This is a genomic window from Acinetobacter sp. ANC_7513 (assembly GCF_056779915.1).
In genome coordinates this window covers 115,344-169,719 of sequence record NZ_JBWYIW010000005.1, presented here as the reverse complement: position 1 = coordinate 169,719, position 54,376 = coordinate 115,344, and the positions used below count along the sequence as shown (strand labels likewise).

Sequence of the window (54,376 nt, the reverse complement as noted above, 5' to 3'; positions counted from 1 at the left end):
CCCAATCGCAATGGACCCAGGTCTACGTTTTGCGATCCGTGAAGGTGGTCGTACAGTTGGTGCTGGTGTTGTTGCTAAAGTAACTGCATAATAGAAGTACAAACGAAAACCGAGAGTTTCGATTCTCGGTTTTGTTATAGGTCAGTAGTTCAATTGGTAGAGCGTCGGTCTCCAAAACCGAATGTTGGGGGTTCGAGTCCCTCCTGGCCTGCCAAATTATTTTTGATAAAAAGCTTGATGCTGGCTAAACTGGTCATATAATAAGTCGCGAATTCAACGACGAGTACAAAAATGTCGAATGATAAATCGCGTGACGCATTAAGCGACGCGCCAATTCCTCAAAGAAACAATTCCGCTGAAGTCGTTAAATCTGGTTCACCAGTTGACGTGATTTTATGGATTATTGCATTGGCATTACTTGCTGGTGCACTTATGGTAAATCAACATCTTCCAGCATATTGGGTTCCCGCAAACAATATTTGGGTGCGTGTTGGGGTAATTTTGGCTTGTATCGTTGTGGCTTTAGGTTTATTATACGCCACCCATCAAGGCAAAGGCTTTGTTCGTTTGTTGAAAGACTCACGCATTGAACTGCGTCGAGTGATTTGGCCAACAAAGCAAGAAACAGTAACTGCATCATGGCAAGTGTTACTTGTTGTTGTAATCACCGCTATTGGTTTATGGTGTTTTGATTACATTATTAGTTGGTTGATGAAGTTTATTATCGGGTAAAAGAGCTATGAAACGTTGGTACATTATTCATGCCTATTCAGGTTATGAAAAACAAGTGATGCGTTCGCTTAATGATCGAATCCAGCGTAGCGCTGTTGCCGATAGCTTTGGTGAAGTCCTTGTTCCTACCGAAGAAGTGGTAGAGATGAAGGATGGTAAGAAACGTAAGTCAGAGCGTAAATTCTTTCCAGGCTATGTGTTAGTTGAAATGGAAATGAATGACGATACTTGGCACATTGTTAAAGAATGTCCAAAAGTGCTCGGATTTATTGGTGGTACGGCAGAAAAGCCTGCCCCAATTACGCAAAAAGAAGCTGACGCGATTCTTGCACGTGTACGCAATACTGGCGAAGCACCTCGTCCTAAGACAATGTTCGAGCCAGGCGAAGAATTATTGGTTACTGATGGTCCATTCACAGACTTTAAAGGTGTGGTGGAAGAAGTTCAGTACGAAAAGTCACGCTTAACGTTGACGATTAATGTATTCAATCGACCAACTCAAGTTGAATTGGAATTTCGACAAGTCGAAAAAACAATTTAATCTGAATTGGTTGAAAACGCCCGATTTGATTAATCGGGCATTGTTGTTGTAACGGTATCGTTACTTGTAAATATTGGGGAGCCTTAATCGGCGTTTGTACCCAGAGGTAATTGAAATGGCTAAGAAGATTGACGGCTATATCAAGCTGCAAGTTCCAGCTGGTAAAGCGAATCCATCTCCACCAATCGGTCCTGCACTAGGTCAACGTGGTGTAAACATCATGGCATTCTGTAAAGAATTCAATGCTGCTACACAAAAACTTGAAGCTGGTCTTCCGATTCCTGTAGTGATCACTGTGTACAACGACAAGTCGTTCACATTTATCATGAAAACTCCGCCTGCTGCTATTCTTCTTAAGAAAGCTGCTGGTATCCAAAAGGGTTCAGCTGTACCTAACAAAACTAAAGTTGGTAAGTTGACTCGTGCTCAATTAGAAGAGATCGCGACTACTAAAGAACCAGATTTAACTGGTGCTGACTTAGACGCGCGTGTACGTACCATTGCTGGTTCTGCACGTTCTATGGGCTTGGAAGTGGAGCTTTAAGACATGGCTAAATTAACTAAACGTCAAAAAGCGATTGCAGCTGCTGTAGAAGCGAACAAAGTTTATACTTTGGAAGAAGCTGTAGCAGTACTTTCTAGCCTTCCAGCTGCTAAATTCAAAGAATCTTTGGATGTAGCTGTAAATCTAGGTGTTGATCCTCGTAAATCTGACCAAGTTGTTCGTGGCGCGACTACACTTCCTGCAGGTACTGGTAAAACTGTACGTGTAGCTGTGTTTGCTCAAGGCGCTGCTGCTGAAGCTGCTAAAGCTGAAGGCGCGGACGTAGTTGGTTTTGATGACCTTGCTGAAAGCATTCAAGCGGGTAACCTTGACTTTGACGTAGTGATTGCTGCTCCAGATGCAATGCGCGTTGTAGGTAAGTTAGGTACAATCCTTGGTCCACGTGGCTTAATGCCAAACCCTAAAGTGGGTACTGTAACTCCTGACGTAGCAACTGCAGTTAAAAATGCAAAAGCTGGTCAAGCACGTTACCGTGTAGACAAAGCGGGTATCATCCATGCTGCGATCGGTCAAGTAGGTTTCACTGCTGAAGCTGTTCGTCAAAACGTTGAAGCTCTTGTAGCTGACCTTAAGAAAGCAAAACCTGCAACTTCTAAAGGTGTTTATATCAAAAAGATCACTTTAAGCTCAACTATGGGTCCTGGTCTTACTATTGATGTAACTAACGTTTCTAACTAAGTTTAACTTAGACAGAATTTTAAAGCCCTGAGTAAGATTTGAAGCGCTGCTTCAAATCTTACGCAAGATACCGGTTTTGGATTTCTTGCGAACTTAGGCAAACTTTGAATTGGTAAATGAGAATTTATCAGCGTCAAAGACCTCAGGCGAGGGGAGTTTTATGCTTCGCTCTTAATATTCCAGCCTGCGTAGACGCGGTGGTGTGATTTAGTTCATCCTCCGCGTGTTGACTCAGTGATGAGTTAACGAACTGGGAGTGTACTTCGCGTGAGTACATAAATCACCGTTAGGAGGTTTTACAATGGCTCTTCTTATCGAAGACAAAAAACAGATCGTAGCTGAAGTTAACGCTGTTGCTTCTACTGCTTTCACTGCTGTTGTTGCTGACTACCAAGGTTTAACTGTTGAGCAATTAACTGCTCTTCGTGTTGAAGCGCGTAAACTAGGTGTTACTACACGTATCGTGCGTAATACTTTAGCTAAACGTGCTCTTCAAGATACTCAGTTCGATATCTTGAACGACAACCTTGTTGGCCCAACAATTTTAGCTTTCTCGACTTCTGAAGACGACATGGGCGCAGCTGCTCGTTTGTTTGAAGAATTTGCTAAAACTAATAAAGCATTTGAACTTAAAGCTGCTGCATTCGATGGCAAGGTTTATCAAGGTGCTGAAGTTAGCGTAATCGCGAACCTTCCGAACCAAGAAAAAGCGCTTACTATGCTTGCAAATGTTCTTCAAGCTCCTATTTCGAAATTGGGTCGCCTTATTACTGCGCTCAAAGAGAAAAACGAGTCAGAAGCTGCTTAAGCTTAATAAATCAATTTCCACACCATTCAATATCCATTTGGAGTTATTCTCATGGCTTTAACTAACGAAGAAATCTTAAACGCAGTTGCTGAAAAAACTGTTCTTGAACTTGTTGAACTTATCTCTGCTTTTGAAGAGAAATTCAATGTATCTGCTGCTGCTGTAGCTGTAGCTGCTGCTCCAGGTGCTGGCGCTGCTGCTGCTGAAGAACAAACTGAATTCAATGTAGAGTTGACTTCTTTCGGTGCTAACAAAGTTGCTGTAATTAAAGCAGTTCGTGAAGCTACTGGTCTTGGTCTTAAAGAAGCTAAAGATTTAGTTGAAGGCGCTCCAGCTCTTCTTAAAGAAGGTGTTTCTAAAGAAGAAGCTGAAGAACTTAAGAAGAAACTTGAAGAAGCTGGTGCTCAAGTTACTGTTAAGTAATTTCGCCATGGGGTCATTATTAATTTGACCCCAAAAATTGGCTGATGGCTCTTGGGTCATCAGCCTTTTTGCGTTACAATTATCGGCTCGATTTTTGTTAACTTGATGTAAAAATCATCAATACTAACTATAATTGAATAAAATCAAACGCTTACCAATATTTTTCCATGTTTAAAAATATTGTTAAGCGTTTTAATACCACTGAACATTGCAGCATTTGAACAAAGTGGTGGTCATATCGACCTGCGTAATTCCTTCTAGACCCGTTCTGCAGGCGGGTTTAGTTTACTTTCCGAGGACTCCAGATGGCATACTCATATACCGAAAAGAAACGGATCCGTAAGAATTTTGGTAAATTGCCCCAAGTGATGGATGCTCCGTACCTGCTCGCGATTCAAGTCGACTCGTACAGAACGTTCCTTCAAGATGGCAAAACACCAAAAAACCGCGAAGATATCGGTCTCCAAGCCGCATTTCGTTCAGTTTTTCCAATTGAAAGTTATTCTGGGAATGCTGCTTTAGAATTCGTTGAGTATAGCCTTGGTAAACCAGAGTTTGACGTTCGCGAATGTATTCTTCGTGGCTCAACTTATGCGGCACCAATGCGCGTAAAAATTCGTTTGATCATTAAGGATCGCGAAACGAAATCAATTAAAGACGTACGTGAACAAGAAGTGTACATGGGTGAAATGCCACTTATGACACAGAATGGTACGTTCGTGATCAATGGTACTGAGCGTGTAATCGTATCTCAATTACATCGTTCACCTGGTGTGTTCTTTGATCATGACAAGGGTAAGACGCATTCAAGTGGTAAGGTGCTTTATTCAGCACGTATCATTCCTTACCGTGGTTCATGGTTAGACTTTGAGTTTGATGCTAAAGATTTAGTATACGTTCGTATTGACCGTCGTCGTAAGTTACTTGCGACTGTGATTCTTCGTGCCTTGAACTATACAAACGAACAAATTCTAGACATGTTCTATGAAAAGGTTCCTGTATATCTAGACATGGGCAGCTATCAAATTGACTTGGTTCCAGAGCGTCTGCGTGGCGAAATGGCACAATTTGATATCACAGACAATGACGGTAAGACAATCGTTGAGCAAGGTAAACGTATTAATGCGCGTCATGTTCGTCAAATGGAAGCTGCAGGCTTAACTAAACTTCCAGTACCTGATGAATATTTATATGAGCGTATTACTGCTGAAGATATTACATTACACAATGGTGATGTGATTGCTGCAAACACGGTTCTTAGCCATGAAGTTATGGTTAAAATCGCTGAAGGTGGCGTTAAGCAATTTAACGTACTTTATACCAACGATATCGATCGCGGTTCATTCGTAGCTGATTCATTACGTGCTGATACGACTTCTGGTCGTGAAGAAGCACTTGTAGAAATTTACAAGGTAATGCGTCCAGGTGAGCCACCAACGAAAGAAGCTGCAGAAAACTTATTCAATAACTTGTTCTTCTCTTCTGAACGTTATGATTTATCACCAGTCGGTCGTATGAAGTTCAACCGTCGTTTAGGTCGTCCTTACGAAGTGGGTACAGATCAGAAGTCACGTGAAGTTGAAGGTATTCTTTCAAACGATGACATCATTGACGTATTAAAAACACTGGTTGAAATCCGTAACGGTAAAGGTGAAGTCGATGATATCGACCACCTAGGTAACCGTCGCGTACGTTCTGTTGGCGAAATGACAGAAAATCAATTCCGTGTTGGTCTAGTTCGTGTTGAACGTGCTGTGAAAGAGCGTTTATCACAAGCAGAGACAGATAACTTGTCTCCACAAGACTTGATCAATGCAAAACCAGTAGCGGCTGCAATCAAAGAATTCTTTGGTTCAAGCCAGTTATCTCAGTTCATGGATCAAAACAACCCATTGTCTGAAATTACACACAAACGTCGTGTATCAGCATTAGGTCCAGGTGGTTTAACACGTGAACGTGCGGGCTTCGAAGTACGTGACGTACATCAAACTCACTACGGTCGTGTTTGTCCAATTGAAACGCCTGAAGGTCCAAACATTGGTTTGATCAACTCATTATCTGTATATGCGAAAGCGAATAGCTTTGGTTTCTTAGAAACTCCATATCGTAAAGTTGTTGATGGCCGTGTAACGGATGAAGTTGAATATTTATCAGCAATTGAAGAAGTAGGTACTGTGATTGCACAGGCCGATTCTCAATTGGATAAAGATGGCAACTTAACAGAAGAGTTCGTATCTGTTCGTCACCAAGGTGACTTCGTACGTATGCCGCCAGAAAAAGTAACGCACATGGACGTATCTGCTCAGCAGGTTGTTTCTGTGGCTGCGTCACTGATTCCATTCCTTGAACACGATGATGCGAACCGTGCATTAATGGGTTCAAACATGCAACGTCAGGCTGTTCCTACGCTGATTGCTGACAAGCCTCTTGTTGGTACAGGTATGGAAGCGAACGTGGCGCATGACTCAGGCGTGTGTGTGATCGCGAAACGTGGTGGACGTATTGAATACGTAGATGCATCTCGTGTCGTTATTCGTGTGAATGAAGATGAAATGGTTGCGGGTGAAGCAGGTGTAGATATCTACAACTTGATCAAGTACACACGTTCGAACCAAAACACATGTATCAACCAAAAAGTGCTTGTGAACCTAGGCGACAAAGTTGGTCGTGGTGATGTACTTGCTGATGGTCCATCAACTGATGGCGGTGAATTGGCACTTGGTCAAAACATGCGTGTCGCGTTCATGACTTGGAACGGTTATAACTACGAAGACTCGATCTTATTATCTGAGCGTGTTCTTCAAGAAGATCGTTTGACGTCTATTCACATTCAAGAACTCTCTTGTGTCGCGCGTGATACTAAACTTGGTTCAGAAGAAATTACTGCTGATATCCCGAACGTAGGTGAGGCTGCACTTTCTAAGCTTGATGAATCAGGTATTGTCTATATCGGTGCTGAAGTAACTGCTGGCGACATCTTAGTTGGTAAAGTAACACCTAAGGGCGAAACGCAGTTGACTCCTGAAGAAAAATTGCTTCGTGCAATCTTTGGTGAAAAAGCAGCTGATGTGAAAGACTCTTCACTTCGTGTTCCATCTGGTACGAAGGGTACAGTTATCGACGTTCAAGTGTTTACTCGTGATGGTATCGAGAAAGACGAACGTGCTCAAGCGATTGAAAAAGCTCAACTTGATGCATACCGTAAAGATTTGAAAGAAGAATACAAAATCTTCGAAGAAGCTGCACGTGAGCGCGTTGTACGTTTGTTGAATGGTCAAGAGTCTAATGGCGGCGGTACAACAAAACGTGGCGATAAGTTAACTGATGAAGTTCTTTCAAATCTAGAACTTGTTGATCTACTTGATATCCAACCAGTAGATGAAGGCATCGCGGAGCGTTTAACTCAAATTCAAGTATTCTTGAAAGAGAAGAGTCTTGAAATTGATGAGAAATTCGCTGAGAAAAAACGCAAGCTTTCTACAGGTGATGAGTTAACAACTGGCGTATTGAAAGTTGTTAAAGTTTACCTAGCAGTAAAACGTCGTATTCAGCCTGGTGATAAGATGGCGGGTCGTCATGGTAACAAAGGTGTTGTATCAAACATCTTGCCAGTTGAAGACATGCCACATGATGCGAATGGTGTTCCAGTAGATATCGTATTGAACCCACTAGGTGTACCTTCACGTATGAACGTGGGTCAGATTCTTGAAACTCACTTGGGTATGGCTGCGAAAGGTCTTGGTGACAAGATCGATCAAATGTTGAAAGAACAACGTACTGTACTTGAACTTCGTGAATTCTTAGACAAGATTTACAACAAAGTTGGTGGCGAGCAAGAAGATCTTGATAGCTTAACTGATGATGAAATCTTGGCACTTTCAGGCAACCTCCGTAAAGGTGTTCCACTTGCAACACCAGTATTTGACGGTGCCGAAGAAGGTCAAATCAAAGAGTTATTAGAACTATCTGGTCTTTCACGTACTGGTCAGACAGTACTGTATGATGGCCGTACTGGTGAACGTTTTGACCGTCCTGTAACTGTAGGTTACATGTACATGTTGAAATTGAACCACTTGGTTGATGACAAGATGCATGCGCGTTCTACAGGTTCTTACTCGCTTGTAACGCAACAGCCGCTTGGTGGTAAAGCACAATTCGGTGGTCAGCGTTTCGGTGAGATGGAGGTCTGGGCACTCGAAGCATATGGCGCAGCTTATACGCTTCAAGAAATGCTGACTGTGAAGTCGGATGACGTTGAGGGTCGTACCCGTATCTATAAGAACATTGTAGATGGTAACCATTATATGGACCCAGGTATGCCTGAATCGTTCAACGTATTGACCAAAGAGATCCGTTCTTTAGGTATCAACATTGAACTGAAAAATGGTGACTAAATCCCCCTCAATCCCCCTTTGATAAGGGGGAGACTAACCCCTCTTTAAAAAAGAGGGGTTAGGGGAGATTACCAATTCAGTTAAAAAACAATATTTGTGACCCAGTTGTGAAGTGAAAATCTCCACAACACACGGAGAAAAAAATTGAAAGACTTGCTCGATATCATGCGCAAAAAGACGGATTCAGACGGTCATGCTCCTGTAGAGTTTGATCGCATCCGTATTGGTCTTGCGTCACCAGAAATGATTAAGTCATGGTCTCATGGTGAAGTTAAAAAGCCAGAGACAATTAACTATCGTACGTTCAAACCTGAACGTGATGGTTTATTCTGTGCCAAAATTTTTGGTCCAGTAAAAGATTACGAATGCTTGTGTGGTAAATACAAGCGTATGAAATACAAAGGTGTCATTTGTGAAAAATGTGGCGTTGAAGTAACAACTGCGAAAGTTCGTCGTGAGCGTATGGGTCACATTGAGCTTGCTTCACCAGTTGCACACATTTGGTTCTTAAAATCACTGCCTAGCCGTATCGGTCTTCTTTTAGACATGACGCTACGTGATATCGAACGTGTATTGTATTTCGAATCTTACGTTGTAACAGATCCTGGTATGACGCCATTTGAGAAATACCAACTTCTGAATGACGAAGAATACTTCACAGCATTAGAAGAGCACGGTGATGAATTCACTGCGAAAATGGGTGCTGAAGCAGTTCAAGATTTGTTGAAAGACATCGATCTTGAAGCTGAGATTTCTCGTTTACGTGAAGAAATTCCAAATACAACTTCTGAAACGAAGCTTAAGAAAGCATCTAAGCGTTTGAAGTTAATGGAAGCGTTCAAAGAGTCGAATAACAAACCAGAATGGATGGTGTTGACTGTACTTCCAGTACTTCCACCAGATCTTCGTCCGCTTGTACCACTTGAAGGTGGTCGTTTCGCGACATCTGATTTGAACGATCTTTATCGTCGTGTGATTAACCGTAACAACCGTTTAAAGCGTCTTCTTGATCTAGCTGCTCCAGATATCATCGTACGTAACGAAAAACGTATGTTACAAGAGTCTGTAGATGCATTGTTAGATAACGGTCGTCGTGGTCGTGCAATTACTGGTTCGAACAAACGTCCTCTTAAATCTTTGGCAGACATGATCAAAGGTAAACAAGGTCGTTTCCGTCAGAACTTACTTGGTAAGCGTGTTGACTATTCTGGTCGTTCGGTAATTACTGTAGGTCCTACTTTACGTCTTCACCAATGTGGTCTTCCTAAGAAAATGGCACTTGAGTTATTCAAGCCGTTTATTTTCGCGAAATTACAAGCGTCTGGCCAAGCAACTACCATTAAAGCTGCGAAGAAAATGGTTGAGCGTGAGACTCCAGAAGTTTGGGACGTTCTTGCATCTGTGATTCGTCAACATCCAGTGATGTTGAACCGTGCGCCAACACTTCACCGTTTAGGTCTTCAAGCATTTGAACCTGTATTGATCGAAGGTAAAGCGATCCGTCTACACCCACTCGTATGTGCTGCGTTCAACGCCGACTTCGATGGTGACCAAATGGCGGTACACGTTCCATTAACACTTGAAGCTCAATTAGAAGCTCGTGCGTTAATGATGTCAACGAACAACATCTTGTCTCCAGCAAACGGTGAACCAATCATCGTTCCATCGCAAGACGTTGTCTTAGGCTTGTATTACATCACGCGTGATGCAATCAATGCCAAAGGTGAAGGCATGGTGTTCGCAGATACTCACGAAGTAAACCGTGCGCTTGCAACAGGTCAAGTTGATTTACATGCTCGCGTTAAAGCTCGTGTACATCAAACTGTGATCAATGAAAATGGTGAGCGTGAGCAACAAACGATTATCGTTGATACAACGCCAGGCCGTTGTTTACTTTGGGAAGTTGTGCCAGAAGGTTTAAGCTTCGAGCAAATCAACGTTGAGATGACCAAAAAGAACATCTCTAAATTGATCAACTCTTGCTACCGTAAGCTTGGTTTGAAAGATACTGTTATTTTTGCTGACCAATTGATGTACCTCGGTTTCCGTCAAGCAACACGTTCAGGCGTGTCTGTTGGTATGGAAGACATGGTGATTCCACCTGCGAAGTATTCAATCATCGAGAAAGCTGAAGTTGAAGTTCGTGAAATTGAGCAACAGTTCGAACAAGGTTTCGTAACTGCCGGTGAACGTTATAACAAAGTTGTCGATATTTGGGCACGTACAAATGACCAAGTAGCGAAAGCGATGATGGATAACTTGTCTTACACGACTGTTAAGAACAAACAGGGCGAAGATGAGAAACAAAAATCATTCAACTCCATCTACATGATGTCTGATTCTGGTGCCCGTGGTAGTGCAGCACAGATTCGTCAGCTTGCAGGTATGCGTGGTTTGATGGCAAAACCGGATGGCTCGATTATTGAGACACCAATTAAAGCGAACTTCCGTGAAGGTTTGACCGTACTTCAGTACTTCATTTCAACACACGGTGCACGTAAAGGTTTGGCCGATACAGCATTGAAGACAGCGAACTCGGGTTACTTGACACGTCGTCTTGTAGACGTAGCGCAAGACTTAGTGATTACTGAGCCAGATTGCGGTACTTTTGACGGTCTCGTAATGACGCCATTCATTCAAGGTGGTGATGTTATCGAGAACTTAGGTACTCGTGTGCTTGGTCGTGTATTAGCTGAAGATGCGAAGCGACCAGGTTCTGATGAAGTAGTACTGCCACGTAATACACTCATCGATGAGAAACTTGCAAACTACCTAGAAGAGCAAGGTGTCGATGAAGTTAAAGTGCGTTCAGTAGTAAACTGTGCATCTACTTTTGGTGTATGTGCGAAATGTTATGGTCGTGACCTTGCACGTGGTCACTTGGTGAATCCAGGTGAATCAGTGGGTGTAATGGCTGCTCAATCCATTGGTGAGCCAGGTACACAGTTAACGATGCGTACATTCCACGTGGGTGGTGCTGCGAGCCGAACTTCTGCTGCGAACAGTGTTCAAGTACGTAATGCAGGCTTTGTCCGTTTCCATAATGTGAAGACAGTTCAACACGCTAAAGGTCACTTAGTGTCTGTTTCTCGTTCTGGTGAGATTGGTATCACTGATGACATCGGTCGTGAGCGTGAGCGTTATAAACTTCCTTACGGTGCCTCAATCTTGATTAAAGATGGTGGTGCGGTAGAAGCTGGCGGTATTGTAGCGACTTGGGATCCGCATACGCATCCATTGGTAACAGAAGTTGCTGGTAAAGCACGTTTCAGCCAAATCGCTGATGGTGTAACTGCAACCTCGAAAACAGATGATGCAACTGGTATGACGACAGTTGAAATTTTACCTGTAACGTCTCGTCCAGCTTCTGGTAAAGACTTACGTCCAGCGATTGTATTAGATACAGTTGATGGTGGTGAACAGTTCTACTTCTTACCACAAAATACAATTGTGACTGTCCGAGATGGCGAAACAATTGGTGTGGGTGATGTAATTGGTCGTGTACCTCAAGAAACTTCACGTACTCGTGATATTACCGGTGGTCTTCCACGTGTAGCTGACTTGTTTGAAGCACGTAAGCCGAAAGAACATGCGATCCTTGCAGAAGTTTCAGGTGTTGTAAGCTTTGGTAAAGAAACTAAAGGTAAGAATCGTTTGGTGATCACACCGGATGATGGCTCAGAGATTTACGAAGAGTTAATTCCTAAGTGGCGTACGATTAACGTGTTCGAAGGTGAGCATGTGAACCGTGGTGAAACGATTTCTGATGGTCCGCAAAACCCACATGACATCTTACGTTTGAAAGGCGAAGTTGCACTTACGAACTACATCGTGAATGAAGTTCAAGACGTATATCGTCTCCAAGGTGTAAAAATCAACGATAAGCACATTGAAGTCATCGTACGTCAAATGTTGCGTAAAGTTGAGATCATCGATGGTGGTGATACAAGCTTCATCAAAGGCGAGCAAGTGGATTACATCCGTGTTGTCCAAGAAAACCAAGCAGTACTTGCTCAGAACAAGTTCCCTGCGAAGTTTGAACGTCAATTGATGGGTATCACGAAAGCTTCACTTTCTACTGACTCGTTCATTTCTGCTGCATCGTTCCAGGAAACAACACGTGTGTTAACTGAAGCTGCTGTAACAGGTAAAGAAGATGATTTACGCGGTCTAAAAGAAAACGTGGTTGTTGGTCGCTTGATCCCAGCGGGTACAGGCTTGGCTTACCACTTAGAGCGTCGTCGTCAAGAAGCAGAAGCTGCTGAGCACGAATTGGTTAATGACTTCTCTGAAGTTGACCAAGCGTTCTCACAAGCATTAAATGAAGATCAGTTTTAATCTAAACTGAATTAAGAAGGCACCTACGGGTGCCTTTTTTTATTGAGTTTGATAATGTGAATTTGAGGCTAAATATCTATTTTGAAAAAAACTCTTTACAAATAGCATCATTTTCGCGTTGTCTTGTAACAGAAATTGAAAATTTTATTCTCTAGATCGCGATATGCTTATATAAATAGACAAAGAGGGACATCAAGATGAAAAAGTTAACAGCTGTCATGGCGATGGCAACCGTATCTACAATGCTACTTGCAGGTTGTGAAAGCATGACGCCGAATCAACAGCGTATTGGTGCAGCTGCTGCAGGTGGCGCACTTGGTGGTGGTGTTGGTAATAATGTTGGTGGTGGTGTTGGTGCAACGCTTGGTGGTGGTGCAGGTGCCGCTATAGGTAGTAAAGCTCAAGGGGGCTCAGATCGTAATGCCACTTATAGTGGTGTAGGCGGTGCAATCGGGTCTGCAGTCGGTAAAAGTATTTTTGGTGGTAACTCTGGCGCTGCAATTGGTGGTGCAATTGGCGGCGGTGCAGGAGCAGCGATAGAGCAAAAGCGATAGAACAAAATAATCGTTAATTTGCTAAAGTGATAAAAAAAAGCGCTCATAGAGCGCTTTTTTTATTAACGGAAACGTGTGGCTTTTGCCTTCTTGCGACGGATATACACAGTTTTGTGAACTTCTGCGATCCGTAAGCCTGATTCATCCATAATATTCACAGTATAGCTACGGTAAACAGGAGCATGATTGCTAGCGAGCTCTTTGATGAGTTGTATTTCACTGGAATCAATGCGGATATCTGCATAAACAGTGCTACGACCAGGAGTTAAAAAATCGATGCTTGCAGCCTTATCCCAAACAATATATTTATCACCTAAGTGATACATGAGTAATGTCATATAGAATGGGTCAACCATAGAATAAAGGCTACCGCCAAAGTGGACACCCACAATATTTTTATTTTTTCGTGTAAGTGGCATTTTTACACGAATATGATGATTTTTTAAGTCGATTTTATCGATAGTAATGCCTGCGCCTTGAAAGGGTGCAAAGCTATTAAACATATACTTGGAGATTAACGGAATTGTCGTTAGCTTTTTCAAAATACTCATTTAGGTCAATTATTTTTATTTCATTAGTTAGCATACTAAAGTACAAAAAATATTCTGGCATTGATCGAAAATCATCGTAGACCAAGAAAACGGTCAATCAATAACAAAAAAGGTTGAGCATATTATGCAATTTGAATCGCATTGGATTAACACGACAGATCAACAAAAACTCTATGCTAAAACATGGGGAGATCGGAATAAGCCGGCATTGGTGCTTGTGCATGGTTATCCAGACAATCAAGAAGTATGGGAACCAATCATTTCGAATTTAATCGAAGATTATTTTGTTGTAACTTATGATGTGCGTGGCGCTGGTCAATCGAGCTTACCGAAAAAGATTCGCGCTTATGCATTAGCTCAACTGTCTTTGGATTTGGAGAGTGTGGTAAATCGTCTGTTGCCAAATCGAAACTTTCATGTGGCAGCACACGATTGGGGCTCAATTCAAACATGGGAATCCGTAACAGAATCTAAATTTAAAGGTCGTATTCTTTCATATACCACTATATCTGGACCATGCTTGGACCATGCTGCTTATTGGATGCGTGAACAATTCAAACATCAAAAACCAAAGTTCTTTAAGCAATTGATTAAGTCTTGGTACATCGTACTATTTCAGCTACCCGTAGTTGCACCGACGATGTGGAATTTTCTCAATCCAGATCGCTGGGGCAAAATATTTGAAATTCTTGAAGATACAAAAGGCTTACCTGTAAACCAAAATATCTCTAAGGATGGTGAGTATGGTGTGGCACTGTATCGGGCAAACTTTATTCCACGTCTAATGATGCCTCGTCAACGTCATGCGATTTGCCCCGTTCAAGCGGTAGTCTTAAAACGCGATAAATATGTAAGTCCAGAGTTGATTGACGAAATTCCAAAATGGGCGACAGGTTTTGAACGTGTTGAGGTAGATGCGAATCACTGGGCAGTTTTAAGTCGTGCACAAGAGATCGCATCGTATATTAAACAATTTGCAAAAAAAAATGCGCAAGGCGAATAGAATCTGACGAGTGAAGGTTTCAACCCCTGATGAGCAGATTTATTACAAACAAATTCTGATAAAATAGTTTTTTTGTCTGATTCCTATTTCTTATGTTTGCAATTCTTGCTGCCATTGGGGTCATGTTTGGCCTCTCTTTGGCTCGTGTGCCTGTGGTATTTGCACTGATCATTGGTGCTGTAACAGGAGGCCTATTGGCTGGTCTTGGTTTACAAGGCACTATGGAAGCGTTTAATGGTGGTTTGGGCAAGGGTGCCCAGATTGCTTTAGCTTATGGTGTACTTGGTGCATTTGCCTTAACTTTGGCTCGTTCAGGTTTGCCAGATCTTCTAGCATATAAAATGATTAATTCACTTAAAGGTGAGGCTAATCTTAAAATACAAAATCGTGTCAAATATGCCATCTTTGCAACGGTTGCAATAGCGGCTGTTTGTTCTCAAAACGTAATTCCCGTGCATATTGCTTTTATTCCTGTATTGATTCCACCATTATTGATGGTATTCAACCATTTAAAGCTTGATCGACGATTGGTTGCATGTCTACTCACATTTGGTTTATGTGCAACTTATATGTTGATCCCAGTCGGTTTTGGTGCAATTTTCCTAAATGATATTTTAGGTCAAAACATCAATACTTTTGGTGAACCACTTGGCTTCCAAATTGATTATGATCAAATCCCTTCTGCGATGGCGATTCCTGTGTTTGGGATGTTCGTAGGTTTATTAATCGCAGTGTTTTATAGCTATCGTAAACCACGAGAATATCGTGACATTCATGTCGAAGAACAACCACAAAGCATTTCGGGTGAAATGGGTGTTCAAGAAGGTTCTGCGAGACCGGAGGTTTCTAAATTTACGATTTATATGGCGGGGGGTGCTGTTTTAGCAACGCTTGCAGTGCAATTGTATTCTGATTCGATGATTTTAGCTGGTTTAGTCGGTGTGGCGATCCTAAGCTGTGCAGGTATTTTCAAGTGGAGAGAAGCTGACGATGTCATCATTACTGGTATGCGTATGATGGCACTCGTGGGTTTTATTATGATCGCAGCACAAGGTTTTGCAGCCGTGATCGGCGCTACTGGTCAGGTTCCGACTCTAGTGGAAGCTTCAGTCGCATGGATTGGTGATAGTCAAGGTTGGGCAGCATTCTGGATGTTACTCATCGGGTTGTTAATTACACTAGGTATAGGATCATCATTCTCCACAGTGCCAATTCTTGCAATCATTTATGTCCCATTATGTATTCAGTTTGGTTTTAGTCCAGCAGCAACAATTGCGCTCATAGGTACTGCTGCAGCTCTAGGTGATGCAGGCTCTCCAGCTTCAGACTCGACTTTAGGTCCAACATCAGGTTTGAATATGGATGGTCAACATGACCATATGAAAGACAGTGTGATTCCGACATTTATTCATTTCAATATTCCATTGATGATTTTTGGTTGGATCGCGGCAATGGTGCTATAACTATATTTAAAAAATGATTGAATAAAAGGCGATTAATATAATCGCCTTTTTTATTTTAAATCAGATTAAAGTAGTGGGTTTAAATAAAAAAATCCCGAGTAAAATAATATGATTAATAATTTATTTAAAATAATTGATGATTTTATAATTGACTAAATTAGTATGATTTAAAATAAATTATCATTGTAATCAATTGTTTATAAATACAATGTATTTTATTTAAATTTTAAGAGTTGCATATTAATTTTTGACATGTTTATTATATTTAAATAGTGGTTTATTTAGATCAATCTTCCAGAGGTTATAATAATGTTAAATAAAATTGCACTGATTGTTTTGCTTGGAATGTCTGCAAATGCACTGGCAGGAGAATGGCAACTTAAGTTAGGTGCATCTGCAATTTCTCCAACGCAAGATACCGCTGTGGCCTCTCTAGGAGGAGCTAAAGTGGAAGCCGATGATGAATTTGCTTTTACCCCTTCGGTGGAATATTTCTTTAATGATCAAATTTCTGCTGAATTATTATTAGCCACACCAGTTCGCCATGATGTTTTGATTAATGGCGCTGATGCAGTGACGATTAAACATTTACCACCAACACTGACTGCGAAATATCATTTTAAAAATAACTCGGGATTTACACCTTATGTTGGTCTTGGTGCAACAGCATTTATTGCTTGGGATGAGCAAGGCGTTCAAAGTGTAAAAGAAGATTTTGGTTATGCAGCGCAGTTAGGTTTCAATTTCCAACCAGCTGATGCAAAAAACTGGGGTGTATTCGCTGACGTACGTTATGCAGATTTGAACCCTGAAGTGAATGTAGATGGAACAACAAAGTTCAAGCTAGATATAGATCCAGTCATCTATAGCATTGGTTACAGCTACAAATTCTAAAAATAAAGTTGCGCCTAGCCCTATTATTCAATAGGGCTTTTTTTATGTGTTGTACTATAACAGGTAGAAAATACCATATAAAAAAACAATTTTTTTCAATAATCTAGAAAGCTCATAACCGAGTAGTATGCATGAAGAACCAATTCATAAAACTCATCATTGTACTGGCTGCATGTGGAAGTGTTCCAGTATTTGCAGCGAGTTTTGATTGCAAAAAGGCGCAGTCCGAAACTGAGAAAGCTATTTGTGAACATCGTATCTTGAATGATGCAGATGTTAAAATGGCTGCCACTTATCAAATTCTACGTCGTTTAGTACCGATGGGAATGCGATCAATCATTCAGAATGAACAAGTCAAATGGCTGGAATTACGTGATCAATGCCAAGCAAATTTGCAATGCTTAAATCATGTCTATCAAATGCGTCAGCAAAAACTAGAAATACATCTTGATCGAATTTACAAACAAGGTCCTTTTTAAAAAAATTTAATTTTGACCATTGAAAAAATTAGAAGCTACACCATTCATTAAGCATTCAAAAAAATTGTTTTGATGTGTTTAAGGAGTAGTTTATGAGCGAGCAGAATACACAAAAACATAGTTTCCAAGCGGAAGTTGCTCAGCTTTTACATTTAGTGACGCATTCACTTTATTCAAATCCAGAAATTTTCCTTCGTGAGCTAATTTCAAACGCTTCAGACGCATGTGATAAATTACGTTTTGAAGGGATTAATCATCCTGAATATTATGAAAATGATCCAGATTTACGTGTACGCGTACAATTGGATAAAGATAATAAAACCATCACCATTTCAGACAACGGTATTGGTTTAAGCCAACAAGAAGCTATTGATAATTTGGGTACGATTGCTAAATCTGGTACTAAAGACTTTATGTCTAAATTAACCGGTGATCAAAAGTCAGATGCACAGTTAATTGGTCAGTTTGGTGTCGGTTTTTATTCTGGCTTTATTGTCGCTGATAAAATCACAGTTGAATCACGTCGTGCAGGGGCTGAAGCTTCAGAAGGTGTACGTTGGATCAGTGGTGGTACAGGCGAATTTGAAGTTGAGCAAATTACGAAAGAAGGTCGCGGTACAGATATTATTCTACACTTGCGCGAAGACGCATTAGATTATTTGCAAAGTTATAAAGTAAAGCAAATTATCAATAAATATTCAGACCATATCAGTTTACCAATTCAAATGGAAAAAGAGGTATGGCAACAAGAAGAAGCAGCTGAGGGCGAAGAAGCGAAACCAGGCCAGTATGTCAAAACGGGTGAATGGGAGGCGATAAATTCTGCCAGCGCATTGTGGACACGTAGTAAGAATGACATTACTGAAGAACAGTATATTGAGTTTTATAAAAACTTAAGTCACGACTTTGAAGCACCGATTACTTGGGCGCATAACCGTGTAGAAGGGAGCACTGAATATACGCAATTACTGTATATCCCAAGTAAAGCACCGCACAACATTTTCTCACGTGAAGCGAAAGCAGGTATCAAGCTCTATGTGAAACGTGTCTTCATCATGGATGATGCAGATAATCTCATCCCGAACTATTTACGATTCGTTCAAGGTGTTGTGGATAGCGCAGACTTACCGTTGAATGTGAGTCGTGAATTACTTCAAGAAAGTCGAGATGTTAAAACCATCCGTGAAGGTAACACACGTCGAATCTTAACAACTTTAGATACTTTAGCTAAATCTGAAGATGAAGCAGATCAAGAGAAATTTAAGAAGTTTTATGCTGAGTTTGGTTCTGTCTTAAAAGAAGGTTTGGGTGAAGATTTCACCAATCGTGACCGAATTTTGAAGCTTCTACGCTTTGCAACTTCAAACAATGATGAGGTCACCACTTCATTGGCTGACTACAAAGCAGCAATGAAAGAAGGTCAAAAGGCGATTTATTATGTAACGGCGGAAAGCTTAGCCGCTGCTAAAAACTCGCCACAACTTGAGTTATTCAAGAAAAAAGGCATCGATGTTCTGCTAATGACTGAACGTGTAGATGAATGGGCAATGGAATTTGTTCATGAGTTTGACGGGACACCAATGCAGAATGTCGCAAAAGGTGCTGTCGATTTAGGTGATTTACAAGATGCTGAAGAGAAAAAAGCATTAGAAGCGGCGGCTGAGCAGTTTAAACCTGTGGTTGAAAAGCTGTCTGAGTCATTAAAAGACAAAACCAAAGAAGTGCGCGTAACCACTCGTTTGGTTGATTCTCCAGCGTGTCTGGTAACTGGTGAAGGCGAATTGTCTCCACAGTTGATTCGCATGTTAAAACAAGCAGGTCAAGCAGTCCCAGAAAGCAAGCCAATTTTAGAGATTAACCCTGAGCATCCATTGGTGAAAAAATTGGATGGTTCAGCACAATTTGACGATCTTGCAAATGTGATTTTTGATCAAGCGATGATTGCGGAAGGTGGTTTACCAGAAGATCCAGCTGCATATTTAAAACGCATTAACAGTTTATTATTGAAATAAGCGCATATTTTAAATTGTGATCGAAAGCCTATCTTCGGATAGGCTTTTTTTATGCAGCGCCGTCGTAGGATGTAAAAGGAACTATTTAAGCTTTGGGTTAAAATAGATAAATTTTTTCGATGTTAATGATAAAAAAATACGTCCAAGTTTTGATTTGGAAAACATATTAAACAATAATAATTAATCTATAATAGCGATCATTAAATATTGGGAATATTCTATGAAAACTTCAATGATGCTCGCATTTAGCATGTTTTGTCTGAGCTTAACCAATGTCTCTTATGCAGAACAAGATGTGAAAAAAATTGTTCGAAATGATCGTGTAACCGTGGTGAAGCATCAAATTCCACAGTTTGATATTAATTCTTTTGTGGATAGTAAACGTATCGCACGCACAGATCGTGTCGGTTATGTTTTACCTAAAACCGAAGCTGAAGTGGCGCCTAAAAAAACACGTATTACACGTAATGATCGTATCGTGATTCAAAAGCCTGTCATTTGAGAATCTAAGATCCAAAAAAAGCCCATCAGTGATGGGCTTTTTTTTATGACTATTATCGAGCGCTAAAATCTAGCTTCAAGACGAACTAATGCACGAGGATAGTGTGATCGATCTTCACGCTTGTCATTAAAATAGTTAAGATCACCTTGAACAAAGAACCATTCGCGGAATAAGGGTTGGCGCCAAGAAACAAAAGGTCCCCAACTGTTCATACGTAAATCATCTTCGTTGTAATAACCACCCACATACATACCGTAGTTAAAGCGGTTATCATGGAAAAACTGATGTTGGCGATAGGTACGATTATCCCAAGTCCAATCATCATCTTGCTCATCCGCATAAGTTAGATAAAGCTGATTTGAAATAAACGCTTCATTTGGACGTGCATGCGTGAGTTCCAAATTGGTTCTTAGATAATTTTCGCTATCTATACCATAACGATAGATTTGTTCAGCATGAAAGGAAAAATCATTCCCGAGAGCCCAATCTTTTTTTGCCTTTAAGCGGGCATAAATGTCATCTCCAGATCGAATACCTAAATCAGCATCTAAATCGAAAGGTAACTTATCAGATAGTTGTGACCAACGTAATGCGATCGAACTGTTATCTTCACGGATTCGCTTAGTGTCGACATTCTTGTCGGGATCAGCAGCGGGATTTTCATTGGTAATGGCAATATTGTTGTCAATTTCATTATCCAGTGAATCATCACCAAAGACTAAACTTAATTTACGCTCTAAGGTTGGTAAGTCGATTTTACCGCGTATACGTGGCTTGAATTCGTAATCATCATACTTATTCCATTTATTATCAAAGATTACACGTAGCGTTGCTTTGGCGGTTTCATCTTCATAACCTTCACCAAACCAACCATCGATTCGCTGAGCGGTTCGGTCTGCCCAGTGGCGAATCGATTTTTGACGTCGGTCAATCCATGATAAATCTTCAGTCGCTTGGGTCGGGGCGTATATTCTTTTATTGGATTGTTCAGGGAATAGTGTGGGGGTTGAATCTACCATGCGAGGAACGTAGTTAATCCAACCTAAGCTATTTTCATCCGATGTTGGCCAATCTTTTTGTTGAAATTCTAAAGGATAGTCTAAAGTAGGGAATTCGCTACTGACACTGATTTCATCTGTTTGATAAGGATCAGTCAAGTGATCTATCTGATCTTGGCTATACACGAAAGTACTTAAAAAGCTACAACTTAAGACAAGACTTAAGGTTGACGGTTTGAACTGCTGCATGATTCTTTTCATATTCGCTCTAAGTCATTTTCATTGTTAAGCCGCTGAATTTATTTATAAAATTAAAAATGGGCTTAAGCATCGTGATATTATTAAAAATCAATGTTTGATCTATTCTAATGAATTGTTCAACAAAATTCACAATAAACAACAATGAATTTAAAGTGATTTAAAATTGGAACAGATAATGAGAAGACTTGAAACTGAAATAATTTTATTAAATGATTGTTTTATAGATAAAAAAAGACCTCCTTGGGGAAAGAGGTCTATAAAAATTTACCATGTATAGAGTCATGCAGTGAATCTATATATGAAGTATATTCAGTTCCGATTCACTTGAATAGGCTTGTTTATGCAACGCTGAATTCTATTTTTATAACAGTCTAAATATGGCTTAAGTCATGCAACCTTAAGCCAGTATTTAGGTTCTCGAAGATGTTTTATGATTTGCTTGGTGGCACGTCACAATGTTCATCAGTACAAGTTTCTGCATCTTCAACAGTGGGTTGATCTGTTTGTTCATTGGCAGTCGTTAATACTTTGTTGATCACATCTTGGAAGACTTGAGTCGGTTGAGCACCAGCCAAAGCCACACGCTGATCGAATACAAAAAATGGTACGCCAGTCACTTTTAATTGATCACGTGCAAGTTCTTCATCAAATTGGACAAAATCGGCATATTGATCAGAATCCAAAATATCATCCACTTCAACTGGATTTAAACCAATGCGCGAAGCAACATCTTCGAGAGTTTCACGCTCGCCAATGGCTAAACCTTGGGTCATATAGCTATAAAAAAAGGCTTCTTTTGCTTCCGAACCCAATCCTAAGCTTTGTGCATGATGAATAATTCGATGGGCGTTGAATGTATTTCCTGAGTTGGCATTTTCCCAATTGAACTCGATGCCTTCTGCTTTTGCCATTTCCGCAATATTGCGTTGCATTTCTTCAACTTCAGCGACAGTACGCCCATATTTCAATGCCAAACGTTCGCTATTTGAGACTTCTTGACGTGGCGGTGCATCAGGATCTAACTGGAAACTGTGCCAATGGACTTCAAGTTCAACACCAGTTGCAGCAGCTGCTGCTTCTAAACGTTTTTTTCCGATATAGCAAAAAGGGCATACTACATCTGACCACACATCTACACGCATAAAAAATCTCTAATCATCATTTATGAATCTATAGTGTGGGCAATGACAACAAAATTAAAGGTCTAAATCTGAAACGCAGAGTTTCAATCCGATATATTTCTGTCGAAAATATGAATATTGCGTAATAAATTATTGAAACTTGATCACAGAATCACGAATAAATCGACAAAATCACAGCAATATCCACTAAATTCATTCCTATTTCTGCTTAAAAAATATGCTATACAATACACTTCATGTGCTTGTCATTGTTCGCAAGTGATTCATTACTCAAACAAAAAAGGATAGGAGTTTGAGATGCGCGGAATTTTAGCGGTGGTTATCGTCATGGTGACCTTATTATTTGGTTATTGTGCCTACGCGCAAAATGAAAAAAATGATGAAGTGCAACGTCAACAATTTGATTTGGTGATGACGGAAAAAATTGAGCAGCTTTATGTTCAAGCGAAGGATTGGAAAACCCCTCTGAATTTTAAAGTTGAAGATGAGCGTTTGGATGGTGACTATAAGGTACTTTCTGAATTTATTTTGAAGTATTGGGTAGACAATATTGAATCACGAAATATGTATTTACGTGAGTTAGATCAAGCCAAGTGGGATGAGTTTCTGAACGTTCGTCGCCTAGAATTAGATAAAAAGAATAAATATCAAAACACCGAAAAGATGTTTGTCCAAGTGAAGAAAATTCAATCTGAATATCAAATGCGTGACCAACAAATTTATGCGACAGCTTTACAAGCGCTTGATGCTTTGGAGATGAAATCAGACTTGCGTGAGCCAATGAAAGAAAAGTTAAAATTCAGCCGACAGCATAATAATGATCAAGCTTTGTTTGCTTTAGAACTTAAGATCACAAAAAAAGCTGAAGAAATGTTTGAGTTTTTGAAGAATCATGACTGGCAACGCCGTAACGAAATGATCCTATTTAAAAGTGATCTCAGTGTGAATCGCTTTAACGAGTTATATCGCGAATTAAATCAATTACAACGTGAAATTGATCAGTTAAAAAATCAAAATGCCGAAGTGATTGAAGCACAAACAGTGAATCAAAGTCCAAGTTCTGAACCGGTTTTTCAGGAAGAAACGCAATAAACATTCTTTCTTGGTTGTTTCTTTCAGCGTGGTTATAAAAAATGGACGCCTGCTTTACTCACGGAGTAAGGCAGAGAATGCTTTACTTGAAAGTAAATGTACTTCATGAACATGCTCAATTTTAGGATTAATATGTGCTTTTTCTTTCCATTGATCTAAGGTGATACCATTATCGAGGACTTTTTTGTCATATAAATAGTTTGGAATTAAACCTGGCAATGTCACGCGATAATCTCGTGGAATTTGTCCTACTGCATGTTCTAATAAATCAAACAAGATGGTCGTACAATTACTGATATAGGTGTTATACCAAACTGGGGTATGATTTAGCCGATTGGCTTTGTTCAGGAATTCTAAAAACAACATCTGAATTTCGGTTTGATTCATTTGAATTGGATAAATATAAACATCTTCTTCGCGAATATTTGAGCGGGTATAAATCAAATCATTTTCATCACCTACGACCAGTGCCAATTCATACTGCCGAAAAAACCCGCCAATGGTGGAGAATCCTTCATCTTTTTCCTGACGAACTTCTAAAGAAAATGCGAGATGTTGGCCATCATCAAAACCAAATGTAATAAAAACATGCGCAATAGGACCTTGCATAAAATGAGATACCACTAAATCTATACGATCTAACTTTTCTAAATCGTATTGTCGTGTTTCCCACCGCGTCACGTAGTCTTTATCACTGTGCCAAATAAAATTTCTGACATTCTGTAATTCCACTTTGCCATTTTTGAATTGGAATTGAATAATTTTGTCGGTTTCATCCTGCCAAACGCGATCATTGCGCGGCTCTAAGGAAAAAAAGCTAATCATGGCAATCAAAAAAATAATCAAATACGCCCATGTGAAATAGGGCTTATAGCTGTGTTGCTTGAAATGGAATATCCCTGTAATGATGGTAAGTCCAACCCAAAACAAGATCAGCGCATAAGTGAAAATGGTATTAACAGGCTGATGTGTCCAAATGAATAAAACTGTCCAAATAGAACTGAGAGAGATAAACACGATGAAAAGGGCATTTCTAATTTTTGTAATCATACGCCGTACTTTTAGATGTTTTTCTTTTTATAAACAATATTGCCTTTTGCCTGAAGCGCAAATTTGTAAAAGAGGATAAAGGATCTAATTCGCTTCTTGAAGTGTGAATATCTTCAGAGGAATGTGCGAACACATTCCTACTGAATTTTGGAAAATTAAGCTGCTTTTTTAAACCAAGAGAAGAAGCCTTTTTTCTCAGCTTTTTCTGTTGCTTTTACAGCAGCTTCAGCAGGTGCAGCTTTTGCAGCTTCTACTTTGTCGGCAGTTTCAGTTTTTACAGCTTCTACTTTTTCAGCAGCAGCGTCTTTTACTTCAGCAGTTTGTGCAGTTGCTTCAGCTTTTACAGCTTCAACTTTAGCTTCAGTAGCTTGTTTTGCTTCAGCAGGTGCAGCTTTCACATCTTCTACTTTTGCCATTGCTACTTGTTTTTTAGCTTCTGCTTTTACAGCTTCAACTTTTGCTTGAGCAGGTGCAGCTGTTTGTTGAGCTGTTTGATCAGCAACAGTTTTTACTTGTGTTTTAAGGGCAGCAGCAGGAGATACGATTTCAGCAGCCATAGCAGATGCAGAAGTAGCAACGATTGCAGTTGCAAGGATAGTTTTAAGCATGTTCATTGTACGCCCTGTTGGAGAAAGGAGAATGTATCGGGCGATATAATACGCTTATGAGGATTAAGTTGATGATGAGTAAGGTTTTAATGGTTGGATATTCAACTAATTTTACAAAGGGATAACAAAGTTTAAAATATTTTAAAGGTCGGCTCCTTGAATCTTATCCATAGCTTGTGCAATTGCAAATAAGCCAAAAACTGCTGCTAACATTGAAAAAATTGAATAAATACAAAGAAAAAAAATAAAACAGTTAAGAGCTTTACCAACGTAATTTATAATCGCATTCATACAGCTACTTAAGTTAGGTAAAAGTTGATCAATAATTGATAATAATGAATTAGTTTCTAAAATAAATAGTCCTATAAATGCAAACAGTTGCATAATGATAAAGTGAATAAAACTTGCATTTATAACTATAAAAGTTGAAGGATCACCATTTTGTTTCTTCTTGCTTAAGATTTTTTTCAAAGTTGGATCACCTAATGTTAACCACACAGCGTAACCTGCCAAAGAAAATCCTAATAAACTAGGAAATATTCCGAGAAATTTATTATGCCATGTAGGCTCTAGCCAAAATTTATAGGAAATTATGGTGATAAAAAATGATATCCAAAAATAACCAGATACAAGAACAGCTTTTATTCCACCATAATATTCCCAATACTTATTTAATGATCTCCACATGGCTATTCCTAAGCGCTCTTCTTACTAACGATCTTATCACTCGCAAATCTCAAGCGATTTTCAATAGTTGTGCTTTTTGTAAATGCTTCCTGTAGCTTCAATGGAAACTTTTTTGTACTTACTTCAATAGTTTTATGATTAGGTCCTTCATAAGCAGCATAAACCTCTCCATTATCCGCAGCAACTAATCCTAATTTTTCTGTATTACCTCCCATGTTTAGAAACTTTCCATCTTGTGCCGTCAGGGTTAAAGTCATTTCCTTAGCTTTTTTTTCCTCAAGATAATCGGTTACATCAGAGTCTATTAGATCATCAAATATATCTGGGTTAGGTCTAGAGATAAAAAATTCGATTTTTTTAAGTTTTTTATTTTTTAAAATAGTATTAACTGCTTTACGTGACTTCATAGGGTGAATTTCACCACTTGTAAATTTAGATTTATCACTATCCAAAATTTTTTTAAAAAATTGAAGGACAATGTTTATACTTATAGTGGATTTTTCATTCTCCAACTCAAACACTAATTTGTGATCTTTTGGGTAAAAGAGGAAGTGGAAGAACGTTGGTTTGTACTTAATATTTGAAGCTATATTAAGTTCTAGATCCTCAGGTGTTTTTCCTGTATTTAAATCTATAAATTGACTAGGTAAAAGATTTTCATAACGAACAATAGATCCATAGAAGCCAGCTAATTGGTCATTACTATCAATAAAATTAATGTCATGAAGTGTTAAGTGATAAGTTCTATAACCAGTAGGGAGAAAGAATTTTTTTTCTAATATAAATTTAAAAAAATCTATATAAATTTTTGGTGAGGGGTGTGGATGCAAAGTTAAATTGTATCCTGTATATACAAACGTTCTTTGACGTTCAAATAACTTTTCACTCTTCACCCAATACCCCACTAATAATTATATTATTTAGAATAATAATATTATGTCATTATTTTATAAAAATAAAAAACCCCGCATTAAGCGGGGTTTCTTTTGGTCTCGTATTTAAAACTTAAACACGTTCGATCACAGTTGCGATACCTTGACCAAGACCGATACACATCGTCGCAAGACCGATTTGAGTATCTTGTTGTTCCATCACGTTTAACAACGTCGTTGTGATACGCGCACCAGAACAACCCAATGGGTGACCAAGCGCAATCGCACCACCGTTTAAGTTCACGATGTCTTGTTTGTCATGTAAACCTAGACCTTTTAATACTGAAAGACCTTGAGCGGCAAATGCTTCGTTTAACTCAACAGTTTGAATGTCACCAATACTCAAGCCAGCACGTTTAAGCGCTTTTTGCGTTGCAGGAACAGGACCGTAACCCATGATCGCAGCATCACAACCTGCAACCGCCATAGAGCGAATTACAGCACGTGGCTTAAGACCTAATGCTTGCGCACGCTCAGCAGACATCAATAACATTGCAGATGCACCGTCAGACAATGCTGATGATGTAGCAGCAGTCACTGTACCGCCTTTAGGATCAAACACAGGACGTAACGCTTTAAATGCTTCAAGGTTCGCATCTGGACGAATCACTTCATCTACATCGCATAGGATTTTGAAGCCATTTGCATCATGACCTTCAACACCAATGATTTCGTTTTTGAAACGACCTTCTTGAGTAGCAGCCCAAGCACGACGGTGAGATTCAACACCAAAAGCGTCTTGCTCTTCACGGCTAATGCCATTCATACGACCTAACATTTCAGCCGTTAAGCCCATCATGTTAGATGCTTTTGCATAATGTTTAGATGCTTGTGGGTTCAAGTCGATACCATGCATCATGCCAACGTGGCCCATGTGCTCAACACCACCGATGATGAAGATATCACCTTGGTTAGTCGCAATTTGAGCAGCTGCGGTATGAATTGCTTGCATTGAAGAACCGCAAAGACGGTTAACAGTTTGACCTGCAACAGTTTTTGGTAAGTCTGCCAATAACACGATGTTACGACCGATGTTCATGCCTTGCTCTAGAGTTTGGTTCACACAACCCCAGATCACATCTTCAACTTCGTTCACATCAAACTGGTTACGAGCAACCAATGCACGAACTAATTCAGCAGATAAGTTATCGGCACGTACATTGCGGAACATACCATTTTTGGTTTTACCCATTGCTGAACGTACGCCATCAACGATGACAACGTCACGTGGATTTAAAGTAGCCATTCACGTTGCTCCTTAACCGTAGAATTTTTTATTGTTAGCAGCCATGTCACGCAACATTTGTGGCGCTTCATAAGCCTTACCTAAATGCGCATACTTGTCGCAAAGCGCAACATACTCAGCTACACCAGTTTGATCGATGTAACGGCATGGACCACCACGGAATGGAGGGAAGCCTACACCCATGATCATTGCCATATCTGCTTCGTTTGGTGTTGCAACGATGTTGTCTTCTAAGCAACGAACAGTTTCGTTACAGAAAGCAATCATCATACGGTCAATGATCTCTTGAGGATCAAATTCACGTTTTTCACCAGTCACGACAGAAGCAATTACGTCATACGCTGTTGGATCAACAGTTTTTGCTTTCTTGCCTTTCTTGTCCAATTCATATTTGTAGAAACCAACATCGTTCTTTTGACCAAGACGTTGTGCTTCATACATTGTTTGGATTGAACCTTTGAAATCAGGCTTCATACGGTCAGGGAAACCTTCAGCCATCACTTCTGCACCGTGAACGCCAGTATCAATACCGACAACGTCCATTAAGTATGCAGGACCCATTGGCCAGCCAAATTTTTCCATCACTTTGTCGACTTGTTGGAAGTCAGCGCCGTCTTTAAGAAGAAGGTCAAACGCACCAAAGTAAGGGAACAATACGCGGTTTACAAGGAAGCCCGGGCAGTCATTGACAACGATAGGAGTTTTACCCATTTTTTGAGCGAGTACGACAGTCGTTGCAATCGCTTCAGGTGAAGTTTTTTCACCACGGATGACTTCAACCAAAGGCATCATATGCACTGGGTTAAAGAAGTGCATCCCTACAAAGTTCTCAGGACGTTCAAGGTTTTCAGCCAAACGCGTGATTGAGATCGTAGAAGTGTTTGATGCAATGATCGTGTTTTCACGTACTTTAGATTCAGTTTCTTTGAGTACGATGCCTTTCACTTTCGGGTTTTCAGTTACCGCTTCGATCACGATATCGACTTCTTTAAACTCATCATAGCTTAATGTCGGACGGATACGTGCAAGCGTTTCACCCATTTGAGCAGGCTTGATTTTCTTACGTTCAACTTGTTTAGTCAGAAGACCGTTTGCTTCTTTCATTCCTAAAGCAAGTTGTGGGTTACCAATATCTTTCATGATAATTGGTGTGCCTTTGCTTGCCGCTTGATAAGCAATACCACCACCCATGATACCTGCACCAAGTACTGCAGCTTGATTTACAGGGTGAGCGCCTTGTTCATATTTTTTCGAAGTTTTCTTCACAACTTGGTCGTTGATGAATAGACCAATCAACGCGCCTGCTTGTGGCGTTACCGCTGCTTTTGCAAAGTGTTCAGCTTCTTGGCGAAGTGCACCAGCACGATCTAAGCTTGAACCTGCTTGCATAGAATCAAGCAATAATTTTGGCGCAGGGTATTGTGCAGGATTAGCTTTCGCAAGCACCACACCTTTAGAAGAGTTGAAAGCCATCATTTGTTCTAATGGATTCAACTTAATTGGATCTAATTTTTCTTGACGCTTCGCTTTCCAGTCTAAACGACCTTCGATTGCTTGTTTAACGATAGAGATCGCAGCATCTTGTAATTTATCAGCAGCGACCACAGCATCGACCGCACCATCTTTAAGTGCAGCAGGTGCTTTTTTCGGGTTCGCCATTGCCATCCATTCAACAGCGTTATCGATACCGATTACACGGCTTAGACGAACGGTACCACCGAAACCAGGAATGATCCCAAGTTTAATTTCTGGAAGACCAACTTGTGCTGATTCTGACATCACGCGATAGTCACACACCAAGCACATTTCGAAACCGCCGCCCAATGCCATACCATTGATTGCAGCAACTTTAGGAATATTTAAATCTTCGAATGAGTTGAAGATTTCATGAACAGGCATCGCCCAATCTACAATGACTTGTTCGCCTTGCGCAAAGTTTTCACCAAACTCAGTGATGTCTGCACCAACGATAAATGTAGATTTACCAGATGTAACGATAAGACCTTTGATCTCAGCGTTTGATTGAACAGCAGCAATTGCAGCTTTAAAGTCGTCAATTGTTGCGCGGTTGAATTTATTAACCGACTCACCTTGTAAGTCAAAGCGGAATTCTGCAATTCCGTCCGAAAGCATTTGGACGGTAATGGCATTGCCAGCGTGGATCATGCCCTGATCTCCTTTTTTTTGGAGGACTTCTAAGTTGATGTTGTGAAGCAAGTGCGTATTTCCTGCGCACATTAAAGCTTCGCTAATCTTACGATAACTATATCGAAAAAGAACATAACAAGTTGTATCAAGCCGTGACGCAATGGTCATCTATTTATTGCACCAGCATGCGTTATAAAACAGCAGATGCGAATGTAGAGTTTGTTCTTCTTACAATAAAGCGATTGTTTCAATTGGCATTTTATTTAAAAACACTTCAACTTATATCTGGGGTAGGTAGGTAATTTCAAGTTATTTTGCACTTTAAATTTCGTCATAAAAGTCAATAAACTGAAATATAAAGCCATCAAAAGTCTATTTGTAGAACACAATGTTTCGTTGTTTGGGGTAGTCGTTATACAATTTACGTGATTATCTATACATCTAAATTGGAACAATTCATTTCCAATTTAGGTGCAGCATCTCCTCATTTAACCCGCTAACCAAAGATAAACCGAGTCAATCAATGATCAAGTGGATTATTCTCGCGATATTCATCATATCGGCACTGTATATTCAACGTCGTGGAAAAGTACGACATTCGTTCTATCGTCAATTCTTTGATCATTCGACCATTTTGGCACCTATTAATTTTTTGATGTATATGTTCTCTAAGGTGCCAAACCAGCCTTATATCGACACACAGCATTTTAAAGATTTAAAAGTGTTAGATGAAAATTGGGAAATGATTCGTGATGAAGCCAAAGCTTTATATGAGCAGGGTGGGATAAAAGCCTCTGAAAAATATGATGACCTAGGCTTTAACTCATTTTTTAAAACTGGTTGGAAGCGTTTTTATTTAAAATGGTATGACTCTGCACATCCTTCAGCAGCAGAACTGTGCCCTAAAACGACAGCATTGCTTAAAACATTGCCAACCATTAAAGCAGCGATGTTTACTGAGCTTGCTCCTGATAGTCGATTAGTTCGTCATCGTGATCCTTATGCGGGATCTTTACGCTATCATTTAGGGTTGTTGACGCCAAATGATGATCGTTGCTTTATTGATGTAGATGGTCAGCGGTATTCATGGAGAGATGGTGAAAGCGTTGTGTTTGATGAAACCTACATTCATTATGCAGAAAACACGACGGATCAAAATCGTATTATTTTCTTTGCTGATGTAGAGCGTCCTTTAAAGACACGTTGGATGGAACGGTTTAATCATTGGTTTGGTAAAAATGTAATGACTGCGGCAAGTTCACCGAATGAAGCAGGGGATCAAACGGGTGGTCTGAACAAAGCATTTGGTTATGTTTATCGCTTGCGTGTGAAAGCAAAAGCACTGAAAGCGAAGAACCGTCAGTTATATTACTTTTTAAAATGGTTCTTGATGTTAGGGATATTCTTCCTGATTTTTATTCGACCTTATGTGTTTTAAGAGCATTCAGATCAAAATGCGCCTCAGGGCGCATTTTTTAATTTTACTTAAAATGATGTAAATTAAAATTGAGAAGTGGTTCAATAAAAGCTATGCTTTTGTCTGTATAATATACAAAAGAAAATTCAAATGAATCTCAAAAAAACAATATTGGCTTTATGTGTTTTACCGTTTTTTTTAAGTGCCTGTGGCGGCGGTGGGTCGGGAGATTCGTATGAATCATCACCGAGTACACAATTTCGAAACGGTGATCAACTCTATTCAATTTACTATAATTCCAATGATCGATTCGGCTTAAATTATATTGAATTTCAAAATGGACAATTTACTTATACGGATAGTTTTAAACCGTTGAATAGTGTGATTGTGACGCGAAATCGTATCTATCAAACCTATGATCAAGCCCAAAATACGCTTAGTGTGAATAGTCCTAGTCATTGGACGATGAATATCATTGGTGACATCCAAACGGATATCGAAATGGAGCGTGTAAACCTATCGGGTAAAAATGTTTTTGATACAGTTTTACCAGGTTATCGCAACATTGATCGAAATGATTTGAGCCCTAATGTGAGATTGTTTATCGCCAAAGATGGTCTTAAAAATTTTTCTTCAGGTAGCTATTGTTATAGAAAGAAAGCAGAACAAAACAGAGTAGATTATTTACAACTCTATCCAAACACGAGTGAACCATTGGAAGAGAGTTTTAACCAATTTTATGAAGATAACTTGCTGTATCTTGATCTTTTAAATGACAAAAATCCAATTGTTAAATTTCAACTCGCTAAAGATCGTTGGATGGGTATGAATTTTAGCAGTATTTTTGACACCAGTATGAAGATTAGTTTAGATGATTCAACAGCCATTGAATTTGAAAGCAAACTATATCCTGCTGAATATCATCAAACTTTGAAGCGTACGACTGATGATGAATATAAACTCTATGAAAAATTGCTAATGAACGATGACGTTGCAGAAAATAGACAGCGTTATCAGTTATTAATGGCAAATATTGAAAAAGGGTGTACGTATTATAATAAAACGGCAGCAGAATCCTTTGTCACGATTCCTGGTTTAAGATGATTTGTTCAAAAAAAGCCCATAATGGGCTTTTTTATTAATTGATGATCGAGAGCTGACCGTCTCTGCAATCCAACTTGAGATGAAGTTGATCTGGATGCTTTAGAAAGTAGATTGCAATAATGGGTTCTAGTTCGGTTCTCATTTTACGTGCTAAATGACGTGCCCCAAAGCGGATATCATGACCCTGATAGAAATATGCTTTGGCAAGGTCTGATAAATGAACCTGACGTTTTTGATGTTGCAAACGAATGTTGAGTTTTTCCAGTTCAATATCAACCAATTTAGGGAGTGCATCATCTTGAACAGGTTGATAATGAAGGACACGATCAATTCGATTCAGAAATTCGGGATCAAAACTGCGATGCAGTATTTTTTCAATAATGGCTTTCGTGGGTAGGCGTTTTAAACATAGATTTTGAAGTTTTTGCGGTAACACATTTAATTTATCTAAATATTGTTGTGCTGCGCGTGCTCCTGCATTACTGGTCATAAAGATCATACAATTACGAAAATCAATCGTTTTTGTTCCAGCAGTAAGGGTTAGACGACCTGTATCCAACACATTCATTAAGCCACGAATCACTTCGGGAGAGGCTTTTTCAAGTTCATCAAACAGCATAATGCCAGGACGGGTATGAGAGCCATTAATCGCAGTTTCATCGAATAAACTGTGACCTTCTTTCGAGCCGACATATCCAGGCGGAGCGCCTGTTAATGCGGCTGCATAATGTTCTTGAGCCAGTGTATTCATATCGATACGACAAAATGCATCAGGACGACCATAAATCGCTTCAGCAATCAAACGAACAGTCTCTGTTTTACCAACACCTGTTGGTCCAAGCATCAAGGTGACGGACAAGGGGCGTTCAGGACTTGAAAAGTCAGCTTTGACCACGTGAAGCATTTTTTCGATTTCATATAAAGCAGGATTTTGCCCAATGATACGATCACGCAATAACTGCATCACTTTGGCTGGTTCAAAATGAAAGCGAGACTTTCCAATGAGTCGATCTTTTTCTGAAGGACTATGGGATGAGAGTGCAGGTTGTATGGCGTGAAAAGCACGATCGGTCGCAGTCATGTTGGCGCATCCATGAATGAATCAGTTGAAAAGCATATCAAACTTGAATTTAACAACTCAGACTTTTTAACAATCAGCTGATTATAAAATCTGCGATCATTACCCTGAACTGTTGGATCAACAAGGTTTTAAAATCGTCTACCGAAATGCACTTGAAATAGAGCGCGTTATCTTCACAATAAGCTCATGCTGTTGCATGAATGACTGACTCTACATTAAAGGCTGCTTGTGAACGAAAACGCACGTGAACACATTGAAAAAATCTTAGCCAATCTTACGACTTTGCCTGGTGTCTATCGCATGTTAGGTAAAGATGGAGAGTTGTTGTATGTGGGAAAAGCCAAGAATTTAAAAAATCGTGTTTCTAGCTATTTTGTTAAAACCATTGAGCATCCCAAAACACAGGCTTTAGTTGCCCGCATTCATGATATTGAAACCATGGTGGTCCGCTCAGAAACGGAAGCATTACTTCTTGAACAAAACTTAATTAAGCTTCATCGACCGCCGTATAACATCATGCTGCGAGATGATAAATCTTACGTCTATATTTTTGTGTCCAGTGATAAGCCTTATCCACGTATTGCAGCAGGTCGTGGTAAGGGGAAACATCAAGCAGGTAAATTTTTTGGACCTTATCCAAGTGCTTTTAATGCACGTGATACATTGGTGGTCTTACAAAAATTATTCAATGTCCGCCAATGTGAAAATAGTTATTTTGCGCAACGTAAAAGACCGTGTTTGCAGTATCAAATTAAACGTTGCTCAGCTCCATGTGTGGGCATGATATCACCTGAAGATTATAAAGATGATGTCGATAACTCTATTCGTTTTTTACAAGGGGATACACGTGAGCTTAATCAAGAATTAATTGCCAAAATGGAAGCGGCAGCAGATGCTCTTGAATTTGAAAAAGCCGTTTTTTATCGTGATCGGATGGCATTATTGCGTGATGTACAAACGCAACAAGCGATTTATAAAGTCAAAGGTGAAGCAGATATATTGGCGATCGCATACCAAGCGGGGGTAACGTGCGTTCAGATTATGCATGTGCGTAATGGCAAGATGTTGGGAGGAAAAAGTTATTTCCCAGATATGTTGGGCGATGATTTGGGACAAATGCTGGCAGATTTTATCGCGAACTTTTATTTCCAAGTTGCCGATGAGATTCCAACAGAATTAATCGTCAACGTGGAGCTGCCAGACAAAAAAGACATAGAAGAGGCACTACAACAAAATTTTGGCAAAAAAATTCTGATTAAAGCAAAAGTTCGAGAAACCCGTGCAGAATGGCTCGAGCTTGCGACCATGAATGTACAGCATGCCATTAAAGGACAACTTGCTAACCATTATGAATTGAATGAACGTTTTCATCAGTTAGAAGAGGTGGTCGGACGTCCAATTGATCGTATCGAATGTTTTGATATATCCCATACGATGGGCGAAGCAACGATCGCTTCTTGTGTTGTCTTTGATAGTGGAGGGGCTCGCAAGCGCGATTACCGTCAGTTTGCTATCGAAGATATCACTGGCGGTGATGATTATGCTGCCATGCGTCAGGCTTTGACACGACGGTATAAGAAGGCGATGCTGCCAGATTTGCTTCTCATCGATGGTGGTAAAGGGCAATTACATATGGCAATGCAGGTCATGCAAGATCTTGGATTGGATGCATTCATGGTGGGGGTTTCAAAAGGGGAAGGACGTAAGCCTGGTTTGGAAACCTTACATTTCACTGATGGCACAAAGATTCAACTGCCTGAAGACCATAAAGCGCTACATTTAATTCAACAGGTTCGTGATGAGGCGCATCGATTTGCCATTACTAAACATCGTGCCAAGCGCGATAAACGTCGTGGGCAGTCAGTTTTAGAAGCTATTCCAGGTCTAGGACCAAAACGTCGCCGTGATTTATTAACACATTTTGGTGGGATTCAAGGGGTATTAAAAGCCTCTGAAAAGGATCTGAATTTAGTCCCAGGTTTTGGTGCAAATCTCGCTCGGACTGTGTACAAAATCTTGCATGAGTAATCATGCATATCAATTTGCCAAAATGATCATTGACCTGCGAGTCATTGATCATTTACCTCAATCTGAAAATTCAGCATGCTAGCGCGATAAGAAATTTAAAATAAAAGGGTTGCGCATGTCATTTGGACAGGTATTTCAAGAAATTGATCAACAAGAATGGGTGGAGATCCCTGAGGGTTGGTTGCAAGGTCGTACCATTTTTGGTGGTTTAACCACGGCGATGATGCTACACAAAGCAACACAAATGATTCATGACCCTCGAAAAAGATTATTGAGCACCAGTGTGGTATTTGTGGGTCCTGTTCAGGAAAAGCCAGTCAAAGTGACAGTGGAAATTTTAAGGCAAGGTAAATCTGTGACCAATATTGAGGCTCGGATTTGGCAGGATGATGCTGTACAGGGAATTCTGCTGGCAAGTTTTGGTTCAGACCGTGAATCAGTTGTGAATATGGATCAAACTCGCTCAGCACCACAGTATGATTCGCCTGAAAGTTTAGTTAAGTTGCCTGATCATCCTCTCATGCCACAATGTTATCAGAACTATGATCTGATTTGGGCTGAAGGGAAATACCCTTGTACGGCTGCTGAAAAGCCAGATTTTGGTGGGTGGTTTCGATATGCAGAATCTAAATTTGAAGCAGGTCCGCTGAGCATGCCTGAATTTATAGCAATGTTAGATATTTGGCCTGCAGGAATTTTTCCTATATTAAAAAAACCAGCACCGGGCAGTTCAATTTCTTGGTATGTGACGCTGTTAGAACCTATTCAAGCTGACCGACGAGATTGGTTTAAATATAAAGTATTTACAGATCATTCTGCGCATGGTTATTCTACTGAATATGCCCATATTTGGGACCATAATGACCGTCTCGTTGCAATTTGTAGACAGACTGTCGCGATTTTTGCCTAGTCGACAGCGGGTAGTGAATCGTTTAAAGTAAGCGGATTAAAGAATCAAAGCTCAAGTTTTTATTGCAAATTTTAGCTGTAATTGGGGCAAACTGGCGGTGTCTATGTCTACAGGTCGCATCCTGAATATACCAAATATCTTGACGCTAGCACGTATTGCGTTAATACCTGTTTTTTTAATTATTGCCTATTGGCCTCCTGCGATTGGTGTGGGTGGGCATGAAGGGGGTATGACGCGTCATATCATTCTGACTGCAATTTTTGTGATTGCTGCTGTCACAGATTGGTTTGATGGTTATTTGGCAAGAACATTGAATCAGACTTCCGCATTCGGACGTTTTTTAGATCCTGTTGCGGATAAATTAATGGTCGCAGCAGCATTGATTGTTTTGGTGCAATGGCAACCTACAATTTCGATGGCTTTTGCTGCGATTGTGATTATTTCACGCGAGATTACGGTTTCTGCTTTACGTGAGTGGATGGCTGAGCTCGGTGCACGTACCAATGTGGCTGTATCAACGGTTGGAAAATATAAAACAGCTTTCCAGATGATCGCTATTTCAGTGTTCTTACTCAATTGGAAACCACTTGAATTAGTTGCATATGGTTTGTTGTATACCGCTGTAATTTTAACACTGTGGTCCATGTTTATTTATTTAAGAGCGGCATGGCCATATCTAAAACAACCCTAATATATTTAAAGCGCCAAAAGGCGCTTTTTTATTGTGTTGAGAAAGTGATTTAAAAATGAAAATTAAATTTGCTATTGGTTTAAGTATATTGTTGAGTTCAAGCATTTATGCGGATGATTTATCACGGGCACAAGAGTATTTGCATAATGATGGAATCGCGTATTGTCTATCTCATTCTGAGATTTATGCAGCTGAAGCAAATATTGCGAGAGGTGGATATTTTCAACTCGGTGAGCATAGCCATGAGGCGGCAAAACAAGTGCAAAATTATATTGATCAAGCGCTCAAAGAAGCGTTAGGCAGCTATCAATATTCAAAAGAGAAAGCATACCTTATGCGTTGTTTGGAAATCTCTTATTCAACGCAGTATCGAAATTATATTAAAACTGTTTATGCGTTAGATGTTATCGAAAATCAAAAATAACCTTAATTGCTTAAGCTTTTCTGCTGAGGGTTAAAGTAATCCATATTGGGGGATTCAACCGCTTTAAAGTTGAATCATCTTAGAGATTAAAAATAACAATGAAAAAAATACACTTTCAAAAAGTCATTGATGACTTAAACCTTATGGAAATACTCAAGTGGTATCAAGTTACAGTGGTCGGTACGCCACCTTTAGGAATTGCAACAGCACAAAGTGATATCGACCTCATTTGTAGTTATCCGATTGAGCAAGAGAATCATTTGATTGAAATACTAACTTATTTCAAACATATAAGGCATGGTGCATTGAGCGAAGTTATTTTGAACGTGATACTTGGATTTGCCGATTTGAATATTGTGCTTGGTCAATTGAGATATTTTGTTCTACAACACCAATTGATCAGCAGGCGGGATTCCAGCACTTCTATGTTGAATGTAGAATATTAGATTTGGCAAATGACCAATATAAACAGGAAATCATTCGCCTTAAGCGAAAAGGTATAAAAACTGAACCTGCATTTGCACAGATGTTAGCGCTCGATGGTGATCCTTACACGAAGTTAAGTCAGCTCTATGAAGCAGATGACTGTGTGTTGATTCAACTGCTTCAATGCCAAGGTTACCTAGATTAAACTTTAACTATGGGTTTCCTCATCCCCATCGTCTTCAAAAGTTTTTGCAATTTTTTCGATATTCAAACTTTTAGCCATCGCATCAAAAATTTGTTTATATACACCGTCTTGATGGTAAAGAGCATCATGTTCTCCATGCTCGGCAATTTCGCCTTCTTTCATGACATAGGTGTAATCCGCATCAATAATTTGTGACAGGCTGTGCGAGATAATAATGACAGTACGTCCTTGTTTAATCTCATCAAGGCTTTGTTTAATTTGTTCCGAAGCAATGGCATCCAAACTCGCTGTCGGTTCATCTAAAAAGATAATCGGTGGATTTTTCAAGAACATACGAGCAATCGCAATACGCTGTTGTTGTCCTCCAGAGAGTTGCAATGCATCGGAATGATAGCCATCTGGAAGTTGTAAAATTTGCTCATGAATGGATGCTTTTTTAGCAGCAATGATCACGTCTTCTTCAGTAGCATCTGTTTTACCATAGCGAATATTTTCAAGAATAGTCCCTTGGAAGATATGATTTTTTTGTAGGACTAATCCAATATGATCTCTCAAATATTGTGTATCAATTTGATTGAGATCGATTCCATCGAGTTCGATACACCCCTGATTAGGTTCATAAAATTTATCTAAAAGACTGATTAAGGTTGATTTTCCCGCACCTGATAAGCCAACTAATGCAGTAATTTTATTGGGGCGAATCTCCATATTGATATTCTTTAGTGCGTGGTGACCGTTTGGATAAAAGAATTCAACATTTTTCAGCGTAAATTTTCCTTGAATTTGCGGTTTGAGTTGACCTGTAGGTTCAATTTGATCATCTGCTTCTAAAATTTTAAAGAAGCTTTCTGAATAGATCATGGCATCATTCACTTCATCATATATACGATGTAAGGAGCGAATTGGCGCGGATACATTATTGAACAACAGTACATGAAACATGATCATACCGATGCTCATCTGACCATCAAGCACAAAATACGCAGTTAGGATGATGATTAAAACAATACCTATTTGTTCAATAAAGGTTTTTAACCCATCAAATAAAAAGCTGACCTGACGGGTTTGCATTTGATTATCTGTGAGTTCTTTTTGTAGTTTGAGTTGTTTGGTTGATTCTATTGACTCGCGGTTGAAAGATTTGATAACCGTAATTGAATTAATAATTCCGAGGATACCTTGGCTTTTCTTTTCTCGACCATCACGTAAATTCCGACGCCAGCCTCCGAGTTTTTGTGCTTGTTTATAAGTTAACCAGAAGTAGATTGGAACGATAGTGGTCGCCACTAAGCCAACATAAAAGTTGGCGTAGTACATTAATCCTAAAGCCACGATCGCACTGGTAAATAACGGCAAAATGTCAATAAAGAATATTTGAACTAGACGAGTCAGAGAGCCAATACCACGATCGATTCGTGTTTGTAATTTGCCCGCCTGATTATTCTCTTCGTTGAAAAAAGCTAATCTATAGGTCAGAAATTTTTCAATGATGCCTTGTGCTAGATCTTGTGAAATAAAAATTCTAAGTTTTTCACCATAAAACTTTTGTCCGAATTGCACAAAAGCATTAATTACTTCTTTACCCAATAATATCGCTGTAATGGTAATCAGGATATTCCAGCCTTCAGCTAAGCCAAAACCATTCTCAACCAGCGCATTAATTTCATCAACTGCATACTGCAAAGTGAGTGCATTCACTTGAGCTGTGAAAGAGCCGATGAGCGTAAGAAAGAGAGTGGCAATCACTAAAAAGCGATAAGGTCGAACGAAAGGTTTAAGTTTTAGAAAAAGTTGCCATAAATTCATAAGCGATTGTTTTTATTGTCTAGATTTATGCCAGTCTAAGCTTGATTGTCCAGTGTCACAAGCGTTCACAATGTTTCAATTTGTCAGTTGAAATATTCAGCTAATATAAGGTTATATTTTCATGGCAAATTGGTTATGAACTTCGAGCTGTTTGCACCCGAACCCAATTCAAATCTCCTACCTTGTGATGGGATTGTAGAAGATTACGGCCTTATACTTACTCATGCTGAATCACAGGATTATTTCGATTATTTTTCAGAAGCTTTGGCTTGGAAACAGGATGAAGTGATTTTATACGGCCAATATTTTAAGACGGGTCGTAAAGTCGTATGGTATGGTGACCAAAACTATCAATATCACTATTCAGGGATGGATAAACAAGCACAGATTTGGGATTTGAAATTATTAGCACTCAAGCAAAAAATTGAACTTATAACAGGAGTTCAATTTAATTCTTGTTTGGCTAATTTGTATGAAGATGGAACTCAAGGTGTAGGATGGCATAGTGATGATGAGGCTGCATTAAGAGATCCTGAACATGGCGAGACCGTCATTGCTTCACTGAGTCTCGGCGCAACCCGAAAATTTAGATTTAAACATCGTGATAAAACTCATACTGCGGAAATATATCTACAATCAGGACAGTTAATTGTAATGAAAGGTCAAACACAGCGTTTTTGGAAACACACTTTAGCGAAATCAACCAAAGTATTAGAGCCTAGAATCAATTTAACCTTTCGCTATTTTTATCCTAGATGAAATGGTAAGTATTCTATTAAGGTTGAATACCTTGAGGATTACGATACCAACTTTCAATAAATAAAGCAGCTGCCAAGCTGTCTGCGGACAACTTTTTTCCACGCCCTTGCGCCTGATAATGATCGAGTTCATCACGCGCTTCGCGAGTTGTTAATCGCTCATCCACCATCCATGTTTCTATATTGGTTTGGTGTCTTAAACGACGAGCAAATTTACGTGCTCGTGTTGATAGTTCCGATTCGCTATCATCCATATTCAGTGGTAGCCCGACTAAAAACAGATTTGGAGAATGCTGTTTTACAATTTTGAGTAGATCATCCCAATTGGGAATGCCATCTTTCATCGGTAAAAGTGAAAGTGGCGTAGCACTTTCAATAATGGACGATCCTACAGCCATTCCTGTTTTTTGTGTGCCAAAGTCAAAGGCCATAATGAGTTGAGCGGTAGTTGAATCAGGCATGTCCAATCTCAGATGAAAGCCATGTACGATCGACCCCCATTTTTCTATAGGCAGCGTCCCAGCGATCGTCATAGGGTAAGTTAAAAATCAAATCCATATCAGAGTCACAAATGAGCCAGTCACCTCGAGCGATTTCTTGCTCCAACTGGTTTTTACTCCAACTTGCATAGCCTAAAGCAATTTGATAGCGACCAACACCTTCATTGTGTGCGATTGCATCAAGAATATCCTTTGAAGTTGTTAAACAGAGATTTTCACCTACAGCGATGGACGCATGCCAAGTAGGTTGACCCGTATGAAGTACAAAACCCGCTTCTGGTCGTAAAGGACCACCTTGTAAGACATCATGTGGGTGAACATGATCTGCAACGATATCAAGATCTGTTAAGAGTTCTTTAACCTGAATCCCAGCTGGACGATTGATCATAATTCCCTGCGCACCTTCATGATCATGACGAGCGATATAGACCACACTATTTGCGAAGAAATCATCTGCTAAATCAGGTGGGGCAATCAGGCAACGGTGCGTTAGAAATTGTTTACTCACCTAATGGCTTCTCCTATGTTTGAGTATCACTTTACTTCAACATACTAGACTTATGGGTTTTCAACAATCCTTTTAAAATAATCAAGATGTGCTGGTCTGAAACTTTAATTGTCTTAATTGTTTTGCATGTTGAAGGGTGGTCTCGCTAATTTCGACACCACCAGTCATACGAGCAAGCTCTAATATCCGTTGATCTTCATCAAGCTCAACGATAGTGCTGCTAGCAGGGTCAGTTTGCAGTTTTTTCACTAACAAATGTTGGTCCGATTGCGCTGCAACTTGGGCTTGATGTGTAATACATAGAATTTGAACATGTTGACCTAATCCAGCCAATAAGCGACCGACAATCTCAGCTGTTCCACCGCTGATGCCCACATCAATTTCGTCAAAAACGAGTACTTCAGCTTCGGTTTTTTCTGCATTCATGACTTGCATGACCAATGCAATACGTGACAATTCACCACCAGAAGCAACCTTCGCAAGCGGTTGAGGTGGAATCCCTTTGTTTGCTGTGAACAATAATTGAATAAAACTAAACCCTTCAGATGAAGGCTGCTCCAGAGGATCGAAACGGAATTCAAAATGAGCTTCTGGTAAAGCCAGTTGTTTGACTTGTTCTGTTAAGAGTTTGGCTAAGGGCTCTGCTGCTTTACGACGAATATCATCTAGATATTGAGCTTTCTCTATAAACTGTTGATGTGAAATTTCAACTTGTTCAGCCAAAGTCTCTGGATCTTCAAGCTGATGTAATTGTTCTAGCTCTGCCTGCCAATGTTCGTATTCTGATTTTAAATCTTCGGGTTGTACTCGATATTTGCGCGCTAAACGATGGAATATTTCCAGTTGTGTGTTTAACTCTTCCATTCGTTCAGGATCAAAACTCTGACGGTCAATGAATTGTTTTAAATTAGCACTGGCATCATCGAGTTCACTTTGCGCATTTAATAATGAGTTATAAATTTCAGAGAGTAAATCACTACGACCTGCATGAGATTCAAGCTTGCGAATAATACTTGAAATTTCCTGAGTGATATTTTGATCAGACTCATCTAAAACGTTGATTGCATAACTACAATCTTGCATGATGTGTTCATGATGACTTAAGCGATCGAACTCTTGTTCAATTTCTTTATAGTCAAGTCGAACCACTTCTTCTAATTCTTCTAATTGAAGATTAAGTATCTCAATGCGTTGAAGGCGGGTGGTCTGTGCATCAAGCGCAGCTTGATGCTGTCGGATATTTTTTTGCCATGCGTTATAACTGTCTTTGACAGCGAGCGTATGCTGACCAAAATTGCTGTAACGATCCAACCAATGTTTTGGATAGGGTGGTTCTAACAATTGTTGCTGACTATGTTGGCTGTAAAGTTGGACTAAGAGTCTGCCAATTTCCTTTAATTCTGACAGGCTACTTGGACGTCCATTGATCCAAGCTTTACTACGACCTGTAGCAAATATTACCCGTCTTAGGTGAATTTCACCTGATTCATCTGCCAGCTCATGAGTGCTTAACCATTCAGCTTCGGGACTTTGATCTTGATAACTAAATACGGCTGTAACATCAGCCTTATCTGAACCATAACGAACGTAATTCGTATCAGTACGCTCGCCTAAACACGCTGATAATGCATCGAGTAATAAAGATTTACCTGCACCAGTTTCACCCGTAAGAACATTGAAACCTTGATCAATATCAATGGCTAAGTTATCGGCTAAAGCAAAGTTGATCAGATTAAGGTGTGTCAGCATAAACGCATCCGAGCTGCGAAAGTGTGGATTCTAAGATAGAGAAATTTTGTTTTAGTCTCAAGTCACGACATTTGAATATGAGAACTTTTAGTTTGCATTTTAACTGAAATTAGGTTGATTACTAGTGACTGAATATATTCTTTTACCTGTGTACAAAAGATATATAGAAGAAATCAAAAAAATCTTTAAATTTCATCAATAGGGAACAAAAGTTGCTTATAAAAACCATTGCAAAACACTGATTGATTAGTTGCTCGAGCGCAATTAAACTACGGCAATTAAAATTTATAAAATGCGCATTATTTGGAGAATACGCATGTCATCACAATTTGATCATGTATCTGTTGTAAAAAAATCAAATGTTTATTTTGGCGGGACGTGTATTAGCCACACTGTTCAATTTGAAGACGGTACGAAAAAAACACTTGGGGTTATTCTACCGACGGAACAACCGCTTACTTTTGAAACACATGTACCAGAGCGTATGGAAATTATTTCTGGTGAATGTCGTGTCACAATTGCAGACAATGAAGAACATGAGCTTTTCCGTGCAGGGCAGTCGTTTTACGTGCCTGGTGAGAGCCGTTTCAAAATCGAAACAGATGACGTATTAGACTACGTTTGTCATTTCGAAGGTTAATTACCAAAAAAAAATTTGACCAACATTCAATGGTCAAATCGGTTAAACTATTCGCTATATAAAATCCTGTAAAGTTGGCTTTGCGGGATTTTTCTTTTCTATATTATTGTATTGTCTTAGTGAGTTGAGGTCGTTCATGGCTAAACCCGAATATTATTATGGCGTTCATTCTGTGGAGTCATTGTTGGAGTTAGAACCTGAACGCGTTTTGACTCTATTTGCACTAAAAGGTCGTGAAGATCAACGTTTAAAACGTATTTTTGAGTTGGCTGAACCTTTCGGAATTAGTATTCAAAAAGCGAGCCGAGACAGCCTTGAAAAACTGGCTGGACAACCTTTTCATCAAGGTGTCGTTGCTGCAGTTCGTCCTCATCCAACGCTGAATGAAAATGATCTTGAGCAATTAATCAAAAGTACAGACAATGTTTTTTTACTGGCGCTTGACCAAGTGACGGACCCGCATAATTTGGGTGCGTGTATTCGAACTGCGGCAGCCATGGGCGTACACGCGGTTGTTGTTCCTCGTGATCGTTCTGCGAGCTTAACACCAACGGCTCGTAAGGTTGCTGCTGGTGGTGCAGAGAAAGTTAAATTTATCCAAGTGACGAATTTGGCTCGTACTTTAGCTAAAATCAAAGATGATTTTAATGTTCGAGTGATTGGCACGATGTTAGATGAGCATGCTCTACCTATTCACGAATGTGATTTGACTGGTCCTGTCGCAGTGATTATGGGTGCTGAAGATACTGGTTTAAGACCGATTACTCAGGCGCAATGCGATCACAAAGTTTATATTCCAATGAGTGGCAATTTACAAAGTTTGAATGTGAGTGTGGCGACAGGCATGGCACTTTACGAAGCGTGTAGACAACGTCAAGCCTAATTTGAGATGGCACTTTCAGATCGAGCCCAAGGCTATTTTTTTCTTATTACTACCATGTGCATCTGGGGGGGATTTACCCTCACTGCACGATTAAATGCGCTATGGCACATCAATACGTGGGACATTGTGGCACTGCGTTTTTCACTGGCTTTTTTGATCTTAATGCCGATTTTACTTTATCGTAGAGACGCCTCTTTTTTACTTAAAAAAGAACCATTTATTTTGGCAATGATTGGTGGTGTGATCTATTGTTTGTTGGCTTATAGCGCATTTCACTATGCACCGACTGCGCATGCTGCAATTTTTCTCAATGGTTGTATTCCTATTTGTACTGCCATCGTGGCTTTTATATTGATGAAGCAGGCTTTTGATCGTCATACATGGGCAAGTTTGCTCATTATGATCACCGTGCTCGGTATTATGAGTCTCCTGATGTATCGTGAATCAGGCATTCCTTTTGGTGCTGGTGATGGATTATTCTTCTTGAGCGCCATTTTTTGGGCAATATTTACCGTATTACTGCGTAAATTCCAACTGAGTGCATGGCAGGCGATGTGTGGAGTTGCCATCTGGTCAGCCGTGATTTATGTACCCATTTACGTGTTATTTTTACCCAAAGATCTTAGTACTCCTGAGCCTCAGCATTTACTGTTTCAGACAATATTTCATGGCATATTCGTGGTCATTATTGCAACTTTAACTTATGTGGAAGCGATTAAAAGACTCGGGGCTTTTAAAGCAGGGAGCATTACCAATTTAGCGCCTTTTTTAGCTGCAATTTTGGCAGTGCCTTTGTTAAATGAACCTTTAAGTATTGCGATGTTATTTGGGTTGTTGGGTATGGCGATAGGCGCATTACAACCATGGCGATGGCTGGGTCGCCAAGATGCACTAAGCCAAAAACTTGAGCAACAAAAAAAGCAGTCTTCTTAGACTGCTTTTTTAAAATCTAAGCTTGTTGTGTAATATCGAGATAATATTGGTGTTTTACTGCGAGTTGTTGATAGAGATGATCAAGTTCACCATCATTAATAACAACATCGTCTGCATGTTTTAATTTTTCTTCACGAGACATTTGCGCACTCATTATTTTTTTAATTTGCTCAATGTCTTGATGATCACGTTGCGAAGCACGCAAGATTTGTAATTCTGTGGATGCATCGATCAGTAAAGTACGTTGAGTAAGTTGGTGTTGATTGGTTTCAAATAAGAGTGGGGAAACTAAAATGGCATAAGGACTGGTCGCCCGTTGTAGTTGTTCAATAATCGATAGGCGAATTGCAGGATGCGTAATATTTTCTAATATCTTTCTAGCTTCAGGATGTTTGAAAATATGGTCTCTTAACGCTCTGCGGTCGAGTGCGCCATCTTCCAATAGCACCCAATCCCCAAAATGATCTTTAATTTTTTGTAGTGCAGGTTTTCCAATTTCAACCACTTCACGTGCTACGATATCTGCATCAACAACAGTAATACCTTGTGTTTCAAACCACTGACTTGCAGCAGTTTTTCCACTTCCAATACCACCTGTTAAGCCCAAAATAAAGCGCATGTAAAAAACCTTGTAATTATCATAATGGGGCTTATTTTAGCTTAACCCCCTAAATAAACCTTCATAATTTCGTTACCCCATAAGAATGCAATCCATCCAGCAATCGCAATATAAGGTCCAAAAGCAAAGGGCTGATTTTCTTTTTTGACTTTCATCAAAATGATGCCGATGATTGCACCGACTAAGGATGAAAGTAGGACAATGAGCGGTAATAAAAATGGACCCATCCATGCACCAAGCGCGGCCAGTAATTTGAAGTCGCCATATCCCATTCCTTGTTTGCCTGTCACGATTTTAAATAGATAGTACACCACCCATAAACAGAGGAAACCAATCAAATATCCCCAAATTGCGGAGGTAGGTGAGGTGTAGAGTGCATAGCTATTTACCGCTAAACCAAGTGCAGCCAAGGGGAGAGTATATCGATCGGGTAAAAGTTGTGTATCGAAGTCGATGAATGTGAGTGCGATCAGTGTCCACGTTAAAATTAAGCCAAAAAGCATTTGTAGGCTTGGACCAAATACCGCGACGACCACTAATGAGCAAACAGCAGTCAAAACTTCTACCAGTGGATAACGAATACCAATCGGATTTTCACATTCACCACATTTTCCACGTAAAAATAACCAACTTATCACGGGGATATTTTGATACCAACGAATAGGTGTTTTACATTTTGGGCAGGTCGATGCAGGTTTACTTAGCGTGAGCTTATCTTCATCAATTATGGCTTGGTCGGGATGTAAAAACATCTGACAGTCTTGACGCCATTCTTGCTCCATCATTTTAGGTGTGCGGTAAATGACAACATTTAAAAAACTGCCGACACATAAGCTGATGATTCCCACAGTTAAATAGAGTGCTGTAGGCGATTGAATTAAATACGCAATTATTTCGTTCATTACACCACAGAACCCATTTGGAAGATTGGAAGATACATTGCGATGACTAAGCCGCCGACCAAGACACCTAGAATGGCCATAATCAAAGGCTCCATCATGGAGGTTAAGCCATCGACAGCATTGTCGACTTCACTTTCATAATGGGTTGCAACCTTATCTAGCATAGCATCGAGTGAACCCGATTCTTCACCAATTGCTACCATTTGCACAGCCATAGATGGGAATAAATTGGTCGAGCGCATAGCGAAATTAAGTTGTTGACCAGTCGCAACGTCGTCACGAATACGCATAACTGCTTGCTCATATACCACGTTATTCGTTGCACCAGCTGTTGATTGGAGTGCATCGATTAAAGGGACGCCGGCAGCAAATGTGGTTGAAAGTGTACGGCTATAACGTGCGATAATTGCTTTATAAACCAAATCACCAAAAATAGGCAGCCTTAAAGCCGTGCGATCTAATGCATCCGCAAATTTTTGACTACGTTTTTTGGCTTCAATAAAGCCGATAATGGTCAGCGCGATACCAATAATTAAAATAAACCAATATTTTTGCACCCACTCAGACATTGCCACTACGAGTTGCGTGAACGCAGGTAAGTCTGCGCCAAATGAGCTAAACATCTCAGAGAAGACAGGAACCACTTTGACCATCAAAATAATGGTCACAATAATTGCAACCACAATGACAGCAATTGGATACTTCATCGCTTTTTTAATTTTTTGTTTGAGAACTTCACTTTTTTCTTTATAAATCGCAACTCGATCGAGCATGGTTTCAAGCGCACCTGATTGCTCACCTGATTCTACCAATGAGCAGAATAACTGATCAAAATGCTGAGGATATTTGCGTAGTGCACCTGCAAAAGTATTACCACCTTCGACCTCAGTTTTAATACCCAAAACCACTTCACGCATTGCAGGATTATCTAGGCCTTCTGCAACAATTTCAAAGCTTTGAACAAGTGGTACACCTGCTTTCATCATGGTGGCAAGCTGACGCGTAAAGATGGTGATGTCCAAAGTAGACACTTTCTTCTTCATTAAGCCTTCAAGAATATTCTTGCGCTTCTCGCGGATACTACGCACCGTAATGCCTTGTTTGCGGAGCATGACTTTTGCAAGTTGAATATTACGCGCAGGCATTTCACCTTTAACTTTGGTTCCCTTGCGATCCACGCCGTCATATACAAACGTTGGCATCATCTGTGCTTTTTTCACCGCCATAATGATTTCCTTATTTTTAATTATTCACTGGTCACACGATTCACTTCTTGTAAAGAAGTGAGTCCGTTCATGACCTTAATTAAGCCCGAACGTCGAAGATTCTTAAACCCCAGTCTTTCAGATGCAGCTGCAATCTCTAATGCATTGCCATCATCCATAATAATCTTCGAAATTTCAGGTGTCACTTTCATGACTTCATAAATACCGACACGTCCTTTATAACCATCACGGCACTCAGGACAACCGACAGGTTGATAAATTTTAAAATCTGGATCTGCTAAATCCTGTTCTGTGAATCCCATTTCTAACAAACTTGGTTTAGGAATTTCAGCAGGTACTTTACAGTGTACACACAGTCGTCTAGCAAGTCGTTGAGCAATGACGAGATTCACCGAAGTTGCAATATTAAAAGAGGGAACCCCCATATTGCGCAAACGGGTTAAGGTTTCAGGAGCACTATTGGTATGAAGTGTAGACATCACCATGTGGCCTGTTTGTGCTGCCTTAATTGCAATTTCAGCTGTTTCGAGATCTCGAATCTCCCCGACCATAATAATATCAGGATCTTGACGCAGGAATGATTTCAATGCGACTGAGAAGCTTAAGCCCACTTTATAGTTGACGTTGACCTGATTAATGCCTTCTAAGTTAATTTCTACGGGATCTTCTGCTGTAGAGATGTTGGCATTTTCAGTATTTAAAATATTCAATCCTGTATAAAGCGATACTGTTTTACCAGAACCTGTTGGACCCGTAATCAGTAACATGCCTTGAGGCTTCTCAAGTGCCTCAAGAAATAAAGCTTTCTGATCTTCTTCATAACCTAATGCATCAATACCAAGCATTGCACTAGACGGATCCAAAATACGTAATACGATTTTTTCACCAAATAAGGTTGGCAATGAGTTAACACGAAAATCAATCGCTTTAGTACGAGATAATTTAAGCTTAATACGGCCATCTTGCGGAATACGCTTTTCTGAAATATCCATTTGAGACATAACTTTCAAGCGTGAAGCTAATCGATTCGCGAGTTGCAATGGTGGATTTGCAACAGTTCTTAAAACACCATCAACGCGGTATCGAACTCGGTACGTTTTTTCATAAGGTTCGAAGTGTAAATCTGATGCACCCATGCGAATGGCGTCAACCAAAAGCTTGTTGATGTACTTAACAATCGGGGAATCATCACCTGAAGGACCATCATCGTTATTATTTTGCGGTGTATCGTTCTCGACCACGTTAACGTCAAGATCTTCATCACCGAAATTGAAATTCTCATTTTCAGAAAAATGCTTTTCGATCAGTTTTTCAAGTTTATTATGTTCTACAGTAATAGGAACGACGTTTAATTTACTATTAAATCGAATTGCTTCCAATGCTTCGATATCTGTAGGATCACTCGTCGCTACAAATAAAGATATACCTCTTTGATACAAAGGTAAGATTACATGTTTTGTAACAAGATTTTCTGCAACGATATCTTTGGGTAGTAACTCAACATTATATGCATCTAAATCGAACAATGGCTCCCCAAACTCTTGAGCAACCATTTCAGCAATCGTATTTGCTCGTATTTTGAGATGTTCAACGAGGTAAGGTACTAATTTTTGATGAGATTTTTTTGAATTAATAATAGCATTTTGCATTTGCTGGGAGGTCAAAATGCCTTCATCAACCAAACGACGACTTAACCCAGAAAATTTTGGCCCACTTTGATCTAAAGTCATCCCCAATACGCCTTAAATTCATTTTATAATTCGAATATTAAAATTATACGGTTATAAGTAGAAAATTCTATACTTAAAATCATTAATATTATCCGAAAACTATGAAAAAATTGAATTTTTTCACTTATTCTGTTGGATATTGTGTCTTATGTTGTCTTTTTTTAAAGAATTCTAGGTGCTGAATCTGTATCCATTGAATTTTTACGTTAATTTTTTAAAATCCGTGTAGAATGTGCGCATTTTTGATAGAAGGTTAGATCTATGTCGGGTTCGACAATTACTCCGTGGGTTGTAGGCAATTGGAAAATGAACCCAATGCAGGCTAACACGCAACAGCTTTTAGCTGATTTGAAACAACAGCTTGAGCAAGCTTCAATCGCTCATGATGTTTGTAAAATTGGTGTTGCGCCAACTTTATTGGCTTTACTCCAAGTAAAAAATGAACTTGCAACAGATGCTCATGAAGTGTTTGTGGTCGCTCAAGATGTATCACGTATTGCGGGTACTGGTGCATTTACAGGTGAAGTTAGCGCAGATCTTTTAAAGGATAGCCAAGTCGATTATGTATTAATTGGACATTCTGAACGTCGTGAAATATTTAATGACACGCCTGCGATTCTTAATGAAAAAATAAAAAATGCTTTAGCTGCTAACTTACATATCATCTATTGTGTGGGTGAAAGCCTTGAACAGCGTGAAAGTGGGCAAGCTGAGCAAGTGGTGTTACAACAAATTTGTGACATTGCAGGTGTTGTGAATCCAGAGCAATGGGTGCATATTACCGTCGCCTACGAGCCAATTTGGGCAATTGGAACTGGTAAAACAGCTTCCCCGGATGATGCACAAGCAATGCATGCTAAAATTCGTGAAGGATTGAGTCAAATTACACCTGAAGGTCAAAACATAGCAATTCTTTATGGTGGTAGTGTAAAACCTGAGAATGCTGTTGAATTGGCAGCATGCCCTGATATCAATGGTGCCCTCGTAGGCGGTGCATCACTCAATGCAGAATCATTTGTTCAAATTGCGCAAGCATTTGCCCAATCAAAATAATTAGGAGTTCATCATGCAATCTTTTGTACTGGTGCTACACATCATTTTAGCGTTATTGATGATTATTTTAATTCTAGTACAGCATGGTAAAGGTGCAGATGCAGGTGCGTCTTTTGGCGGTGGCGGTGCAGCGACTGTATTCGGCGCTTCTGGTTCTGGTAACTTCTTAACTCGTTTAACCGGGATACTTACTGCTTTATTCTTTATCACAAGTATTAGCTTGGCTTACTTTGCGAAGCAGCAAACGACAGATGCTTATGGTTTGAAAACGATTAACACAACTGAGCAAGTTGATCAAAAATCGCCTGAAACTTCATCAACTGCACCAAAACCAGCTGAATAATTGAATATTTCGCTTTCAATTTTTCATTGAAACCACTAGAATGCGTCACAGCTGCGGTGGTGGTGGAATTGGTAGACACGCTACCTTGAGGTGGTAGTGCTTTCGGGCGTGGGGGTTCAAGTCCCCCCTTCCGCACCAACTTATAATCCAGAAGTTTAAGTTGGTGTTTGCAGCAAAATCTGTTGATGCGGGATGGAGCAGTCTGGTAGCTCGTCGGGCTCATAACCCGAAGGTCGTTGGTTCAAATCCAGCTCCCGCTACCAATCAATCCTATAATTAAGATGCAAACTTAAAATAGGCAACTTAAACAAAGTTTGAGTTGAGATATACTTTTTGCACGTTGATGCGGGATGGAGCAGTCTGGTAGCTCGTCGGGCTCATAACCCGAAGGTCGTTGGTTCAAATCCAGCTCCCGCTACCACTTTTGATTAAGGTGCAACTTAATCAAGTCTAATTAGAAAGTTTTTCTGATTGAAAAATGATTCAAATTTAGATATAATTTTGCACGTTGATGCGGGATGGAGCAGTCTGGTAGCTCGTCGGGCTCATAACCCGAAGGTCGTTGGTTCAAATCCAGCTCCCGCTACCAAGTTTCTAAAGAGGCTCACAACTAGGTGGGCCTTTTTGCACAGTGGGCATTGCTTTTCTGTGCAATAATGGGGGCGAATGCGCCCTTTTTTGTTATCTATCGTGTAGTGTGGACATCAATTGGTCAAATAATCATGCTATCACTATAGTTAGTCTGTGTCGGTCTGTTGGCCGATTGAATCGCACATAAATGACGAGAGTAAATGAAGTTATCAAATAAAACCCAAGCATTGTATGAACTGATCGCACCCGCTGTTGAGGCGTGCGATGTTGAACTATGGGGTTTAGAATTTACACCTCAGGGTAAGCGTTCGCTAGTACGTATCTACATTGACAAGCCTGAAGATCCAAACAAAGAACCTGTTATTTCCGAAGACGGTGAAATTGATCTTGGTCGTGGTGTGGGTGTGCAAGATTGTGTACGTGTTACCCAACAAGTTGGTGCAATCCTCGATGTTCATGATCCAATTTCTGGTGAATATGCATTAGAAGTTTCATCACCAGGTTGGGATCGCACTTTCTTTAAACTTGAACAGATGCAAGCATATATTGGTCAACAAGTTGCTTTACGTTTGATTTCTGCAGTGGATAACCGCCGTAAATTCCAAGCGAAACTGGTTGCTGTAGATGTAGAAAATGAAATGATCCAAGTTGAAGTTGAAAAGCAACAAGTGCTCGAGATCGATAGTCACAATATCGATAAGGCCAACTTGATCTACCAAGACTAAATTAATCTTAACTAAAAGAATTTGAATAGTAGGTGACTTATGGGCCGTGAAATTCTTACCGTTGCTGAGACGGTTAGTAATGAAAAAGGTGTTAGTCGTGAAGCGATTTTCGAAGCGCTCGAGCAAGCTCTAGTTGCTGCAACGAAGAAAAAATTCTACGAAGGCACAAATTCTGAAGAAGCACAGTTGCGCGTTGAAATCGATCGTAAGACTGGTGAATACCGTACTTTCCGTCAATGGACTGTAGTAGCAGATGAAGATCATGAAATGCCTGCATGCCAAGACGCGATTTCTGATGTAGACCCAGCGAAATGGTCAATCGGTGATGTGCGTGAGCTTGAAGTAGAATCAATTGAATTTGGTCGTATTGCAGCTCAAATTGCGAAGCAAGTTATTGTTCAGAAAATTCGTGAAGCTGAACGCGCGCTTATTGCAGATGCATATGAATCTAAAGTTGGTGAGTTAATTTACGGTGAAGTAAAGAAACAAACTAAAGATGGTTTCATCATTGACCTCGGTGAGAATGCGGAAGCATATCTTGCACGTGAAGAAATGATCGCAAAAGAAATTTTACGTCCTAAACAGCGTGTAAATGCGATTTTATTTAACGTAAACCGTGAAGGTCGTGGTGCGCAGCTACAACTTTCTCGTGCTAAGCCAGAAATGTTAATGGCATTGATGAAAAAAGAAATTCCAGAAATTTCTGAAGAAATCATCGAAATTAAAGCTGCTGCACGTCAACCGGGTGTTCGTGCTAAAATTGCAGTGAAAACGAACGATCATCGTATTGATCCAGTTGGTGCATGTATTGGTATGCGTGGAACACGTATTCAAGCTGTACAGCAAGAATTGAACGGTGAGCGTATTGATGTTGTAGTTTGGTCAGATGATCCAGCTCAATATATCGCAAGTGCTTTAGAGCCAGCAGATGTATCGGGTATTGTGATTGATGAAGAAGAACGCACAGCAGATATTATTTTTGCTACAAGCGATCAATTGGCGCGTGCAATTGGTTCTCAAGGT

At 39.9% G+C, this 54,376-nt stretch carries 49 protein-coding genes, 5 tRNA genes and 1 pseudogene (1 of these 55 running past the window's edge); 37 read left to right on the top strand and 18 right to left on the bottom strand.

From position 1 onward, the window contains the following. From AC1M9B_RS08015 to AC1M9B_RS07965, 11 genes are all read left to right on the top strand, one after another. The coding region (locus AC1M9B_RS08015) for an EF-Tu C-terminal domain-related protein (protein ID WP_019509660.1) at positions 1 to 91 on the top strand (91 nt) is incomplete at its 5' end. A 47-nt stretch (positions 92 to 138) separates the two neighbouring features. Beyond that, positions 139 to 214, top strand: a tRNA-Trp gene (locus AC1M9B_RS08010). A 77-nt stretch (positions 215 to 291) separates the two neighbouring features. Beyond that, positions 292 to 732, top strand: a complete 441-nt coding sequence (secE, locus tag AC1M9B_RS08005) for a preprotein translocase subunit SecE (RefSeq protein WP_035265936.1) — start codon at positions 292 to 294, stop codon at positions 730 to 732. 7 nt (positions 733 to 739) lie between these two features. Next, on the top strand, positions 740 to 1,273 hold the full coding sequence (nusG, locus tag AC1M9B_RS08000; RefSeq protein WP_035265938.1) for a transcription termination/antitermination protein NusG: 534 nt from the start codon (positions 740 to 742) through the stop codon (positions 1,271 to 1,273). Between the two features lie 115 nt (positions 1,274 to 1,388). Next, positions 1,389 to 1,817 carry a 50S ribosomal protein L11 gene (gene rplK / locus AC1M9B_RS07995; protein ID WP_004813566.1) on the top strand — a complete coding sequence of 143 codons (429 nt, stop codon included), beginning with the start codon at positions 1,389 to 1,391 and terminating at the stop codon, positions 1,815 to 1,817. Between the two features lie 3 nt (positions 1,818 to 1,820). Further along, positions 1,821 to 2,516 (top strand): 50S ribosomal protein L1, encoded by a 696-nt coding sequence (gene rplA / locus AC1M9B_RS07990; protein ID WP_035265940.1) that lies wholly within the window; start codon positions 1,821 to 1,823, stop codon positions 2,514 to 2,516. Between the two features lie 301 nt (positions 2,517 to 2,817). Further along, positions 2,818 to 3,324: a 50S ribosomal protein L10 gene (gene rplJ / locus AC1M9B_RS07985; RefSeq protein ID WP_035265941.1), complete on the top strand. Its 507-nt coding sequence runs from the start codon at positions 2,818 to 2,820 to the stop codon at positions 3,322 to 3,324. A 51-nt stretch (positions 3,325 to 3,375) separates the two neighbouring features. Beyond that, entirely contained in the window at positions 3,376 to 3,747 is a 372-nt protein-coding gene (gene rplL, locus AC1M9B_RS07980; protein WP_035265942.1) for a 50S ribosomal protein L7/L12, read from the top strand. 305 nt (positions 3,748 to 4,052) lie between these two features. After that, positions 4,053 to 8,141: a DNA-directed RNA polymerase subunit beta gene (gene rpoB, locus AC1M9B_RS07975; protein WP_481590119.1), complete on the top strand. Its 4,089-nt coding sequence runs from the start codon at positions 4,053 to 4,055 to the stop codon at positions 8,139 to 8,141. A gap of 144 nt (positions 8,142 to 8,285) precedes the next feature. Beyond that, positions 8,286 to 12,479 carry a DNA-directed RNA polymerase subunit beta' gene (gene rpoC / locus AC1M9B_RS07970; RefSeq protein ID WP_035265945.1) on the top strand — a complete coding sequence of 1,398 codons (4,194 nt, stop codon included), beginning with the start codon at positions 8,286 to 8,288 and terminating at the stop codon, positions 12,477 to 12,479. 197 nt (positions 12,480 to 12,676) lie between these two features. After that, the gene (locus AC1M9B_RS07965) at positions 12,677 to 13,033 is read left to right on the top strand and encodes a DNA transfer protein p32 (protein ID WP_481592362.1); all 357 of its coding nucleotides are present in this window, start codon (positions 12,677 to 12,679) and stop codon (positions 13,031 to 13,033) included. Positions 13,034 to 13,095: 62 nt separating this feature from the next. On the opposite strand, the gene AC1M9B_RS07960 is transcribed toward AC1M9B_RS07965, so the two are convergent. Continuing rightward, the gene (locus AC1M9B_RS07960) at positions 13,096 to 13,584 is read right to left on the bottom strand and encodes a DUF4442 domain-containing protein (RefSeq protein ID WP_481592361.1); all 489 of its coding nucleotides are present in this window, start codon (positions 13,582 to 13,584) and stop codon (positions 13,096 to 13,098) included. Between the two features lie 124 nt (positions 13,585 to 13,708). On the opposite strand from AC1M9B_RS07960, the gene AC1M9B_RS07955 reads away from it, so the two are divergent. From AC1M9B_RS07955 to AC1M9B_RS07930, 6 genes are all read left to right on the top strand, one after another. After that, a complete protein-coding gene (locus AC1M9B_RS07955; RefSeq protein ID WP_481592360.1) occupies positions 13,709 to 14,587 on the top strand; it encodes an alpha/beta fold hydrolase in 879 nt (292 codons plus the stop codon). A 92-nt stretch (positions 14,588 to 14,679) separates the two neighbouring features. Next, positions 14,680 to 16,050, top strand: coding sequence for a Na+/H+ antiporter family protein (locus tag AC1M9B_RS07950; protein ID WP_179998816.1), 1,371 nt, complete (start codon positions 14,680 to 14,682; stop codon positions 16,048 to 16,050). Between the two features lie 309 nt (positions 16,051 to 16,359). Then, the gene (locus AC1M9B_RS07945; RefSeq protein WP_481597494.1) at positions 16,360 to 16,944 is read left to right on the top strand and encodes an OmpW/AlkL family protein; all 585 of its coding nucleotides are present in this window, start codon (positions 16,360 to 16,362) and stop codon (positions 16,942 to 16,944) included. A gap of 131 nt (positions 16,945 to 17,075) precedes the next feature. Next, a complete protein-coding gene (locus tag AC1M9B_RS07940; protein WP_481608921.1) occupies positions 17,076 to 17,423 on the top strand; it encodes a lysozyme inhibitor LprI family protein in 348 nt (115 codons plus the stop codon). A gap of 92 nt (positions 17,424 to 17,515) precedes the next feature. Then, complete coding sequence (gene htpG, locus AC1M9B_RS07935) at positions 17,516 to 19,435, top strand: molecular chaperone HtpG (RefSeq protein ID WP_180028982.1); 1,920 nt, start codon at positions 17,516 to 17,518, stop codon at positions 19,433 to 19,435. Between the two features lie 220 nt (positions 19,436 to 19,655). Next, positions 19,656 to 19,937 (top strand): hypothetical protein, encoded by a 282-nt coding sequence (locus tag AC1M9B_RS07930; RefSeq protein WP_481607244.1) that lies wholly within the window; start codon positions 19,656 to 19,658, stop codon positions 19,935 to 19,937. Positions 19,938 to 19,999: 62 nt separating this feature from the next. Here the strand turns inward: AC1M9B_RS07930 and AC1M9B_RS07925 are convergent, their stop codons facing one another. Beyond that, positions 20,000 to 21,196, bottom strand: a complete 1,197-nt coding sequence (locus AC1M9B_RS07925) for a hypothetical protein (RefSeq protein WP_481608920.1) — start codon at positions 21,194 to 21,196, stop codon at positions 20,000 to 20,002. A 428-nt stretch (positions 21,197 to 21,624) separates the two neighbouring features. After that, entirely contained in the window at positions 21,625 to 22,338 is a 714-nt protein-coding gene (locus tag AC1M9B_RS07920; protein ID WP_035265969.1) for a DsbA family oxidoreductase, read from the bottom strand. 297 nt (positions 22,339 to 22,635) lie between these two features. Between AC1M9B_RS07920 and AC1M9B_RS07915 the strand changes: the two genes are divergently transcribed. Then, positions 22,636 to 23,430 (top strand): hypothetical protein, encoded by a 795-nt coding sequence (locus AC1M9B_RS07915; protein ID WP_481608919.1) that lies wholly within the window; start codon positions 22,636 to 22,638, stop codon positions 23,428 to 23,430. 54 nt (positions 23,431 to 23,484) lie between these two features. Here the strand turns inward: AC1M9B_RS07915 and AC1M9B_RS07910 are convergent, their stop codons facing one another. The 6 genes from AC1M9B_RS07910 to fadB all read right to left on the bottom strand — a co-directional run bounded on the left by AC1M9B_RS07910 (position 23,485) and on the right by fadB (position 30,119). Then, positions 23,485 to 24,480 (bottom strand): Lnb N-terminal periplasmic domain-containing protein, encoded by a 996-nt coding sequence (locus AC1M9B_RS07910; protein ID WP_481608918.1) that lies wholly within the window; start codon positions 24,478 to 24,480, stop codon positions 23,485 to 23,487. A gap of 155 nt (positions 24,481 to 24,635) precedes the next feature. Next, positions 24,636 to 25,094, bottom strand: a complete 459-nt coding sequence (locus AC1M9B_RS07905; RefSeq protein ID WP_481608917.1) for a hypothetical protein — start codon at positions 25,092 to 25,094, stop codon at positions 24,636 to 24,638. A gap of 135 nt (positions 25,095 to 25,229) precedes the next feature. After that, positions 25,230 to 25,775 carry a hypothetical protein gene (locus AC1M9B_RS07900; RefSeq protein WP_481608916.1) on the bottom strand — a complete coding sequence of 182 codons (546 nt, stop codon included), beginning with the start codon at positions 25,773 to 25,775 and terminating at the stop codon, positions 25,230 to 25,232. Between the two features lie 8 nt (positions 25,776 to 25,783). Next, a complete protein-coding gene (locus AC1M9B_RS07895) occupies positions 25,784 to 26,668 on the bottom strand; it encodes a DUF4747 family protein (RefSeq protein ID WP_481608915.1) in 885 nt (294 codons plus the stop codon). A gap of 112 nt (positions 26,669 to 26,780) precedes the next feature. Next, positions 26,781 to 27,953: an acetyl-CoA C-acyltransferase FadA gene (gene fadA, locus AC1M9B_RS07890; RefSeq protein WP_035265978.1), complete on the bottom strand. Its 1,173-nt coding sequence runs from the start codon at positions 27,951 to 27,953 to the stop codon at positions 26,781 to 26,783. Between the two features lie 12 nt (positions 27,954 to 27,965). Then, positions 27,966 to 30,119, bottom strand: coding sequence for a fatty acid oxidation complex subunit alpha FadB (gene fadB, locus AC1M9B_RS07885; RefSeq protein ID WP_481588585.1), 2,154 nt, complete (start codon positions 30,117 to 30,119; stop codon positions 27,966 to 27,968). A 505-nt stretch (positions 30,120 to 30,624) separates the two neighbouring features. Here fadB and lpxO point away from each other — a divergent pair. Further along, the gene (gene lpxO, locus AC1M9B_RS07880; RefSeq protein WP_481588586.1) at positions 30,625 to 31,539 is read left to right on the top strand and encodes a lipid A hydroxylase LpxO; all 915 of its coding nucleotides are present in this window, start codon (positions 30,625 to 30,627) and stop codon (positions 31,537 to 31,539) included. Positions 31,540 to 31,668: 129 nt separating this feature from the next. Then, positions 31,669 to 32,622, top strand: coding sequence for a hypothetical protein (locus AC1M9B_RS07875; RefSeq protein ID WP_481608914.1), 954 nt, complete (start codon positions 31,669 to 31,671; stop codon positions 32,620 to 32,622). 34 nt (positions 32,623 to 32,656) lie between these two features. On the opposite strand, the gene AC1M9B_RS07870 is transcribed toward AC1M9B_RS07875, so the two are convergent. Next, entirely contained in the window at positions 32,657 to 33,703 is a 1,047-nt protein-coding gene (locus AC1M9B_RS07870) for an AAA family ATPase (RefSeq protein WP_481608913.1), read from the bottom strand. A gap of 228 nt (positions 33,704 to 33,931) precedes the next feature. Here AC1M9B_RS07870 and uvrC point away from each other — a divergent pair, with 228 nt between their 5' ends. The 5 genes and pseudogenes from uvrC (at position 33,932) to AC1M9B_RS07845 (ending at position 38,387) form a co-directional block, all read left to right on the top strand. Then, positions 33,932 to 35,731 (top strand): excinuclease ABC subunit UvrC, encoded by a 1,800-nt coding sequence (gene uvrC / locus AC1M9B_RS07865; RefSeq protein ID WP_481608912.1) that lies wholly within the window; start codon positions 33,932 to 33,934, stop codon positions 35,729 to 35,731. A 115-nt stretch (positions 35,732 to 35,846) separates the two neighbouring features. After that, complete coding sequence (locus tag AC1M9B_RS07860; protein ID WP_481608911.1) at positions 35,847 to 36,641, top strand: acyl-CoA thioesterase; 795 nt, start codon at positions 35,847 to 35,849, stop codon at positions 36,639 to 36,641. Between the two features lie 103 nt (positions 36,642 to 36,744). Continuing rightward, positions 36,745 to 37,332 (top strand): CDP-diacylglycerol--glycerol-3-phosphate 3-phosphatidyltransferase, encoded by a 588-nt coding sequence (gene pgsA / locus AC1M9B_RS07855; protein WP_035265993.1) that lies wholly within the window; start codon positions 36,745 to 36,747, stop codon positions 37,330 to 37,332. 55 nt (positions 37,333 to 37,387) lie between these two features. Continuing rightward, the gene (locus AC1M9B_RS07850; RefSeq protein WP_481608910.1) at positions 37,388 to 37,756 is read left to right on the top strand and encodes a hypothetical protein; all 369 of its coding nucleotides are present in this window, start codon (positions 37,388 to 37,390) and stop codon (positions 37,754 to 37,756) included. 98 nt (positions 37,757 to 37,854) lie between these two features. Next, positions 37,855 to 38,387 (top strand): annotated as a pseudogene (locus AC1M9B_RS07845) (DUF4269 domain-containing protein). 3 nt (positions 38,388 to 38,390) lie between these two features. Here the strand turns inward: AC1M9B_RS07845 and AC1M9B_RS07840 are convergent. Next, on the bottom strand, positions 38,391 to 40,193 hold the full coding sequence (locus AC1M9B_RS07840) for an ABC transporter ATP-binding protein (protein WP_481588591.1): 1,803 nt from the start codon (positions 40,191 to 40,193) through the stop codon (positions 38,391 to 38,393). A gap of 135 nt (positions 40,194 to 40,328) precedes the next feature. On the opposite strand from AC1M9B_RS07840, the gene AC1M9B_RS07835 reads away from it, so the two are divergent. Continuing rightward, complete coding sequence (locus AC1M9B_RS07835) at positions 40,329 to 40,952, top strand: alpha-ketoglutarate-dependent dioxygenase AlkB family protein (RefSeq protein WP_481608909.1); 624 nt, start codon at positions 40,329 to 40,331, stop codon at positions 40,950 to 40,952. Positions 40,953 to 40,968: 16 nt separating this feature from the next. Here AC1M9B_RS07835 and ruvX read toward each other — a convergent pair whose 3' ends face one another. The 3 genes from ruvX to recN form a co-directional block, all read right to left on the bottom strand. Beyond that, the gene (gene ruvX / locus AC1M9B_RS07830) at positions 40,969 to 41,412 is read right to left on the bottom strand and encodes a Holliday junction resolvase RuvX (protein WP_035266001.1); all 444 of its coding nucleotides are present in this window, start codon (positions 41,410 to 41,412) and stop codon (positions 40,969 to 40,971) included. After that, on the bottom strand, positions 41,405 to 41,959 hold the full coding sequence (locus tag AC1M9B_RS07825) for a YqgE/AlgH family protein (protein ID WP_035266003.1): 555 nt from the start codon (positions 41,957 to 41,959) through the stop codon (positions 41,405 to 41,407). The genes ruvX and AC1M9B_RS07825 overlap by 8 nt, the downstream gene beginning before the upstream one ends. An 81-nt stretch (positions 41,960 to 42,040) precedes the next feature. Beyond that, on the bottom strand, positions 42,041 to 43,708 hold the full coding sequence (gene recN, locus AC1M9B_RS07820; RefSeq protein WP_481608908.1) for a DNA repair protein RecN: 1,668 nt from the start codon (positions 43,706 to 43,708) through the stop codon (positions 42,041 to 42,043). A gap of 316 nt (positions 43,709 to 44,024) precedes the next feature. Between recN and ppnP the strand changes: the two genes are divergently transcribed. The 3 genes from ppnP (at position 44,025) to AC1M9B_RS07805 (ending at position 46,164) form a co-directional block, all read left to right on the top strand. Beyond that, positions 44,025 to 44,348, top strand: a complete 324-nt coding sequence (ppnP, locus tag AC1M9B_RS07815) for a pyrimidine/purine nucleoside phosphorylase (protein WP_092766653.1) — start codon at positions 44,025 to 44,027, stop codon at positions 44,346 to 44,348. A 136-nt stretch (positions 44,349 to 44,484) separates the two neighbouring features. Then, positions 44,485 to 45,231, top strand: coding sequence for a 23S rRNA (guanosine(2251)-2'-O)-methyltransferase RlmB (gene rlmB / locus AC1M9B_RS07810; RefSeq protein WP_035266007.1), 747 nt, complete (start codon positions 44,485 to 44,487; stop codon positions 45,229 to 45,231). 6 nt (positions 45,232 to 45,237) lie between these two features. Beyond that, positions 45,238 to 46,164, top strand: a complete 927-nt coding sequence (locus tag AC1M9B_RS07805; protein ID WP_481608907.1) for a DMT family transporter — start codon at positions 45,238 to 45,240, stop codon at positions 46,162 to 46,164. A gap of 16 nt (positions 46,165 to 46,180) precedes the next feature. Here AC1M9B_RS07805 and coaE read toward each other — a convergent pair whose 3' ends face one another. From coaE to pilB, 4 genes are read right to left on the bottom strand one after another with little or no spacing between them, the layout of a single operon-like run. Next, positions 46,181 to 46,783 (bottom strand): dephospho-CoA kinase, encoded by a 603-nt coding sequence (gene coaE, locus AC1M9B_RS07800; RefSeq protein WP_481608906.1) that lies wholly within the window; start codon positions 46,781 to 46,783, stop codon positions 46,181 to 46,183. 41 nt (positions 46,784 to 46,824) lie between these two features. Continuing rightward, positions 46,825 to 47,685, bottom strand: coding sequence for a prepilin peptidase (locus AC1M9B_RS07795; RefSeq protein ID WP_481608905.1), 861 nt, complete (start codon positions 47,683 to 47,685; stop codon positions 46,825 to 46,827). Further along, positions 47,685 to 48,911: a type II secretion system F family protein gene (locus AC1M9B_RS07790; RefSeq protein WP_481608904.1), complete on the bottom strand. Its 1,227-nt coding sequence runs from the start codon at positions 48,909 to 48,911 to the stop codon at positions 47,685 to 47,687. The genes AC1M9B_RS07795 and AC1M9B_RS07790 overlap by 1 nt, the downstream gene beginning before the upstream one ends. Positions 48,912 to 48,931: 20 nt before the next feature. Next, entirely contained in the window at positions 48,932 to 50,641 is a 1,710-nt protein-coding gene (gene pilB, locus AC1M9B_RS07785) for a type IV-A pilus assembly ATPase PilB (RefSeq protein ID WP_481608903.1), read from the bottom strand. A gap of 261 nt (positions 50,642 to 50,902) precedes the next feature. Here pilB and tpiA point away from each other — a divergent pair, with 261 nt between their 5' ends. The 8 genes from tpiA to nusA form a co-directional block, all read left to right on the top strand. Next, on the top strand, positions 50,903 to 51,694 hold the full coding sequence (gene tpiA / locus AC1M9B_RS07780) for a triose-phosphate isomerase (RefSeq protein WP_035266016.1): 792 nt from the start codon (positions 50,903 to 50,905) through the stop codon (positions 51,692 to 51,694). 13 nt (positions 51,695 to 51,707) lie between these two features. Then, on the top strand, positions 51,708 to 52,037 hold the full coding sequence (secG, locus tag AC1M9B_RS07775) for a preprotein translocase subunit SecG (RefSeq protein ID WP_035266018.1): 330 nt from the start codon (positions 51,708 to 51,710) through the stop codon (positions 52,035 to 52,037). A 53-nt stretch (positions 52,038 to 52,090) separates the two neighbouring features. Further along, positions 52,091 to 52,175 (top strand) — tRNA-Leu (locus AC1M9B_RS07770). 48 nt (positions 52,176 to 52,223) lie between these two features. Next, positions 52,224 to 52,300 (top strand) — tRNA-Met (locus tag AC1M9B_RS07765). Positions 52,301 to 52,381: 81 nt separating this feature from the next. After that, a tRNA-Met gene (locus tag AC1M9B_RS07760) sits at positions 52,382 to 52,458 on the top strand. A gap of 91 nt (positions 52,459 to 52,549) precedes the next feature. Beyond that, a tRNA-Met gene (locus AC1M9B_RS07755) sits at positions 52,550 to 52,626 on the top strand. A 202-nt stretch (positions 52,627 to 52,828) separates the two neighbouring features. Then, on the top strand, positions 52,829 to 53,353 hold the full coding sequence (gene rimP / locus AC1M9B_RS07750) for a ribosome maturation factor RimP (protein ID WP_035266019.1): 525 nt from the start codon (positions 52,829 to 52,831) through the stop codon (positions 53,351 to 53,353). A 39-nt stretch (positions 53,354 to 53,392) separates the two neighbouring features. Continuing rightward, on the top strand, positions 53,393 to 54,376 hold the 5' portion of the coding sequence (gene nusA, locus AC1M9B_RS07745; RefSeq protein WP_035266021.1) for a transcription termination factor NusA. The gene runs 501 nt beyond the window's last position; the window shows 984 of its 1,485 coding nt (coding positions 1-984); it begins with the start codon at positions 53,393 to 53,395; the stop codon falls past the right edge of the window.

Coding starts and splice junctions, on each gene's coding strand:
- secE (WP_035265936.1), top strand. CDS start 292: ATGTCGAATGATAAATCGCGTGACGCATTAAGCGACGCGCCAATTCCT.
- nusG (WP_035265938.1), top strand. CDS start 740: ATGAAACGTTGGTACATTATTCATGCCTATTCAGGTTATGAAAAACAA.
- rplK (WP_004813566.1), top strand. CDS start 1,389: ATGGCTAAGAAGATTGACGGCTATATCAAGCTGCAAGTTCCAGCTGGT.
- rplA (WP_035265940.1), top strand. CDS start 1,821: ATGGCTAAATTAACTAAACGTCAAAAAGCGATTGCAGCTGCTGTAGAA.
- rplJ (WP_035265941.1), top strand. CDS start 2,818: ATGGCTCTTCTTATCGAAGACAAAAAACAGATCGTAGCTGAAGTTAAC.
- rplL (WP_035265942.1), top strand. CDS start 3,376: ATGGCTTTAACTAACGAAGAAATCTTAAACGCAGTTGCTGAAAAAACT.
- rpoB (WP_481590119.1), top strand. CDS start 4,053: ATGGCATACTCATATACCGAAAAGAAACGGATCCGTAAGAATTTTGGT.
- AC1M9B_RS07965 (WP_481592362.1), top strand. CDS start 12,677: ATGAAAAAGTTAACAGCTGTCATGGCGATGGCAACCGTATCTACAATG.
- AC1M9B_RS07960 (WP_481592361.1), bottom strand. CDS start 13,584: ATGAGTATTTTGAAAAAGCTAACGACAATTCCGTTAATCTCCAAGTAT.
- AC1M9B_RS07955 (WP_481592360.1), top strand. CDS start 13,709: ATGCAATTTGAATCGCATTGGATTAACACGACAGATCAACAAAAACTC.
- AC1M9B_RS07950 (WP_179998816.1), top strand. CDS start 14,680: ATGTTTGCAATTCTTGCTGCCATTGGGGTCATGTTTGGCCTCTCTTTG.
- AC1M9B_RS07945 (WP_481597494.1), top strand. CDS start 16,360: ATGTTAAATAAAATTGCACTGATTGTTTTGCTTGGAATGTCTGCAAAT.
- AC1M9B_RS07940 (WP_481608921.1), top strand. CDS start 17,076: ATGAAGAACCAATTCATAAAACTCATCATTGTACTGGCTGCATGTGGA.
- htpG (WP_180028982.1), top strand. CDS start 17,516: ATGAGCGAGCAGAATACACAAAAACATAGTTTCCAAGCGGAAGTTGCT.
- AC1M9B_RS07930 (WP_481607244.1), top strand. CDS start 19,656: ATGAAAACTTCAATGATGCTCGCATTTAGCATGTTTTGTCTGAGCTTA.
- AC1M9B_RS07925 (WP_481608920.1), bottom strand. CDS start 21,196: ATGAAAAGAATCATGCAGCAGTTCAAACCGTCAACCTTAAGTCTTGTC.
- AC1M9B_RS07920 (WP_035265969.1), bottom strand. CDS start 22,338: ATGCGTGTAGATGTGTGGTCAGATGTAGTATGCCCTTTTTGCTATATC.
- AC1M9B_RS07915 (WP_481608919.1), top strand. CDS start 22,636: ATGCGCGGAATTTTAGCGGTGGTTATCGTCATGGTGACCTTATTATTT.
- AC1M9B_RS07910 (WP_481608918.1), bottom strand. CDS start 24,480: ATGATTACAAAAATTAGAAATGCCCTTTTCATCGTGTTTATCTCTCTC.
- AC1M9B_RS07905 (WP_481608917.1), bottom strand. CDS start 25,094: ATGAACATGCTTAAAACTATCCTTGCAACTGCAATCGTTGCTACTTCT.
- AC1M9B_RS07900 (WP_481608916.1), bottom strand. CDS start 25,775: ATGTGGAGATCATTAAATAAGTATTGGGAATATTATGGTGGAATAAAA.
- fadA (WP_035265978.1), bottom strand. CDS start 27,953: ATGGCTACTTTAAATCCACGTGACGTTGTCATCGTTGATGGCGTACGT.
- fadB (WP_481588585.1), bottom strand. CDS start 30,119: ATGATCCACGCTGGCAATGCCATTACCGTCCAAATGCTTTCGGACGGA.
- lpxO (WP_481588586.1), top strand. CDS start 30,625: ATGATCAAGTGGATTATTCTCGCGATATTCATCATATCGGCACTGTAT.
- AC1M9B_RS07875 (WP_481608914.1), top strand. CDS start 31,669: ATGAATCTCAAAAAAACAATATTGGCTTTATGTGTTTTACCGTTTTTT.
- AC1M9B_RS07870 (WP_481608913.1), bottom strand. CDS start 33,703: ATGACTGCGACCGATCGTGCTTTTCACGCCATACAACCTGCACTCTCA.
- AC1M9B_RS07860 (WP_481608911.1), top strand. CDS start 35,847: ATGTCATTTGGACAGGTATTTCAAGAAATTGATCAACAAGAATGGGTG.
- pgsA (WP_035265993.1), top strand. CDS start 36,745: ATGTCTACAGGTCGCATCCTGAATATACCAAATATCTTGACGCTAGCA.
- AC1M9B_RS07850 (WP_481608910.1), top strand. CDS start 37,388: ATGAAAATTAAATTTGCTATTGGTTTAAGTATATTGTTGAGTTCAAGC.
- AC1M9B_RS07840 (WP_481588591.1), bottom strand. CDS start 40,193: ATGAATTTATGGCAACTTTTTCTAAAACTTAAACCTTTCGTTCGACCT.
- AC1M9B_RS07835 (WP_481608909.1), top strand. CDS start 40,329: ATGAACTTCGAGCTGTTTGCACCCGAACCCAATTCAAATCTCCTACCT.
- ruvX (WP_035266001.1), bottom strand. CDS start 41,412: ATGCCTGATTCAACTACCGCTCAACTCATTATGGCCTTTGACTTTGGC.
- recN (WP_481608908.1), bottom strand. CDS start 43,708: ATGCTGACACACCTTAATCTGATCAACTTTGCTTTAGCCGATAACTTA.
- ppnP (WP_092766653.1), top strand. CDS start 44,025: ATGTCATCACAATTTGATCATGTATCTGTTGTAAAAAAATCAAATGTT.
- rlmB (WP_035266007.1), top strand. CDS start 44,485: ATGGCTAAACCCGAATATTATTATGGCGTTCATTCTGTGGAGTCATTG.
- AC1M9B_RS07805 (WP_481608907.1), top strand. CDS start 45,238: ATGGCACTTTCAGATCGAGCCCAAGGCTATTTTTTTCTTATTACTACC.
- coaE (WP_481608906.1), bottom strand. CDS start 46,783: ATGCGCTTTATTTTGGGCTTAACAGGTGGTATTGGAAGTGGAAAAACT.
- AC1M9B_RS07795 (WP_481608905.1), bottom strand. CDS start 47,685: ATGAACGAAATAATTGCGTATTTAATTCAATCGCCTACAGCACTCTAT.
- AC1M9B_RS07790 (WP_481608904.1), bottom strand. CDS start 48,911: ATGGCGGTGAAAAAAGCACAGATGATGCCAACGTTTGTATATGACGGC.
- pilB (WP_481608903.1), bottom strand. CDS start 50,641: ATGACTTTAGATCAAAGTGGGCCAAAATTTTCTGGGTTAAGTCGTCGT.
- tpiA (WP_035266016.1), top strand. CDS start 50,903: ATGTCGGGTTCGACAATTACTCCGTGGGTTGTAGGCAATTGGAAAATG.
- secG (WP_035266018.1), top strand. CDS start 51,708: ATGCAATCTTTTGTACTGGTGCTACACATCATTTTAGCGTTATTGATG.
- rimP (WP_035266019.1), top strand. CDS start 52,829: ATGAAGTTATCAAATAAAACCCAAGCATTGTATGAACTGATCGCACCC.